General features: G+C 60.7%; 51 protein-coding genes and 1 tRNA gene (1 of these 52 cut by a window edge). 23 read left to right on the plus strand and 29 right to left on the minus strand.

What is annotated here, in order from left to right; translation table 11 throughout:
• The 4 genes from QKD99_RS05005 to QKD99_RS05020 form a co-directional block, all read right to left on the minus strand.
• Nucleotides 1-349, minus strand: partial view of a 4-(cytidine 5'-diphospho)-2-C-methyl-D-erythritol kinase gene (locus tag QKD99_RS05005; RefSeq protein WP_347950880.1) — the 5' end (the start) only. It extends 632 nt beyond the left edge of the window; the window shows 349 of its 981 coding nt (coding positions 1-349); the start codon lies at nucleotides 347-349; its stop codon lies off the left edge, out of view.
• Nucleotides 350-1210, minus strand: a complete 861-nt coding sequence (rsmA, locus tag QKD99_RS05010; protein WP_347950881.1) for a 16S rRNA (adenine(1518)-N(6)/adenine(1519)-N(6))-dimethyltransferase RsmA — start codon at nucleotides 1208-1210, stop codon at nucleotides 350-352.
• Between the two features lie 72 nt (nucleotides 1211-1282).
• Nucleotides 1283-2464, minus strand: coding sequence for a resuscitation-promoting factor (locus QKD99_RS05015; RefSeq protein WP_239273875.1), 1182 nt, complete (start codon nucleotides 2462-2464; stop codon nucleotides 1283-1285).
• A gap of 285 nt (nucleotides 2465-2749) precedes the next feature.
• Complete coding sequence (locus tag QKD99_RS05020; RefSeq protein ID WP_284868126.1) at nucleotides 2750-3577, minus strand: TatD family hydrolase; 828 nt, start codon at nucleotides 3575-3577, stop codon at nucleotides 2750-2752.
• A 25-nt stretch (nucleotides 3578-3602) separates the two neighbouring features.
• Between QKD99_RS05020 and QKD99_RS05025 the strand changes: the two genes are divergently transcribed.
• Nucleotides 3603-4097 (plus strand): N-acetyltransferase family protein, encoded by a 495-nt coding sequence (locus QKD99_RS05025; protein ID WP_347950882.1) that lies wholly within the window; start codon nucleotides 3603-3605, stop codon nucleotides 4095-4097.
• Nucleotides 4098-4107: 10 nt separating this feature from the next.
• Nucleotides 4108-4608: a GNAT family N-acetyltransferase gene (locus tag QKD99_RS05030; RefSeq protein WP_284766863.1), complete on the plus strand. Its 501-nt coding sequence runs from the start codon at nucleotides 4108-4110 to the stop codon at nucleotides 4606-4608.
• A 124-nt stretch (nucleotides 4609-4732) separates the two neighbouring features.
• Here QKD99_RS05030 and metG read toward each other — a convergent pair whose 3' ends face one another.
• The 3 genes from metG to rsmI form a co-directional block, all read right to left on the minus strand.
• Nucleotides 4733-6565: a methionine--tRNA ligase gene (gene metG, locus QKD99_RS05035; RefSeq protein ID WP_297552856.1), complete on the minus strand. Its 1833-nt coding sequence runs from the start codon at nucleotides 6563-6565 to the stop codon at nucleotides 4733-4735.
• Between the two features lie 152 nt (nucleotides 6566-6717).
• Nucleotides 6718-8574, minus strand: coding sequence for a BCCT family transporter (locus QKD99_RS05040; protein ID WP_284767685.1), 1857 nt, complete (start codon nucleotides 8572-8574; stop codon nucleotides 6718-6720).
• A gap of 247 nt (nucleotides 8575-8821) precedes the next feature.
• Nucleotides 8822-9676, minus strand: coding sequence for a 16S rRNA (cytidine(1402)-2'-O)-methyltransferase (gene rsmI, locus QKD99_RS05045; RefSeq protein ID WP_347950883.1), 855 nt, complete (start codon nucleotides 9674-9676; stop codon nucleotides 8822-8824).
• A 24-nt stretch (nucleotides 9677-9700) separates the two neighbouring features.
• Here rsmI and QKD99_RS05050 point away from each other — a divergent pair, with 24 nt between their 5' ends.
• On the plus strand, nucleotides 9701-11320 hold the full coding sequence (locus tag QKD99_RS05050) for a phospholipid carrier-dependent glycosyltransferase (RefSeq protein ID WP_198492750.1): 1620 nt from the start codon (nucleotides 9701-9703) through the stop codon (nucleotides 11318-11320).
• Between the two features lie 17 nt (nucleotides 11321-11337).
• Here QKD99_RS05050 and QKD99_RS05055 read toward each other — a convergent pair whose 3' ends face one another.
• Both QKD99_RS05055 and QKD99_RS05060 read right to left on the minus strand, forming a co-directional pair.
• Nucleotides 11338-12039: a zf-HC2 domain-containing protein gene (locus tag QKD99_RS05055; RefSeq protein ID WP_347950884.1), complete on the minus strand. Its 702-nt coding sequence runs from the start codon at nucleotides 12037-12039 to the stop codon at nucleotides 11338-11340.
• The gene (locus QKD99_RS05060; protein WP_049379053.1) at nucleotides 12026-12439 is read right to left on the minus strand and encodes a DoxX family protein; all 414 of its coding nucleotides are present in this window, start codon (nucleotides 12437-12439) and stop codon (nucleotides 12026-12028) included. Before QKD99_RS05060 ends, QKD99_RS05055 begins: the two co-directional genes overlap by 14 nt.
• 157 nt (nucleotides 12440-12596) lie before the next feature.
• Between QKD99_RS05060 and QKD99_RS05065 the strand changes: the two genes are divergently transcribed.
• Nucleotides 12597-13313 (plus strand): DNA-3-methyladenine glycosylase I, encoded by a 717-nt coding sequence (locus QKD99_RS05065; protein WP_239277777.1) that lies wholly within the window; start codon nucleotides 12597-12599, stop codon nucleotides 13311-13313.
• A 14-nt stretch (nucleotides 13314-13327) separates the two neighbouring features.
• Here QKD99_RS05065 and glpR read toward each other — a convergent pair whose 3' ends face one another.
• From glpR to QKD99_RS05085, 4 genes are all read right to left on the minus strand, one after another.
• On the minus strand, nucleotides 13328-14725 hold the full coding sequence (glpR, locus tag QKD99_RS05070; protein WP_347950885.1) for a gephyrin-like molybdotransferase receptor GlpR: 1398 nt from the start codon (nucleotides 14723-14725) through the stop codon (nucleotides 13328-13330).
• 143 nt (nucleotides 14726-14868) lie between these two features.
• A complete protein-coding gene (locus QKD99_RS05075) occupies nucleotides 14869-15579 on the minus strand; it encodes a GNAT family protein (RefSeq protein WP_347950886.1) in 711 nt (236 codons plus the stop codon).
• Nucleotides 15579-16889 carry a gephyrin-like molybdotransferase Glp gene (gene glp, locus QKD99_RS05080; protein ID WP_005329134.1) on the minus strand — a complete coding sequence of 437 codons (1311 nt, stop codon included), beginning with the start codon at nucleotides 16887-16889 and terminating at the stop codon, nucleotides 15579-15581. Before glp ends, QKD99_RS05075 begins: the two co-directional genes overlap by 1 nt.
• Nucleotides 16890-16944: 55 nt before the next feature.
• On the minus strand, nucleotides 16945-17871 hold the full coding sequence (locus tag QKD99_RS05085; protein WP_239279244.1) for a UTP--glucose-1-phosphate uridylyltransferase: 927 nt from the start codon (nucleotides 17869-17871) through the stop codon (nucleotides 16945-16947).
• Nucleotides 17872-17938: 67 nt separating this feature from the next.
• Between QKD99_RS05085 and QKD99_RS05090 the strand changes: the two genes are divergently transcribed.
• The 3 genes from QKD99_RS05090 to mscL all read left to right on the plus strand — a co-directional run bounded on the left by QKD99_RS05090 (nucleotide 17939) and on the right by mscL (nucleotide 19867).
• Complete coding sequence (locus tag QKD99_RS05090; RefSeq protein WP_347950887.1) at nucleotides 17939-18514, plus strand: 5-formyltetrahydrofolate cyclo-ligase; 576 nt, start codon at nucleotides 17939-17941, stop codon at nucleotides 18512-18514.
• A 63-nt stretch (nucleotides 18515-18577) separates the two neighbouring features.
• On the plus strand, nucleotides 18578-19264 hold the full coding sequence (locus tag QKD99_RS05095) for an SAF domain-containing protein (RefSeq protein WP_347950902.1): 687 nt from the start codon (nucleotides 18578-18580) through the stop codon (nucleotides 19262-19264).
• Nucleotides 19265-19375: 111 nt separating this feature from the next.
• Nucleotides 19376-19867 carry a large conductance mechanosensitive channel protein MscL gene (mscL, locus tag QKD99_RS05100; protein WP_347950903.1) on the plus strand — a complete coding sequence of 164 codons (492 nt, stop codon included), beginning with the start codon at nucleotides 19376-19378 and terminating at the stop codon, nucleotides 19865-19867.
• Between the two features lie 110 nt (nucleotides 19868-19977).
• Here the strand turns inward: mscL and QKD99_RS05105 are convergent, their stop codons facing one another.
• The 7 genes from QKD99_RS05105 to QKD99_RS05135 form a co-directional block, all read right to left on the minus strand.
• The gene (locus tag QKD99_RS05105) at nucleotides 19978-20196 is read right to left on the minus strand and encodes a hypothetical protein (RefSeq protein WP_284814566.1); all 219 of its coding nucleotides are present in this window, start codon (nucleotides 20194-20196) and stop codon (nucleotides 19978-19980) included.
• 16 nt (nucleotides 20197-20212) lie between these two features.
• Entirely contained in the window at nucleotides 20213-20821 is a 609-nt protein-coding gene (locus QKD99_RS05110) for a MogA/MoaB family molybdenum cofactor biosynthesis protein (protein ID WP_297552871.1), read from the minus strand.
• An 85-nt stretch (nucleotides 20822-20906) separates the two neighbouring features.
• On the minus strand, nucleotides 20907-22373 hold the full coding sequence (locus tag QKD99_RS05115) for a trypsin-like peptidase domain-containing protein (protein WP_284844127.1): 1467 nt from the start codon (nucleotides 22371-22373) through the stop codon (nucleotides 20907-20909).
• Between the two features lie 109 nt (nucleotides 22374-22482).
• Nucleotides 22483-24042 carry a HAMP domain-containing sensor histidine kinase gene (locus QKD99_RS05120; protein ID WP_347950888.1) on the minus strand — a complete coding sequence of 520 codons (1560 nt, stop codon included), beginning with the start codon at nucleotides 24040-24042 and terminating at the stop codon, nucleotides 22483-22485.
• Nucleotides 24039-24737 (minus strand): response regulator transcription factor, encoded by a 699-nt coding sequence (locus QKD99_RS05125; protein WP_284766849.1) that lies wholly within the window; start codon nucleotides 24735-24737, stop codon nucleotides 24039-24041. Before QKD99_RS05125 ends, QKD99_RS05120 begins: the two co-directional genes overlap by 4 nt.
• Nucleotides 24738-24902: 165 nt before the next feature.
• Complete coding sequence (gene rpmF / locus QKD99_RS05130; RefSeq protein ID WP_239279236.1) at nucleotides 24903-25076, minus strand: 50S ribosomal protein L32; 174 nt, start codon at nucleotides 25074-25076, stop codon at nucleotides 24903-24905.
• Nucleotides 25077-25091: 15 nt separating this feature from the next.
• Complete coding sequence (locus QKD99_RS05135) at nucleotides 25092-25361, minus strand: type B 50S ribosomal protein L31 (protein WP_005323793.1); 270 nt, start codon at nucleotides 25359-25361, stop codon at nucleotides 25092-25094.
• Between the two features lie 473 nt (nucleotides 25362-25834).
• Between QKD99_RS05135 and rpmB the strand changes: the two genes are divergently transcribed.
• From rpmB to QKD99_RS05165, 6 genes are all read left to right on the plus strand, one after another.
• Complete coding sequence (gene rpmB, locus QKD99_RS05140) at nucleotides 25835-26071, plus strand: 50S ribosomal protein L28 (protein ID WP_005279911.1); 237 nt, start codon at nucleotides 25835-25837, stop codon at nucleotides 26069-26071.
• A gap of 2 nt (nucleotides 26072-26073) precedes the next feature.
• Nucleotides 26074-26238: a 50S ribosomal protein L33 gene (gene rpmG / locus QKD99_RS05145; protein ID WP_005279910.1), complete on the plus strand. Its 165-nt coding sequence runs from the start codon at nucleotides 26074-26076 to the stop codon at nucleotides 26236-26238.
• A gap of 3 nt (nucleotides 26239-26241) precedes the next feature.
• Nucleotides 26242-26547 carry a 30S ribosomal protein S14 gene (rpsN, locus tag QKD99_RS05150; protein ID WP_005279906.1) on the plus strand — a complete coding sequence of 102 codons (306 nt, stop codon included), beginning with the start codon at nucleotides 26242-26244 and terminating at the stop codon, nucleotides 26545-26547.
• Nucleotides 26548-26562: 15 nt separating this feature from the next.
• On the plus strand, nucleotides 26563-26817 hold the full coding sequence (gene rpsR, locus QKD99_RS05155; protein ID WP_005279904.1) for a 30S ribosomal protein S18: 255 nt from the start codon (nucleotides 26563-26565) through the stop codon (nucleotides 26815-26817).
• Nucleotides 26818-27057: 240 nt separating this feature from the next.
• Nucleotides 27058-27837 carry a putative nucleotidyltransferase substrate binding domain-containing protein gene (locus tag QKD99_RS05160; RefSeq protein ID WP_347950889.1) on the plus strand — a complete coding sequence of 260 codons (780 nt, stop codon included), beginning with the start codon at nucleotides 27058-27060 and terminating at the stop codon, nucleotides 27835-27837.
• A gap of 102 nt (nucleotides 27838-27939) precedes the next feature.
• Entirely contained in the window at nucleotides 27940-28656 is a 717-nt protein-coding gene (locus QKD99_RS05165) for a TetR/AcrR family transcriptional regulator (RefSeq protein ID WP_204609795.1), read from the plus strand.
• A gap of 16 nt (nucleotides 28657-28672) precedes the next feature.
• On the opposite strand, the gene QKD99_RS05170 is transcribed toward QKD99_RS05165, so the two are convergent.
• Genes QKD99_RS05170 through QKD99_RS05190 form a run of 5 tightly spaced genes read right to left on the minus strand, consistent with a single transcriptional unit; the run spans nucleotide 28673 to nucleotide 34193 of the window.
• Nucleotides 28673-29305 (minus strand): hypothetical protein, encoded by a 633-nt coding sequence (locus tag QKD99_RS05170; protein WP_347950890.1) that lies wholly within the window; start codon nucleotides 29303-29305, stop codon nucleotides 28673-28675.
• Nucleotides 29306-29329: 24 nt separating this feature from the next.
• Nucleotides 29330-30277, minus strand: coding sequence for a hypothetical protein (locus tag QKD99_RS05175; protein WP_347950891.1), 948 nt, complete (start codon nucleotides 30275-30277; stop codon nucleotides 29330-29332).
• 15 nt (nucleotides 30278-30292) lie between these two features.
• Nucleotides 30293-31825, minus strand: a complete 1533-nt coding sequence (gene purH / locus QKD99_RS05180; RefSeq protein ID WP_284814555.1) for a bifunctional phosphoribosylaminoimidazolecarboxamide formyltransferase/IMP cyclohydrolase — start codon at nucleotides 31823-31825, stop codon at nucleotides 30293-30295.
• A 27-nt stretch (nucleotides 31826-31852) separates the two neighbouring features.
• On the minus strand, nucleotides 31853-32461 hold the full coding sequence (gene purN, locus QKD99_RS05185; RefSeq protein WP_193393071.1) for a phosphoribosylglycinamide formyltransferase: 609 nt from the start codon (nucleotides 32459-32461) through the stop codon (nucleotides 31853-31855).
• Between the two features lie 22 nt (nucleotides 32462-32483).
• The gene (locus QKD99_RS05190) at nucleotides 32484-34193 is read right to left on the minus strand and encodes a DUF6350 family protein (RefSeq protein ID WP_347950892.1); all 1710 of its coding nucleotides are present in this window, start codon (nucleotides 34191-34193) and stop codon (nucleotides 32484-32486) included.
• Nucleotides 34194-34605: 412 nt separating this feature from the next.
• On the opposite strand from QKD99_RS05190, the gene QKD99_RS05195 reads away from it, so the two are divergent.
• Entirely contained in the window at nucleotides 34606-35355 is a 750-nt protein-coding gene (locus QKD99_RS05195) for a M23 family metallopeptidase (protein WP_347950893.1), read from the plus strand.
• A gap of 649 nt (nucleotides 35356-36004) precedes the next feature.
• The gene (locus tag QKD99_RS05200) at nucleotides 36005-36763 is read left to right on the plus strand and encodes a M23 family metallopeptidase (protein WP_284814549.1); all 759 of its coding nucleotides are present in this window, start codon (nucleotides 36005-36007) and stop codon (nucleotides 36761-36763) included.
• On the opposite strand, the gene pcrA is transcribed toward QKD99_RS05200, so the two are convergent.
• On the minus strand, nucleotides 36760-39273 hold the full coding sequence (gene pcrA / locus QKD99_RS05205; RefSeq protein ID WP_347950894.1) for a DNA helicase PcrA: 2514 nt from the start codon (nucleotides 39271-39273) through the stop codon (nucleotides 36760-36762). The genes QKD99_RS05200 and pcrA overlap by 4 nt on opposite strands.
• A gap of 97 nt (nucleotides 39274-39370) precedes the next feature.
• Here pcrA and QKD99_RS05210 point away from each other — a divergent pair, with 97 nt between their 5' ends.
• The 3 genes from QKD99_RS05210 to pgi all read left to right on the plus strand — a co-directional run bounded on the left by QKD99_RS05210 (nucleotide 39371) and on the right by pgi (nucleotide 42812).
• The gene (locus QKD99_RS05210; RefSeq protein ID WP_239279227.1) at nucleotides 39371-39694 is read left to right on the plus strand and encodes a chorismate mutase; all 324 of its coding nucleotides are present in this window, start codon (nucleotides 39371-39373) and stop codon (nucleotides 39692-39694) included.
• A 47-nt stretch (nucleotides 39695-39741) separates the two neighbouring features.
• On the plus strand, nucleotides 39742-41088 hold the full coding sequence (locus QKD99_RS05215; protein WP_347950895.1) for a Na+/H+ antiporter NhaC family protein: 1347 nt from the start codon (nucleotides 39742-39744) through the stop codon (nucleotides 41086-41088).
• Nucleotides 41089-41174: 86 nt separating this feature from the next.
• Nucleotides 41175-42812, plus strand: a complete 1638-nt coding sequence (gene pgi, locus QKD99_RS05220; RefSeq protein WP_347950896.1) for a glucose-6-phosphate isomerase — start codon at nucleotides 41175-41177, stop codon at nucleotides 42810-42812.
• Nucleotides 42813-42975: 163 nt separating this feature from the next.
• Here the strand turns inward: pgi and QKD99_RS05225 are convergent, their stop codons facing one another.
• The 3 genes from QKD99_RS05225 to QKD99_RS05235 are packed head-to-tail and all read right to left on the minus strand — an operon-like array spanning nucleotide 42976 to nucleotide 49044.
• Nucleotides 42976-43389, minus strand: coding sequence for a YccF domain-containing protein (locus tag QKD99_RS05225; RefSeq protein ID WP_005323811.1), 414 nt, complete (start codon nucleotides 43387-43389; stop codon nucleotides 42976-42978).
• Between the two features lie 18 nt (nucleotides 43390-43407).
• A complete protein-coding gene (locus tag QKD99_RS05230; protein WP_347950897.1) occupies nucleotides 43408-44226 on the minus strand; it encodes a DNA-formamidopyrimidine glycosylase family protein in 819 nt (272 codons plus the stop codon).
• 18 nt (nucleotides 44227-44244) lie between these two features.
• Nucleotides 44245-49044 carry an ATP-dependent helicase gene (locus QKD99_RS05235; RefSeq protein WP_347950898.1) on the minus strand — a complete coding sequence of 1600 codons (4800 nt, stop codon included), beginning with the start codon at nucleotides 49042-49044 and terminating at the stop codon, nucleotides 44245-44247.
• A 35-nt stretch (nucleotides 49045-49079) separates the two neighbouring features.
• Here QKD99_RS05235 and QKD99_RS05240 point away from each other — a divergent pair, with 35 nt between their 5' ends.
• The 5 genes from QKD99_RS05240 to QKD99_RS05260 all read left to right on the plus strand — a co-directional run bounded on the left by QKD99_RS05240 (nucleotide 49080) and on the right by QKD99_RS05260 (nucleotide 51592).
• Nucleotides 49080-49838 (plus strand): 3'(2'),5'-bisphosphate nucleotidase CysQ, encoded by a 759-nt coding sequence (locus tag QKD99_RS05240; protein ID WP_316981098.1) that lies wholly within the window; start codon nucleotides 49080-49082, stop codon nucleotides 49836-49838.
• A gap of 10 nt (nucleotides 49839-49848) precedes the next feature.
• Complete coding sequence (locus tag QKD99_RS05245; protein ID WP_347950899.1) at nucleotides 49849-50646, plus strand: thymidylate synthase; 798 nt, start codon at nucleotides 49849-49851, stop codon at nucleotides 50644-50646.
• A complete protein-coding gene (locus QKD99_RS05250; RefSeq protein WP_347950900.1) occupies nucleotides 50646-51176 on the plus strand; it encodes a dihydrofolate reductase in 531 nt (176 codons plus the stop codon). Before QKD99_RS05245 ends, QKD99_RS05250 begins: the two co-directional genes overlap by 1 nt.
• Nucleotides 51176-51457, plus strand: coding sequence for a glutaredoxin domain-containing protein (locus tag QKD99_RS05255; RefSeq protein WP_250413446.1), 282 nt, complete (start codon nucleotides 51176-51178; stop codon nucleotides 51455-51457). Before QKD99_RS05250 ends, QKD99_RS05255 begins: the two co-directional genes overlap by 1 nt.
• 59 nt (nucleotides 51458-51516) lie before the next feature.
• Nucleotides 51517-51592, plus strand: a tRNA-Arg gene (locus QKD99_RS05260).
• The last annotated feature ends 113 nt before the right edge of the window (nucleotides 51593-51705 follow it).

Genomic DNA, 51705 nt, shown 5'->3' on the forward strand with positions numbered 1-51705 from the left:
TGGCTTTGTGGATTTCCAGCGCTACCTCCGGCAGCGCCTTCGGCCCATGGGTGGTGTATAGGTACTGCATGATGCGGTTAACCGCGGTCCACGCCAAGTTTGTATAGTCCTCTGGCACACCCTGTGCATGAGGGCCCGTAACCTTTAAGCCTTGAATGCGCGGCTTATCCACCTCGGGATTTCCCAAGTCCGTGAGCGTCACGGTGTCATGCAGCTTCAAAGACTGAAAGACACTGGCAAGCTCATGGAACCCATCCTCACGCGGTTCCTCCACGCCGAGGTGAATATTGACCTTGGAGTGAGCGCGCGCGGTATAGACGAATGGTTCGTTATCTAGCGGTGCACTCATTTAGATTCCTGCCAATCGTACGAAGTCCTCTACGGCAAGCTTTTCACCGCGCTGCTTCGGATCGATATCCGCCGCTCGCAGCGCTTCCTCGGCCGCGGCACCCGAACCAAAGTGGCCAGACAATGCCGCGCGGAGGGTCTTGCGGCGTTGGGCAAAGGCGGCGTCGATAACCGGCCAGACATTAGCCCGCGACTCATCGGTGATCGGCCAGGGAGCATCTTCAAAGACATCGATGCGCACCAGCCCGGATTCAATATTGGGCGCGGGCCAAAAGACGTTCTTGCCAATCGTGCCAGCCTTGGAGACCTTGCCATAAAAGCCCGCCTTGACCGAGGGCACGCCATAAACCTTGCTGCCCGGCTGGGCGGCGAGACGGTCCGCCACCTCCAGCTGGACCATCACCAGCACGCGGCGAATGGAGGGAAATGTCTCCAGCAAATGCAGTAGAACCGGTACGGCGACGTTATACGGCAGGTTGGCCACGAGGGCAGTCGGCTCCGTGACATCAGAATCCGTCACGCGCAGTGCGTCCTTTTCCACTACGCGCAGGCGCTGCGCATACCCAGGGGCGCGCTCTGCCACGGTATCGGGCAGCTGCGCCGCCAGGCGGGAATCAATCTCCACCGCGGTCACGTCCCCCACGGCCTCTACGAGGCCTAGGGTCAGCGATCCCAGTCCGGGGCCTACCTCGAGGACGCGGTCTGTGGTATCCAGCTCCGCCGCGGCGACGATGCGCCGGATAGTATTCGGGTCATGCAGAAAGTTCTGCCCCAGCTTCTTGGTGGGCACGATGTCGAGCTTCTCCGCGAGGGCGCGGATCTCAACGGGACCCAAAAGCGCGGCGCCGGTGGAATTAGTCATGCCTTCTAACTTAGTAGAAGAGACAAAAAGGCCGCACACCACAGTGGGTGTGCGGCCAAGAAGCGCTGCGGTTTAGCGCAGGCCCAGCTTGGAAGTACATGCCGGCCATGCGCCCCAGCCTTGCGCTGCCTGCACCTTTTCTGCCACGGCAATCTGCTGCTCGCGGGAAGCCTGCCATGCCTCCGGTGCGTACTCAGTACCGCCGAATGCTGCCCAGGTGGATGGGGTGAACTGCAGACCACCGGAGAAGCCGTTGCCAGTATTAATAGCCCAGTTACCGGTGGCCTCACACTGTGCAATGGAATCCCAGACGGAGCCATCTGCCACCGCCGGAGCAGCAGCACCGGAGTTGCCACCCTTCTCCGGCTTTTCCTCCTCGGACTTCTTGGTGCCGCGGGCAATGGTGGCAGCCTTAGGCTCGACGGTCACCTTTTCCTTGATGACGTCATTGGATTCCTTAGCGCCGTCCTTCATTACCAGCTTGTGGGTAATAACACGCTTGCCCTTAACGCCTTCCTCGCGGACCTCTTCGGTGCCCTCTTCCAGCTCCGGGTCATCGACAAAGTTGGGCTCGGCGTCAAACTCTTCTTCCGAGTCATAAACGGTGGTAGAAACCTGGTCCACCTTGATGGACATGCCTTCGGTAACCTTGGTCTCCTTGGACGGGAAGACGCGGTCATCGTCATCAACGTCGATATTGCGGGCTTTGAGGACGTCCTCGACGGTCTTAGCGGCAATCTTGGTGTAGGTTACCTTGCCGCCATCATTAATCTTGACGATCTTCGGGGACACAACCTCAAGGTCCATGCCCTCTTCCAGCTGGGCGTCCTCGTCCACGTCGGCATCGCCAGACTTCACAGAAGCACCCTTGACCACGCCGTTGAGGTTACCCAGCAGGTCAGAAACGGTGAGGTCGGTGGTGGACAGCTGCTGCTGCACACCGTCGATGGTCACGGCCACCGGCTTGGCGGTGCGCACGGAAATCTCATCGCCATCACCCACGGATTCGGACGGGGCCGGGGAGACGATGTCTTCCTCACTCACCTGCACGCCGGCTGCCTCCAGCGCGCCGTCGACATCCTTGGCAAAGGTAGCCAACTCCACCTTGTCGCCGTTGATGTCCACGGTGACGTCCTTTTGTGCCGCAACGGCTACCACGCCGCCGACGGCCAGGGTGCCCAATACGCCACCCGTTGCCAGACGCAGTGGCAGCGAGCGGGAGTTATTGAGGCGCTTGATCTGATGAGGTGACATGCTGAATGAATCTCCGGTAGTGCAGGTTTCAACAATTACAAGAGTTTAGGTCAGCAAAGAAGTCCACGCAGGCAATTCCCTTGCTCAGATCCGCTGCTGCCGCACCGAGGGTGGCGCTGCACGACCTTAGAACCTAAACGAACGATTAATAACGATACGATAACAGCAAGATAAAGTCGAGGGCTAATCCACCACACGCCTCACTGGGCACACAACCGCCACACCAAACACCCCCGCCACCTCTGACCAGCGGGTTTTATTTTTGTGAAAACCGTCACCTAGGCGTTAGCGCAGGCCGTAAACGCGATCAAAAGTATCGTTTACCTCCGCCGCTAGCGCCTGCACCGCCTGGTGGCGAACGCGAGCGATACATTCATATGTGTGCCCAATAAGAGCCGGTTCATTGCGCTGGCCCCGGTAGGGCTCTGGCGTCATATATGGCGCATCGGTTTCCACCAGAAGCTGGCCAGCCGGCGCCTTCGCCGCCGCCTGCCGCAGCTCGGCGTTGCGCTTGAAGGTGACGTTACCGGCAAAGGACAATACGTAGCCGCGCTCCAAGGCTTCCTCGGCTACCTTCAGCGGCGAGGAAAAGCAGTGCAGCATAACGGTGTCGGGTGAGGGGGCGTCGGCAAGAATGCGCATTAAGTCCGCATCCGCCTCGCGGTTGTGAATCATCAAAGTCTTGCCATGGCGCACCGCGAGGTCAATATGCCACCGCAGAGATTCCTCCTGTTGGGCCATGGTCGCGGTGGTCTCCGGCTCGTGCTGCACCCAGTAGGCATCAAGGCCGGTCTCTCCCACCGCTACGCAGCGCGGATCCGCCACCATTTCCTCCAATGCCACCTTGGTGGGTGCATCCAACTCGTTGGCGCGCACTGGGTGAATGGCACAGGCGGCATAAACATCCGGAAAGGAATGTGCAGTAGCCAGCGCCGCTGCCGATTCACGGCGGTCATCGCCCACCGTCACCATGCGGCTAATACCGGCGGTACGCGCGCGATTGACCAGCACCTCATCGGTGTCCTTGTGAGAAAACAGATGCGTATGCGCATCGATGAGGCCGCTTAGGCCCGGTGCTGGAACGGGAGTGGGACGTCGCTTCTTTTTAGCCATGTAGGCAATTGTAATATTGGCTGCCATGTTGATCAGACCCGCTGGCCTTGCGGATGTGCCCGCCATGACCGAGACCCTCAACTGGGCCATCGAGCACACCGACGTCATTTTCCGCACGACCCCGGCTAGCATCGCAGAGCGCGAAGCCTACCTGCGCCACATCTGGGAAGAGGGCTGCCCGTGCCTCATCGCGGAGTCCGATACTGGCACCTACCTGGGGTGGGCGCTCTACCATCCTTACCGCGATCCGCAGGTGTGGACCGGCTGCTATGAGACGACCATCTATCTCTCCCCCGTCGCTCAGGGCCAGGGAGTGGGCACTGCGTTGCTTGGCACCTTGGTAGATGCGGCCCGCGCCGATGATAAGGTCCATTCCTTGCTCGCCCTCATCGTTTCCACCAATGCGGCATCACTGAAGTTGCATGAAAAGTTCGGGTTTGAAAACGTGGGTACTCTTAAAGAGGTTTGCTACAAGTTCGATCACTGGTTGAGCCTCACCCACCTACAACTTCTGGTGTAAAGGAATTTCTATGCATATCCGTCCTGCTGAGCTTGCCGACGCCCCCGCACTCACCGCAATCTACAACGCCGGCTCCGCAGCGAAACCCGCCGCTAACCTGGTCACGTGGCAAGAAGATGTCTCTGACCGCGAAGAGTGGCTCAAGGAGATGTTTCAGGCCGGCTCCCCGGTCTTTGTAGCCGTGCACGATGATGAGGTCATTGGCTGGGCGGCCTACTTCCAGTTCGTGACCCCCGCCATCTATTACGGCACCGTGGAAGATTCCGTCTACATTGCCCCCTCCGCTCAGGGCAAGGGCGTGGGCTCCGAGCTTCTCGACGCCCTCATGGACTTCGCCGCCGACGACGCCTACGTGCAGACGATGATCACCTATATCGTCGATACCAACGAGGGTTCTATTGCCCTGCACAAGAAATTCGGCTTTACCGAGACCGGCCGTATGCCAAATATCCATACCAAGGATGGCGTCCGCCTCGGCTTGGTGCACCTCCAGCGCGATTTCGAGCGCTAAACCACCCTTCCCGGCAAGGATACGGGTATTTCGTGCTCCTTTTCTTGACCGGAATGCAAAAATGGCCGCGTTATGCCCTTTTCTTTGTTGAAAAGAGACAATAACGCGGCCGTTTTAGGTGCTGTTACTTAGTAACAGGCGCCCACTCTGGGCCTGTCTCGCCCAACTCTGGGTCGAGCTTAGAGATGAGCGGCTTCGGCTTGGCCAAGGCAGTGCCCGGCTCTACCTGGATGCGCTCCCACTTTGCCTGCTGCTGAGTGTAGTCACCCATGATGACCGGATACTCATGACCCTCTGGCGGCAAGCCAGCACCAACGAGCTCTACCGGGATATCGTCCTTGACATCATGGACCTCCGGCTGGGCTGCCCACACACCGCTGCGGCCCAAGGTTTCATGGACCTTCTGCGCGGTAAACGGCAGGTACGGCGTGAGCATGACATTGCAGTCAGAAACCACCTGGAGAGCAGTCCACAGCACGGTAGCTAGGCGCTCGCGCTGGGTCTCATCCTTAGCCAACTTCCATGGCTCTTGGTCTGCAATATAAGCGTTGGCTTCGCCGACGACGTGCATGATAGCGGTAATCGCCTGCTTGAACTTGGACTGTTCCAGCAAAGAACCGGCGGTCTCGAAAGTCTCTTCCGCCAGCTGCAGGATTTTCTTATCCTTTTCTTCCAGCGCTGCTGGTGCTGGAACCTCACCGAAATTCTTAAACGCCATAGAAACGGTGCGGTTGACCAGATTGCCCCAGCCATTGGCCAGCTCATTATTGATACGGCGAACGAATTCATCCCAGGTAAAGTCCGTGTCATTGTTTTCCGGACCGGCCACGGCGATGAAGTAACGCAGGGCATCTGGGCCAAACTCCGCCAAGAAATCCTTGACATAAATGACAACGCCCTTGGACGAGGAGAACTTGGAACCAGACATGGTCAAGTACTCAGAGGAGACAATTTCCGTTGGCAAATTCAGCTCGCCGTACTGGTGAAGCTCACCGCCCTTGTCGCCTTTGCCGGCATAGCCCAAAAGCTCGGCCGGCCAGATCTGGGAGTGGAAGGTGATGTTGTCCTTGCCCTGGAAGTAATAGTGGCGGGCCTCCGGGTTCTGCCAGAAGTCCTTCCAGGCTTCAGGCTGACCAGTGCGGTATGCCCACTCGATAGAGGAAGACAGGTAACCGATGACCGCATCGAACCACACGTAGAGCTTCTTGGCGTTATTGTCCTGCCAGCCCTCAACGGGGATCGGAATGCCCCAGTCAATATCGCGCGTCATGGTGCGCGGGCGCATATCCTCCAACAGGTTTAGGGAGAACTTCAGGACGTTCGGGCGCCAGTCCTCACGGGTGGACAGCCACTTTTGCAGCTCATCCTTGATGGAGGGCAGATCCAGTAGAAAGTGCTCGGTCTCAATGAACTTTGGGGTCTCGCCGTTGATCTTGGATACGGGGTTGATCAGATCCACTGGGTCGAGCTGGTTTCCACACTCATCGCACTGGTCACCGCGGGCGCCATCCGCGCCGCAGATGGGGCAGGTGCCCTCAATATAGCGGTCCGGCAGGGTGCGCCCGGTAGACGGCGAAATAGCACCCTGGGTGGTCTCTTTGAGCATGTAGCCATTGGCATACAGGCCCTTGAAGAGTTCCTGTACCACGGAGTAGTGGTTACGGGTGGTGGTCCGAGTAAAGAGATCGTAGGACAGGCCGAGGTTGGCTAGGTCAGTGACGATCTGGCGGTTGTAGCGGTCTGCCAGCTCGCGAACGGACACGCCTTCTTTGTCCGCTTGAACCAATAGCGGAGTGCCGTGCTCGTCCGTACCGGAGACCATGAGTACGTTGCGGCCACGCATTCGCTGGAAACGTGCAAAGACGTCAGAAGGAACACCAAAGCCGGCCACATGGCCGATGTGGCGCGGGCCGTTGGCATAGGGCCAGGCAACATTTACTACTACAGACTCAGTCATGGGTTCTACTGTATCGAAGCCAGCTCGTGCCCACACGATTAGGGCAGACATTTACTCCGCAGGTGAACCGCATTTTCAGAACAAAGCGCCCACCGCTTCCCCACTGCTGAGGAAACGATGGGCGCTATGAAAGCAACCGCAAAGGACGCGAATTACTTGCGCTTCATCGGGTGCTTGAGACGCTCGTTGCGGCGCTTCTTAAGTACCTGCGTGCGCTGGTATTCGCGGTGCAGGCGGCGCTCGCGGGCCATCTTGCGCTGGAACTGCTGTGCCTCGCGGTACTCGAGGTAAATAACATCCTCGCTCAGAGCCTTGTAGATGGCGAACATCAGGCCAACGACAATGAACAGGAACGGCAGTGCAGCGACGATGGTGACGTTCTGCAGGTTAGACAGCGCGTCTTCATTAGCCAAGAGCAGGGTCAGGCCTACCAAGGCAGTCAGTGCGCCCCATGCCGCGGATAGCCACGGCTTAGCGGTAGAAGCACCATTTTGGGACATAGAGCCCATAACCGTGGACGCAGAGTCTGCAGAGGTGACGAAGAAGGTAGCCAGAAGGACCGCTGCAACAATACCGGCAACGAAGCCACCGGGCATGGACTGCAGGAGATTAAACAGCTCTTCCTCAGCCGACTCGCCGGTAATGGATTCGCCGTTTTGCTCCATGTGGATAGCAGTGCCGCCGAAGATAGCGAACCACAGGGTGGATACGCCGGCTGGGATGAGCAGGACGCCCAGGCAGAACTCGCGGACGGAACGGCCACGGGAGATGCGTGCCAGGAACATGCCCACGAATGGGGACCAGGAAACCCACCATGCCCAGTAGAAGATGGTGTAGCCGGACAGCCACTCACCGGCGGTACCGTTTTCGGACTCGGCGGTGCGGCCGATCATCTCGGTGAAGTAGTTGAGGTAGTTACCAATGGAGCCAGGAATCTGGTTGAGGATGGTAACGGTCGGGCCCAAGATGAACACGAAGATCGCCAGCACTGCGGCAAGGACCATATTCGCATTGGAAATGTACTGAATACCCTTGCCCACACCGGACATCGCGGACAGGAGGAATGCGAGGGTAAGGACCAGCACGATGCCGATAACCACGGAATTGGTGGGGTTATCGATGATTCCGGATGCCTTCAGGCCGGCCTGAATCTGCAGGGCACCCAGGCCCAGGGAGCAGGCGGTACCGAAGACGGTGGCGAAGATGGACAGGACATCGATGAACTTGCCCACCGCACCGTTAGCGTTACGCTCGCCGATGAGCGGCACGAAGGCCTGGCTTAATAGCTGCTTGCGGCCAATGCGGAAGGTGGAGTACGCGATGGCCAAGCCAACGATGGCGTAGACCGCCCAGGGATGCAGCGTCCAGTGGAACATGGCATAGGCCATGGACGAACCCACGTTGCCAGTGCCCTCGCCCGGGGTGCCGTCACGGTAGTTGGCCAACGGCTCGGAAGCGCCGTAGAACATCAGGCCAATGCCCATGCCGGCGGCGAACATCATGGCAATCCACGATGGGGTGGAAAATTCCGGCTCCTCATTAATGTGGCCCAACTTGATGGAGCCGAACTTGGAGGCGGCAATAAAGACAACGAACACCACGAAGACGGTGCCGAAGAGGATATAGGCCCAACCGAAGTTATCCACGACCCAGGTCAGGGCCGAAGAGGAGAAGTTGGCAAAGTTATCCGGGGCGGCCAGGCCCCACACGACGATCGCGGCAATCAGTACGCCGGCAATGCCGACGATGGACCAATCGATTGGCATATTGTCACGATCGGCCGCGATTTCCACCTCAGGATCGTCATAGCGCTCCGGGTGGAAACCATCGGAGTGAATCATATCCTGAAGCTGGCCGGTGGCAGATTGTGCGTCCAGCTGTTCGTCTACAGTCTGATAATTCTCAATAGGCTGCCCGCTCGAAGAAGCAGAGGCCGGCTGCGCCTGGGCGCCGACCGGTTCCTTTCCTTCTTCTGGCGCGCCTGTGCCCATGTTTTCCGAGTTTGTCATGAGCTATACAGTGGTGCGGAACTACTCAATTATCAAACGAAGCACGTAGAAACTTCGCTGCTCAACACCGTTTCCCAGGGATTTTCCACGATAATTTGAAAGGATTTTACGCTTCGTTTCCCCATGTAAATACCGCTTTAAGTCGCCCACACGCCCGAGCACTATAACAATTCAATTACAAAGCCCCCGTTAGTGAAGCCATCTACGCGCGCTACGGGGTGTGACGTAATCGAATAGGCGGTAGGGACTAGTCCTTGCGGGCTGCTAAAGCGGCATCATAAAGCTCGCGATTAGAGACCTCGGTGCCTTTGGCGACCTGCTTGCACGCGTCCTTCAGCCGCATCCCTGCCTCCGCTAGCTCGAGCGCCTTGGGCACCAAGTCCGCGGCGGTAGCGGCAGCGGCCGTACCGCCCTCGATCACCACGGTGATCTCTCCCCGAGCGCCGTCTACTGCCCACTCGGCAAGCTCGCCCAAATTCCCGCGGCGGATTTCCTCATAGGTCTTGGTCAGTTCCCTGCACACCGCGGCCGGGCGGTCGGCGCCGAGAATTTCCGCTGCTTCGGCCAGGGTTTCGGCCACGCGGTGAGGAGATTCGAAGAATACAATGGCTCGCTTTTCGTTGCGCAGTGATTCCAGCCAGGCCTTGCGGGGACCGGGCTTGCGAGGAGGAAAGGCGTCGAAAAGGAAGTGCCCCACGCCCAGGCCCGAAAGCGCCAGGGCCGTCGGCACTGCGGACGGGCCGGGAAAACAGGTCACAGGAATATCGCGCTCGGCCGCCGCGGCCACAAGGGACAGGCCTGGATCAGAAATAATCGGCATGCCGGCATCGGTGACGACGAGGACGGTGCCTGACGCGGCGGCGTCGATAAGCTGCTGGGCTCGGTCCTTTTCATTGTGATCAAAATTGGACACCACCCGCCCGGAAATCTGGATCCCTAAGGCCTGGGCCAGATTACGCACGCGCCGCGTATCTTCGGCCGCGATGACGTCCGCATGCTGCAAGGCATGCATTAAACGCGCGGAGGCATCTCCTACGTTTCCCAGCGGCGTGGCGGCGAGAATTACCCCGCGCGGTAGTGGATCCAGACCTAAAACAGACATACCTCTAGCATTCCATACTCTCTAATGCGCGGTCGCGCTACGTTGTCGCCTAGACTCAACCAAGTGACTATTGCTACCGCTGCCCCATCGCGCACCACGCACGACACCGTGGCCCCGCCAGCACCCCGCGCCTATCAGTGGGGCAAAGCTGACTGGATAAGCACTAGCGTCGTCGGCGTCCTTGCGCTCATTACCCGTTTTGTCGGACTTACTGCGCCCGTTTCCAAGGGCACGCCCGTCTTTGATGAAAAGCACTATGTTCCCCAAGCCTGGGACATGGTGCGAAGCTGGGATAACCTTTTTATCGGCGGCATTGAAACCAACCCCGGCTACGGGCTGGTGGTTCACCCACCGCTGGGCAAGCAGATCGTGGCACTTGCCGAATGGATCTTTGGTTATTCCCCTCTGGGCTGGCGTTTTATGACGGCCCTCTTCGGTGCAGCCACCGTGCTCTTGACGATGTCCCTGGCCCGCCGAGTCTCTTTATCCTGGCAGGTGGCAACCCTAGCTGGCCTCATCGCCGTATTTGATGGCGTGCTCTTGGTCTCCTCCAAGTTCGGCATGCTGGATATCTTCCAAGTCTTTTTCGTTGTAGCCGCCGCCTGGGCGCTCGCCCGCGATCATAATCAGATGCGTGAGCGCCTCCACAACGCGTTTTTGAAGGGCGGGATGGGCTCTTCCGCCTTCGGCCCGCGCTTTGGATTCCGCTGGTGGCGCCTCCTCGCAGGTGTCTGCCTTGGTCTTTCCCTGGGCGTGAAGTGGTCCGGCCTGTACTTCATCATGTTCTTTGGTCTGATGTCCGTCTTTAGCGACCTTGCCTTGCGCAAGCGCTATGGGGTACGCCGCTATATCCTCGGCACCCTGGTGCGCGATACCCCTGCTGCCTTGGCCTCCCTCGTGCTCGTGCCGGTACTGCTCTACGCCTGGACCTGGCGGGCTTGGTTTGCCTCCGAAACCGCCGTGTACCGCCATGCCAAGGTGGATGGCACCATCGAGGATGGATCGTGGCTGCTGAACCTGCCTGATTCCTTGGCCGGCTGGTTCTACTATCACTCCTCTGTCTTGGAATTCCATGCCAGCCTAACCTCTTCCGGCGGCCACCATCACCCGTGGGATTCCAAGCCCTGGGCTTGGCTCGTGGCCGCCCGCCCCATCTTGTACTACTCCTCCACCGACCTGCAGTGCGGTGATGGCAGTAACGAATGTCGCAAGATGCTCTACCTCTTTGGCACCCCAGCCATCTGGTGGCTGGTCATCCCGGCCGTATTGTGGGGCCTGTGGTCGCTCATTATTCGCCGCAACCGCGCTTTCCTTATCCCCTTGGTGGGCTTTGCGGCAGGCTTCTTGCCCTGGCTCGCGGCCTTTGACCGCCAAATGTACTTCTTCTACGCCACGGCTTTTATCCCCTTTGTCATCGTGCTTATTGCGTTAGCTTTAGGCCAGCTCATCGGGCATGGCAGGCCTGTGCGGTGGGGATGGCTGAAGAACTTGGCCGGCGGCCCCGTACGTTGGGGTACCATCGCCGCCGTGTTCTACCTAGCCCTGGTAGTGGCAATGTTCTTCTACTTCTCCCCCATTTTGTACGGCTACAAGATTCCAGATTCCTGGTACCACTCCATGATGTGGCTGCCGAGCTGGACCTAACCTGGCCAGAGCGGAGTTTATTGCGGCTGCGCGTTGAGGGACTTCCACCACGCGCGCACCAGGTAGCCCTTTTCCGCCGCCCAGGCCCACGCCAGGCTAAGAGTCGCAAGCGCAGTGGCGATAAGGAAATACACCTGCTCAATGGTTACGGTACCCAGCGCTATATCGCGCATGCCAAAGCCGAAGAGGAAGGCAAACATCGTGGCCGATACCGGAAGCAGTCCGGTGACCGCCGCGGGGCGCCAGGCGCTGAAGAAAAGACCACAGGCCATGCCAAAGCGCACTGCCGCGCCCTCCATCAGCAGGTTGGCTCGCTCCGGATCCGCAGTGGGATCTAGAACTCTTCCTTCCGCACCCAACGGTACGAGCCCGGAGGCGTGCACGATGAGCACCACTGCCCAGATTGCAAAGATGGCCCCCATAAGAACCATGGCGGCGCGCGCGACCGTCAGGTTAGCTTGGCGCGCGCTCGAGGTACGTCGCCATTCCGGCTCCACGCCGGCCAAGATGACATCAGAAAGATCCGTGGGCGGAGCCAAGCCGGATTCCACGGGCTCCACAAAGCTCAATGAACGCGATAGCGCGGCCGCCTTATCGCGGAAAGCGCGGCATTCGGCGCAGCTTTCCAGGTGAGTATCAATAACGTCCTGGGGCAGATCGGAGTGCTCTCCATCCATGTGCGCGGAGATTGCCGCCTGAACCTGGCTATGCGTCAACATTGCTGAGCACCCCATCCATGCTGGCTCTACCGGAGCCAAAAATTACGATCATCAGCAGGGATAACAGCAATACCAGTGGGTATTCGATTCCGCCGTCGGCAGCAAAAAGCCCATGGCCCAGGTGCACGAAATACAGGGCACACCCCATAAGCAATGCGAGTGCCCCGGCGACAAAGGTGGTGAGCAGACCAACGACGAGGAATGCACCGCCGGCCATCTCTCCTATGGCGGCGATATAGCCGGAAAGCTGTGGCTGTGGCACCCCTAGGGCGGAAAATTGCCCCACGGTTTCATCCATGCCGGTCATAAACATCTTGTCCACGCCGTGTGCGATAAAGATTAATCCGAGGACCGCTCGAAAAATAAGCAGTGCGGCATCGCGTACGGCAGGTCTATTCATGCTGAACAGATTACCCTGAACCCCTCGCCCGATGCGAAGGCAATGGACTACACCTATACTCCTGGGAAATTCGCCCTTTGGCGGGGGGAAGGAAAAGACCACGGCCGCGCGGGCTGTTTCAATGGGAACCACGCACAAAAGATAAAAGGAGAACACCATGAGCGAACCAACTACGCAGTCCGAAGAGCGCACCACCTTGGTCTATGACGATGATGGCCTGGGCCGCCCGCCTTGGGCGATGTCCTCGCCAATGCTGAAGGAGTATTACGACACCGAATGGGGCCTGCCCATTTTCGATGAAGCTGGACTCTACGAGCGCTTGAGCCTCGAGTCTTTCCAGTCCGGCCTGTCCTGGGCTGTGGTGCTCAAGAAGCGCGAGGCGTTTCGCGCGGCCTTTTGTAACTTCGATCCGGACAAGGTCGCCCAATTCGGCGAGGCAGACGTGGAGCGTTTGCTTGGCGACGCCTCCATTATCCGCAACGAAACCAAAATCCGCGCCGCGATTAATAACGCCAAGGCGACCATCGCTCTGCGCGAGGAAGGCGGGCTGGCAGAGTTCATTTGGGCCTACCAACCTCCGGAGAACCTCTACCCCACAGTGATGGAAGATATTCCGAAAAAGAGCTACGAGTCCAAGCTCATGTCCCGCGAGCTTAAGAAGAAGGGCTTTCGCTTCGTTGGACCGGTTACCTGTTTCGCCCTCATGGAGGCCATCGGCATGATTGACACGCACCTTATCGGCTCCCATCGCCGCGGTACCTCCGGGGTGTGGCTGGAGAGCGGCGTGCCGAATTATGGCCTAGCGCAGGAATACAACGCGCTCGCGAACTCGCAGACAACGAGCGCTGACGAGCTTCACGGCGCTGCTAGCTAGTCCGCTACGCGCGCTTATCCAGCGCGGCGGGCCGCTAGGTCATCGCGACGGCCATAACCATCGGGCCCGGCGTGCGGGCCGTCAAAGTCGCCGTCCTCACCATCGCTATAGCTCAGCGGAAGGTGCACGAAGTCCGGGCTTTCATCGTCGATTTCCACAACCACGGCGCCTGGGCGGCGCAGATTGCGCGGAATCTTCAGCTCTTCATCCTCGGTGTTGCGCACGCCCAAGCGGGCGCGGCGCAGGTGGCGCACGCGGCGGCGCATTAGTGCCTGTTCCTGGCGTACCTGGGAGCGAAGGGCGATCAAGTAGGCCACGGTGAGCACGCCGGCGACGGCAGCCAACCACCAAGTCCAGCCACCGACTACAATGCCGAGGGCTACCGTGAGCACCACGGCCACGGCAAGCCCCAGCAGGGTGCGCTGACGGCGCTGGTAGCGCGTCGCCGACTTTTCCTTTTCCGCTACCGGGTCCCAGCCACCGCGACCCAAACGACGCTGGGCGAACTCGACCTCGTCCTCGGACAGGTCGGTATCCATGCCGGCGTCGTCTGCTTCGGCGGTCTCAGCGAGTTCTTCAGCTCCCTCGGTATCCACCGTTTCTGCAGATGCAGGCTCGGCATCATCCGCGCTGGCAGAATTTGCGCAGTCGTCTTCACTGTCCTCGGCCTTGTCTACGGCACCCGGATACATGAGGTCTACCGGCGAGGTATAGGTTTCGTCATAGGCATAAGCATCGCTCGCCACGCTAGAGACAGCTGGGGCGCTAAAGACCTCAGCCTCGGCGGCGGCAACATCGGAGGCTTTGTCCTTAGTGGACTCGTCCGCGGTGTCGTCCTCGTCCTCCAGGAGCACGTCATCGACATCGTCCGCCTCTGCGGTGCTGGCTTCCTTGTCCGCATCAGCCTGCTGGGAGACAGGAACCGCAGCTGCCTGTGGCTCGACTGCAGTCTCGTCTTCTTCTGCAATCGCTTCTTCCACCAATTCACCATCGATGGTTTCTGCCTGTTGCGTCGATTCTTCACCAGCGGTGGAGGCGGATGCTGCAGTAAACGCACGGCTACCGCTACCGAAGGGCTGGGACTTGGCCCGGCGTGCGGCACCGGCAATAGTTACGGAGCGCGACGAGGACTTGGTGGCCTTACTATCGGATTCACTGTCGGCAGCGTCTGCGGCCTCGACGACTTCGTAGTCCGCCTCGGCCTCATCGTCACGACGGTGGACGTCGCCGGCGCGCAGGCGCGGACGACGCCGGCCGGCGACCTTGCCGGAATCTCCTTCAAAGAGGACCCGGGTATCTTCAAAGGCCTCACCGGTATGGCTCATTGGGCGATTATTCCTACCCAATAGCCACGGTGCGAGCACGAAGAGCCACACCACGATGATCGCGATAATCGGCACAGCTGTCGACACGAAAAGGACCTTCCCCTTGAATACAGATGATTACTCCACCTTAAACGGTGAAACCGCACCGTAGCACCCCAAATTCGCACAAATTACAATGTTGTGACTTATGTGAAAATTGAGGTGGAAATCCCAGCGCTTGGGAAGCTATTTCACGCCAGTCGTCCAGCTTGACGCAGGCGCTCCACCGCCGTAGAGGCAAAGTCTTCTTTCACCAACGCCACGTAGTGGTGGTCCTGCCACGCGCCGTCGATATGCAAATTGCGCCGCAAATACCCTTCATGCCGGAATCCGTTGGCGGCCAAGACGCGACCCGAGGCCGGGTTGTGCTCCAGATAGGTAGCGGTCACGCGGTGCAAACCCACCCGCCCAAAGGCGTGGTCCACCCCCAAGGCGGTGGCGGCCGTAGCCACCCCGGCGCCGTGAACCGCGGAATAGACCCAGTAGCCAATCCAGCAATCGCGAATGCTTCCATGCTGAATATTTCCCAGGGTTACCTGCCCTGCGAATTTCCCCTCCACCTCAATGACGAGCGGGACCACCAGCGCCTCACGCGCGGCGGTGCGCAGGTACATCAGGTGATTCCACCACGCCTGCTGGCTATGCGCCTCCGCCCACGGTGCGGCTTGGGTCGGCTCAACCGGGCGGAGGAAACTTTCATCGTCGATGCGCTGACGCCGCCACTCATGGCCGTCGGAACGCAGCAGGGGGCGCAAGCGCATCCGCGCCCCCGAGGGAAAGACAGACGAGGAGGGAAGCTGGACAATAGGAGTAGATTCCGGCCACCCCGGATGCATGTCATCGGTGGGGCCGGTAGCAGGATGGCGGAACCTATCCGCCGCGTTGCCGAAAGGATCGAGCATTAGCTGCGCTGGGTCAAAAACAACACATCAACCACATCGCCTGGGCGGATTTCCGTGACCTCTTCCGGCACGCGAATCATGGCGTTAGCCTCTGAAAGGCCGGCCAAGAGGTGTGCCGGGGCCCCTGCGGCACCGCCGAGGCCTTCCACCAAGTAGTCCGCGGTTTCGGCATCGCGCATCAGACGAGCACGGATGAAGCCGCGCCGGCCAGGACGAGAATCGATGTGGTTTAACGCGCGGGCACGCACCACGCGACGGTGCGCATTGCGCTTGCCCAGCGCCAAGCGGATGAGCGGGCGGATATACACCTCAAAGACCACAAGCGCGGACACCGGATTGGACGGCAGCAAGAAGGTAGGAATGCGCTCCTCGCCCACCAGTCCAAAGCCCTGAACGGAGCCGGGATGCATGGCCACGCGGGAGGTATCGACATCACCAAGGTCGTCGAGGATCTCGCGGATAGCCTCGGCACCAGCGCCACCCACTGCGCCGGAGATTACCAGCACCTCGCTGCGGGCAATGTGCTTTTCCAACGCTTCGCGGATGCGGCGCGGCTCGCCCTCGGCAATGCCTACGCGGTGCACCTCTGCCCCGGCTTCACGGGCCGCGGCAGCTAAGGAATAAGAGTTCACGTCAAAAACCTGACCCAGTGCCGGTTCTTGATCCAAGTCAACCAACTCGCGGCCAAAGGAAATGATGGTAATACGCGGCCGCGGATACACCAGCACCTTTGAGCGGCCCACCGCGGCTAGAAGGCCAATCTGGGCAGGCCCCAAGACGGTGCCGGAAGATACGGCGACATCGCCAGGCTGAATATCGTCGCCCACTCGGCGCACAAAGTCACCAGAACGCACCGGGCGGTGGGCGGTAACGCGCTTGCGGCCGCGGTCAGTCCACTCGAGGGGAAGGACGGCGTCGGCAAGCGTGGGCAAAGGCGCACCCGTATATACGCGCACCGCTTGCTTAGGTTGCAGGCGCAGCGGCTGCTTGGAGCCGGCCGGAACCTCGCCCACCACGGGCAAGGAACGCTCTACCTCCGGCTGCGGGGAATCCGCATCCTCTTCACCCTCTGCGGACTGTTCTTCCTGGTCCTTGTGGCGGCGCACCCGCAGGCCCCGCTCGCCTCCAATATCCACGGCGCGCACCGCGTAACCATCGATCGCCGCCTGCGGGAAGCCTGGCAGGGGCTGGTTAGCCTGTACCTGCTCGGCGCACATCAAACCCAGCGCGTTGGAAATACCGATGCGCACCGGCTCCGGCGTCGTCGCCGCATCCGTTACCAGCGCCAACTGGTCATCAACTGAACGCATAAGGTCTATGCCCGCCCTTTCTTCGCTTCCATGTCCTTGGCCACCGGGAAAAGCCCTAGGCTAGGCCGTGCTCGTCCTCATACTCGGCCATGATTTGCTTAATCGCTTTATACAGCGTGGGACCATACTTTTCATCGCGCAGGCCAAAGTCCACGTTGGCGGGGATATAGCCGCCGGGATTGCCCAAATCATGGCGCTTTCCTTGGTGGACTACCACGTGGACTGGCTCGCCTTCCTCAATGAGGAGCTCGATGGCGTCAGTAAGCTGCAGCTCGCCGCCCTTGCCCGGCTTAATGCGGCGCAGGGCATCAAAGATCTTGCGGTCCAAAAGGTAGCGGCCGGTGGCCACGAGGTTAGAAGGAGCATCCTCTACTGCCGGCTTTTCCACCATGCCCACGACCTTCTTCACGCCAGGGGCATCGGTATCCTCCACGTCGAAGACGCCGTAGTTGTAGGTCTGCTCGCGCGGGACCTCGAAGGCGCACAGCACGCTGCCGCCCAATGCCGCGCGCACACGCGCCATATCCGCCATGACGGTGGCGGGCAAGACAATGTCATCAGGGAGCATGACGGCGAAGGAATCCTCGTCTTCCTCAAGCACCTCTTCGGCAAGGCCCACCGCGTGGCCCAATCCCAGCGGCTTTTCCTGCTCCACCGCAACGGGGTGAATGATCTGGTTGGCGCGCTTGACCTTGGCCACCTGTTCGTCCTTGCCGCGAGATTCGAGGGTCTCTACCAGCTCGGGGAAAGCCTCGAAGTGGCGCATGACCTCTTGCTTATCGGGCGCGGTAATCACCGCAAGGCGGCGCGCGCCGACAGACGCTGCCTCCTCTGCAATGAGTTCGATGCCGGGAGTATCAACAACGGGCAGCAGTTCCTTTGGAACCGTCTTGGTGGCGGGCAAAAATCGGGTGCCCATACCTGCCGCTGGAACTACAACCGTGGTGATTCCGCGGGCGGAATCTTCGCGTTCTATAGCCATGCACAATAGCGTACAACGCCACATTATTTTCCCGTGCACCGCTACGCCGTGGGGTTATGATTTATTTATGACCTCTTCCATCACCGCCAAAAACGAGCTGCGCGCCCGCTTGGTCCAGGCCCGCCGCCAACTTTCCTCCGAGGACCACGATGCTTTTACCGCCGCCGTGCGCAAGCATCTCGAATCCGAGCTCACCGAGTCCATGACCGTGGCCGCCTACTGGCCCTTGGGCTCTGAGCCCGGTGGTGCGGACTTTGTGCCGTGGCTCAAGGAGCATGTCTCCCGCGTCCTCCTGCCAATCTCCGGCGAAAATGGCACGTTGACTTTCGCCGAATACCGCGGCAAGGAAACAATGCACACCAGCCCATTGGGTTTGAATGAGCCTCAGGGCCCAAGTTTTGATAGCAGCGTGCTGGCCGAGTGCGATCTGGTGCTTGCCCCCGCCATGGCAGTAGACGCCAAGGGCAACCGCATGGGCAAGGGCGGCGGCTACTATGACCGCGCGCTGGAGCCACTTCCCCACGGCAAGCCGCCGGTTTTCGCCATGGTCTATCCCTCCGAATTCCTAGACGAGCTGCCTACCGAGGACCATGACCGCAAGGTTGATGCCGCCGTCACCGCCGAGGGCATTACCCGCTTCTAGTTTTAAGGGCGCGGGAACCATGCGCGGTTTCGGGCAGTCTAAAAGAGTATGCCCACTTCGCGTATGCCCCGCCTCGTTTCCACCCTTCGTACCCCTGGCCACCGCCGCGGCGTTGTAGTGCGCCGCGCCATTGCGGTGGCCCTTCTTATTGCCGCACTGGCTTCGGCTCTTTCGGCGGCCAAGGAGTTACCGCGCGTGCCCGTCTTTAGCCGCGATCTGCCGGCAGGGGCGGAGCTGGCGCTTGCCGACGTCGACCTAGCCCGCCTTCCTGCCTCCTCCATCCCCGATTCGGCGGTAGCTGTAGAGCCAGAAGAGCTGAGCGGCCGGGTCATTACCGCGGCAGCCGGCAAGGGCGAAGTGATTACCGATGCTCGCCTTTTGGGAGAAGACCTCGTCTCCAGCTTGGTTAGCGGCTCCGACGCCGCGGCTGCACGGATGATCCCGGTGAAGCTCGCCGAGCCAGATATCATCCCCCACCTACACCATGGCGATACCGTGGACGTGGTAACCGCCGTCGACGCCGCATCCTCCCCGGCCGAAGAGGGGTCGGCTCCCGCAACGCCCACCGCGCGCGTTATCGCCACCGGCGGGCGCGTGGTGTCGACCTCTAGTTCCGAGGGCGAGGCCTCTTCCTCTACTGTTTTGCTCGCGCTGCCCCATGACCACGCCAATGATGTAGCCGCGGCGTCGCTAAGCCAACCACTCACGGTGGTCATTGTTGGTGACCGCGCTCACCCGCAACAACGCTAGACCATTTCAGCCACAACAGTTGTGGTTGGTTAACAGCTGCACTAAAGTTTCGCCATGTCCATGGTTTCTAACTACCCTTAGTTATTCCCAGAAAGGTTCGTGCATATCACTATGCTCAAGGGTTTCAAAGACTTTATTATGCGTGGCAACGTCATCGAACTTGCCACCGCGGTCATCATCGGCTCCGCCTTCACCGCAATCGTCACCGCCGTTACTGACTCGATCATCCAGCCGATCATCAATTCCCTTGGCTCTGCTGAGGTGGACGGATTGGGCTTCCAAATCACCGACAACAAGAACACCTTCGTGGACTTCGGCGCAGTAATCACTGCAGCGATTAACTTCCTCATCATCGCCGCCGTGGTCTACTTCCTCATCGTCATGCCGCTCAACAAGCTCACCGAAGCTGCGAAGCGCCGCCACGGTGTAGACCCTGAGGCCCCTGCCCCAACTACCGAGGAACTGCTCGCGGAAATCCGCGACCTGCTCGAGGCCCAAAACGTCTCCGATAAGGACATCCCGGGTACCGGCATTGACGGTTCCGCCCACGGTGCTACCGACGCCGATAACGGTTCCACCGACGGCGGCCGTCACCAGGCCTAGTTCCCTTCGCTGCATATACAGCGCAGAGCCCGCGGTTTCACTTCTTCGGAAGCGAAACCGCGGGCTTTTAGGTACCTGTGTGACTGCAGACCTGCATCCTGTTTTAGGCACTAGCCGCCGTAGTGTGGGGGCTGGTTTTCTCGGTAGAATTGCTCATCACGCTGACCGGACTCCCCCTCTGCCGCCACCGAATCCGCGTCATCGACAGTAACGATTCTCTCTTCATCAACACCGTGGGAAGCGGGTGCGCCGGGCTTATCAGCACTACGGTCATAGCCGGCAGCATCCGATTGGCGGAATACCCGCCGGCGGTTTCTCCGCGACGTCATAGAAAATACCCTGCAGTTACTGGACACTAGACTGCTGCAGCTGGTCAATGAGGTGGTGAACCAGAGGCGCCAAGGTAGCCATGCCGTCGCGGATGGCAGCGCGCGACGAGGCAAGGTTGACCACGACGGTAGAACCCGAAACCCCCGATAGACCGCGGGACGTACAGGCATCCACCGCGCCACAGGCTTGGCCAGAAGAACGCAGCGCCTGTGCCACACCCGGAACCATCTTGTCGATGACGGACCGCGTAGCCTCCGGAGTCTTATCGCGTGGACCGACACCGGTGCCGCCCACGGTGAGGACCACGTCCACGCCACCGACCACGGCGGTCTCAATGGCCTGACGGATCTTGGATTTCTTGGAACGCACCACGATGGCGCCATCAACGCGGAAATTGGCCTCCGCGAGCAACTCACTTACCAGCTGAGAAGTGCTATCGGATTGCTCACCAGGATGATCAGTGACAATAACGATGAGCCCGCGGCGCGGGGCGGCAAGGCTATCCTCCTGCTCGCTCGCCAACAGGAAGGCATCATCGGGTTCGGCAACATCCATCAAGGAATCGCGCTTATTCGCGCCGTCAGGCTGCGCGGAGTCGGTCACATCGTGCTGCGAATCTGGCATTTTTCTCCTTAAGTTAAGGCAATACAGCCTTGTGGCGGGGTGAGGTACGGCGCATTCAGCACCTAATGAGGTCTTGCACAGTAATTTACTCGCCCGAGAGGGTTACCTCTACCTGACGAGATTCATCCGAGTCTTCGCGGGTAACTTCCAAGGTCACCGTCGCGCCAAAATCTTGGGATCGCGCCGCCGCGATGAGCGCATCAGCGTTTTCAATCAGGCGGTCGTTGACGCGGGTGACAATGTCGCCATCCTTCAAGCCCGCCTTATCTGCTGGACCGCCCGGCTCTACCTCGGCGATGCGGGCACCATTGCCGTCGTCGCGCGCTAGCACCTTCACTCCAAGGGTTGGGTGGGAAACTTTGCCGTCATTGATGAGCTCATCTGCCATGCGCTTGGCAAAGTTGGATGGAATTGCAAAGCCCAAGCCAATGGAGCCGCCCTCGCCGGAGGAGTTATTAGACAGCGAAGCAATCATGGAGTTCATGCCCACGATATTGCCGTCTCGATCCACCAACGGGCCGCCGGAGTTGCCAGGGTTAACTGCAGCATCGGTCTGAATGGCGTCAATCAATGAGGACTCGCCACCCTCCTGGGATGCGCGCACGGGACGGTTCTTTGCCGATACGATGCCGGAGGTCACGGTAGCGTTCAGGCCCAAAGGAGAACCCACGGCCACCACCTCTTGACCCACGGCAACGGAATCGGAGTCGCCGAACTGCAAGAAGGGCAAGTCCTTGACGTCCTTGATTTTCACGATGGCCACGTCCGTATTCGCATCCGAGGCCACCACGTCAGCTTCATGCTTGCTGCCGTCATTCATGGTCACCTGCATCATGCCACCCTGCTCAGCACCGGCAACCACGTGGTGGTTGGTCAGTACATAACCATCTGGGGAGATGACAGAACCGGAGCCTTCAGCCCCACCAGTTCGAGTCATCGTCTGGATAGAAACCACCGCCGGCAAAACCTTAGAGGCAACTTCTTCAACGGAACCCTGCTCCGGTTCCTTACCGGTGCTATTGTTGGCCGGCTCAGCCTTGAGGGCTTCATTGACTACAGAGGTATCGTTATTGCCTCCCCCGGAACTCATGCCGACCACAGCACCGGCAATCGAGCCTGCGGCGATGGCGGCAACGGCCGCCAGAGCGGTGGCGGCGCCCAAGCCAATTTTCTTCTTTTGCTCCGGCTGCGGAGGCAGCGGAGTGACCATCGGGCCTTCCTGCCACTGACCGCTAAAGCTTTGTGTTTGTGGGGCATCCGGATAGGGCCCCAGCGAACCTAGCGTTCGCGGGTCAGTGCCTTCAGCACCGCCGCGCGGTTGGTTCCAGCCTTGCGAATAGGAGCCGGTCTCTTGTGCCTGCGCGCCAGCGCCGCTGTGAAGACCAAATCCGTCACTGTAGGGGCCAGCGTTGCCAGCCACGGCATCTTGCTGGTTGGTTTCTCCAAAGTTCGGACCACCCTGAACCGGCTCGGCCCTACCCGGACCTTCCTGGGACGCTCCCTCCGGGGAGTTTCCATCAAAGCCGCGGTAATCGTCATTCCTCATGTTCATGAGAAAACTATGCCTCACTTCGCTTGGTCAAGACTGATACTGATCTGCCAACCTACTAGGAATTCCTGAAAGGTTGCTGTATTACCTCACCAGTATAAACGCTTATACGCTAGCCCTGATTGAACCAGCGCTGCGCAAAGATTTCACCGCGGTCGCTCGGGTCTTCCTTACCACCCGACAGCCCCTCATGCGGATCTGCCAAACCGTCCACGAAAACCTCACCCGACACAGGCTTGCCCGGCAAGATGACTTCCATGCGGGTACCACCATCATTAGACTCGCGGATCTTGATGGTGCCATCGTGACGTTCAATCACCGATTTCACAATGGCCAGGCCCAAGCCTGAGCCCGGCATGGAGCGCGCTTCTGCCGAACGGTAGAAGCGCTCAAAGACCTTCTCCCTCTCCTCCGGTGCAATGCCAGGCCCGGAGTCATCAAAGCGCAGGCGCACCTCGTGGGTGGATAGCTGCTCCATAGACACGCGCACCGTGCCAGTAGCCGGCGACCACTTAGCCGCATTATCCATAAGATTAAGCGTGGCACGGCCCAATGCGAAGGGGTCGCCGTCCAGCTCCCACGGGATAAAGCGCACCAAGAACTCCACATCGGGACGGCGGCGGCGCGCACGCTCCAGCGAAGCCATCATGACTTCACAAAGGTCCACCGGCTCCGGTTCGCGCTCATTGCCGTCCTCGCGCGCCAAATCAACGAGGTCTCCAATCAAGGTGGAGAGCTCATTCATCTGGGACATGACGTCATCTTCGAGGTCCTTGCGGTCCTCATCGCTCATACCAAAGCCACCACCGGCGCGGTTGAGCATCATCAAAAGCTCAATATTGGTACGCATAGAGGTCAGCGGGGTCTTCAGCTCGTGTCCGGCATCGGCTACGAATTGAGACTGCTGCGAACGGGATTCCTGCAGTGCCTCCAGCATCTGGTTAAAGGAGGTGGTCAACTGCGCCATCTCGTCGTTATTAGAGACCTCAATAGGACGCAGGTCGTTGGTCTGCGTCACGTAATCCACCGCTCGCTTCAACCGGGCGATGGGTTGCATACCGGTTTTGGACACGATGAGGCCTGCAAAAATGGCGAGCAAGATGCCAAGGCCAACGATAATCAGAAGCACCGTGCCCAAGATGGCTATGAGCCCTTGCGTAGGAGCGAGAGACTGAGCGACGACCACGGTAGAACCGAGATCATGGCGCTTGGCCAACACCCGCTCGCCACCGACGGTACGCACGGAAGTTTCCGTGTAATCCTCCGTCCGGTGGAAGTCCCCGCCCACAGGAATGGTGTCGCCGTAGGAAAAGCTCATGGAGGGCGGCGATAGGGCTACGCGGGTGCCGGGGTTATAGGACTTAAAGTCCTCGATTTCCTGATCCACGTTATCCATGAACCGCGGGTCTTGGCTTTGCCGCAACAAGACATCGGCCTTGGCCTCCAAGCGGTCATCGACTGAGGCAGTAAGGGACATAGAAACAACCCAATACGTTGCCAACGTCATCAAGGCAACGGCTACGGCCACCACAAGGCCAGTAACAGTAGCAAGGCGCCACCGCAGTGGCGTCCGTGAAGCCCAACTCCCCTGACGATCAGAGAACTCGGTAAGAGGGGTGGACTGTACTTTACCGGAAGCCACCGCAGGGGAAGCGGGCTTCCTTAAAATCACGGATTAGACTCCCTCAAAACATAGCCCACGCCACGGACCGTGTGGATGAGGCGAGCATCGCCCTCGCCCTCGGTCTTCTTACGCAGGTAGCCGATATAGACCTCGAGAGCATTGCCGGAGGTAGGGAAATCGTAGCCCCATACTTCTTCCAAGATCTTGCTGCGGGAGAGAACCTTGCGGGGATTTTCCATCAGCAGCTGCAGCAACGCAAACTCGGTACGAGTCAAGGAAATTGCACGGCCACCGCGGCTGACTTCGCGAGTATCAGCGTCGAGTTCAAGGTCCTCGAAGCTCAGCTTGCTTTCCACTGGGGCTTCAGCTGCGATGGAATCTGCGGAGGCGCGGCGCACCAAGGAGCGCACACGGGCCAAGAGCTCCTCCAATGCGAACGGCTTTGGCAGGTAGTCATCAGCGCCGGCATCAAGGCCAGCCACTCGGTCCGAAACACCATCGCGCGCAGTTAGAACGAGGATCGGACGGTCCCAACCCTCACTGCGCAGGCTGCGGCACACCTCGAGGCCATCCATGTTGGGCATCATGACGTCCAGAATCAGCAATTCGGGATTCTCAGCACGCACCGTCTCCACGGCCTCCAAGCCGTCGTTAGCGGTCAGCACTTCGTAGCCGTTAAAGCGTAAGGAACGGCGTAGCGATTCGCGGACGGCTTGTTCATCATCCACCACAAGGATTTTCATAGGCCTAATTATTACTTATGGCAGTCAACTTCATGAAGTTTAGGGAAATATTTACCCCCACAGTCCCCCAAATACGGCTAAAACATGCTTATAGAACGCTTCTAAAGCTAAAAATCCCCGCCCAGCCCTCTAATCGAGAGCGGACGGGGAGATTAAAGAGCGAGCTTAGAACTGCTCTACGTCAACCAGGCCCAGCTTGGCAGCCTTAACCAGGCGGCGCGGGATACGGACGGTCTGGCCGTCGATGGTGACGTCCTGGAGGGCTACATTGTCAGCCTTCCACTGGGAACGGCGTGCGTGGGTGTTCGCACGGGACTTCTTAAACTTAGGAGTTGCCATTTTCTACTCTCCTCCTTACGCGTTCTTCTTCTTGCGGCGTGCCATGCCACCGAAGCGCTGGTTGAAGCGCTCGACGCGGCCGGCGGTATCCATAACGCGCTGTGCACCAGTCCAGAACGGGTGGGACTCAGCGGTAACGTCAACGACGATCAGTGGGTACTCGTTGCCGTCTTCCCACTCAACGGTGCGGTCGGAGGAAGCGGTGGACTTGGTCAAAAAGGAGTGACCGGTACCAGCATCACGGAAGACTACCGGGTGGTAATCTGGGTGAATATCTTTCTTCATATATATTCCCTCAGGGTTGGACTACGGGTCGGTTCCACACCCTTAGCGTGGATCGTGCCCGAGTTGGGACGTACAAATTTCACTCTGTTAACCGCGCGCCGCGCGGCACGGGTCAACAACCTGAATTATCCTACAGTCAACTAACCCATATGCGAAATCCCCAACCAGCGGCAACCACTCATTTCACTCCCGTTTCTTGCACCACGCTTAACGGTGCCCCACAGGCAAACACCACCCCAGCACGGCAAACGGCCCACCTGTCACAGCAAGATAGCGATTAGGTAATTCGCGTCCGAGGCTGTAAGATTTTCCCTTGCTGTTGTCAAAATATACGTTTTACGCCCCGTCTACTGGTGTTTGACGATGGCGCCGCACCCGCTCACACCTCACTTTTGAGCACTGCCACCCTCACACGGCAGTCGGCGCTTCATTGTCTATAGCCATGATGTGGGCGGCTAGGAGAAAGAAGACCCATGTCGGCTATTTGCCAGGTAACGGGCCGCAAGCCGGAATTCGGCAAGCAGGTCTCGCACTCGCACCGCCGCACTTCGCGCCGTTGGAACCCCAACGTGCAGCGTCGTCGCTACTACCTGCCCTCTGAGGGCCGTACCATCACCCTGAATGTTTCCACGAAGGGCATGAAGATCATCGACCGCGATGGCATCGAGTCCGTTGTGGCTAAGATTCGCGCACGTGGGGAGAAGATTTAAGTATGGCACGTAACGATATCCGCCCAATCATCAAGCTTAAGTCCACTGCGGGCACCGGTTACACCTACGTGACCCGTAAGAACAAGCGCAACAACCCGGATCGCATCACCTTGAAGAAGTTCGATCCGATTGCCCGCAAGCACGTCGAATTCCGCGAGGAGCGATAATCAATGGCTAAGAAGTCCAAGATCGCTAAGAACGAGCAGCGCAAGGAAATCGTCGCCCGCTACGCGGAGCGTCGCGCTGAGCTCAAGAAGATCATCAAGAACCCGAACACCCCGGATGAGGAGCGCCTGGAGGCTCAGTTCGAGCTGAACCGCCAGCCTCGTGACGCTTCCCCAGCCCGCGTACGTAACCGTGACGCTGCCGATGGCCGCCCACGCGGTTACCTCCGCAAGTTCGGCCTGTCCCGTGTCCGTATGCGCGGCATGGCTCACCGTGGTGAGCTGCCGGGCGTTCGTAAGTCCAGCTGGTAAAGGGGTAATTGCACAATGGCTAATAAGCGCAATAACCAAAAGAAGTTCCGTATGGAGCAGAGCCGTCGCCCAAAGAAGAACCCTTTGAAGGCCGAGGGCATCGAGAAGGTGGACTACAAGGACACCAAGACTCTGCGTCTGTTCATCTCGGATCGTCACAAGATCCGTTCCCGTCGCGTCACCGGTCTGACCCCGCAGCAGCAGCGTCAGGTTGCTACCGCCGTCAAGAACGCACGCGAAATGGCTCTCCTGCCGTTCACCACCCGCTAAACAGTAGCTGGGTATCAACAGCGCACTTTTGCCGCTGGCAAGTGTGACACGGTAAAAGAACCATAAGCTTTCGCCGCCTCCCTCCTCGAGGGCAGGCGGCGAAAGTCGTTTTATCCCTCCCATCCCTTCCCTGCGGCCTACATGCCCGGCTTACCAGGCTGAGGTGTTAGATTGAAAACATTCGTGTACCCCGCAGCCGGCGGGGTACACTGGCCCCGCACTAGTGAAAGGCAGTGAGCAATGGCCCTGCACAAATCCCTACTCGATCTCTCCGAGCTCGCCCCGCACTGCCAGTCTCGCGCTACGGCCCGCGGACTGCTCGCAGAGGCCCAAGATATCTTGCGCAACGCGGTCGCCCACCAGGACAATGAGATTGAATTGGCCCACTGGTATTCCCGGCTGATTACGGATATTGTTCGCTCCCCGGGGGTCAACTCCCCGGTCCGTCTTAGCGGCGCTGCCGCCCGTGGCGACCAGTTGCCCTCCATGCCCGTGGTGTGGATGGGTGAAGATGCCGATCTGCAAGAGGTCTTCGCTGATGTCGGTCTCCAGGCTCACGTAGCCGCCGATTCCATCGCCGCGCGAGTCGACGCCGGCCTGCCCCTTGGAAACGGCGGAGAACAAGCGCTACTGGAAGAAGCCTTGGGCCAGCGCCCTCCTGCCCTAAAGATGGTCGATGGCCTGCCGGACCGCGATACAGCGGTGGATATTAAAGTCACACTGCTCTCCCCCATCGCGGCAATCGCACGCTGGGCGGCGCCGGGGCCGCGCCCCACGGTGGATCGCTTAGCGATCGGCGTGGAACGCGATCTGCTTAGCGCCGCTGATGCAGAGGCTTTGGACCTAGCGTGGCGCACTGGCTATGCGTTAGAGTTGCGCCGTTGGTACGAGGGCGTTAGTGATCACTCGGCAACATTGCGCGATCTCCCGCCGTTGGACCGCACTGCTTATGGCTCCGCGTGCCGCATTGTCTCGGCGGCGTTTGAGTCTATTGCCCGTCGGACGAAAGAATATAAATAGTCTCTACGGTGCGGATTCGGAAGCAGTACCTAGTCGGGCATAAGATTGTACAGTTGATTATTAGAAGTGATTTCTCTTTTGCGAAAGGAGGCGTCCCACCGCATGGCAGGCAATGTCGGTAGGCCGCGTAAACACAGCCCGCGGCGCAGGGGCAATAGCGCCCGAGAGGAGATCCTGGACGCCTCCTCCGAGCTTTTCACTACTCAGGGTTTTGCTACCACGTCCACGCACCAGATCGCAGACGCGGTGGGCATCCGTCAGGCGTCGCTGTACTACCACTTCCCGTCCAAGACGGAGATTTTCCTGACGCTGCTCAATTCCACCATCGAGCCCTCCTTGGAATTGGCCGATGAGTTGGCGGGTACCGACGCGGCCCCAGCACAGCGCCTGTGGTCTTTGGTCGCCGCGGAATCGCGTCTGCTGCTCACCAGTGGCTGGAACGTGGGCCGCCTGTATCAGCTGCCGGTGGCCAATTCCTCGGAGTTCTCCGAGTATCACGAGTCGCGCGACCGCCTGCAGAATCATTTCCGCTCCACTGCCGCCGCCATTGTGGGCGAGGATGACCCCCGCGTGGAGCTACCCTTCCACATCGCGCTGTCCGTTATTGAAATGCGCCCCAATAACGGCACCCCTCCGTTCGACGCTTCCCAGTCGGTTCCGGAGACTGCCGCCATGCTTGCCGACGCCGCCTTGGCCGTCCTCGGCGCCTCCGTCCCCGACAATGCCGAGGAAACTACCCTCGAGCTGCTGAAGAATCGCAACGACTCCATCTCTGCGGCCGCCGCCGCTGCGGCCGACCGCAAGAAGAAGTCGCGCTAGCCCCTCGTTTTCCGAGTTAGCGCTGCCACGACTCCGTGAACTCGCCCGTGGCGGCCAATCCACCGCCCTCGCGCACGCTCACTGCGCTCGGGGTCACCACGATGATCGACGGATCCGCATTGACGTAGTAGTTGTTGCCGTCTTGGGTAACGTCGCTCGTCTGGAACTGGCCATCAAACATCGACGAGCGATAGATCTTGTCGCCACCTCCGGTCTCGCAAATGATAACCCTGCCGTCGGGACCAGCCCCAGCGAACAAGGCACGCTCAAAGCGCTGACAGTTGGCGTAGCCACCATCGAGCCATCCGTACTCATTGAAGTCAGAAATGTAGTTTCCTACACCAGTCTTCTGACCCCCACCGGTGGACGACGGGGCCTCCTGCTTTTCCGTCTGCGTGACCGTGACCACCGGAGGCTCCTCCGGGGCTTCCTCTTGCTTGGTTACAGTCTCTTGCGCGGCCGTGGTTTCCTCGGCGTTTTCCTCTTCCTTGTCGGAGTTATTGACCGTGGTCATTCCGCTGCCCTTCCCTTTGAAGCTCGGGGCAGCGTCGTCCGTGGAGTCACTGCAACCGCTCAGCGCGAGGCTGGCGGCCACGAGCGGGACGAAGCCTGCGGCAATGAGCGAGCGGAGGCTTAAGCGAGAAGTCATGAGTTTTCCTTTCTACTGACAGGCTTAGCAGGCAGGGCTGGACCACTGGGTATCGGCCTGCGCTAGGGCTTCGGCCATGGAGGTAAGCACCGTTTGGGTTGAGGCGTACTGGCCATCAGGGGATGAGGCAATCAGTGCCACGGCGACGTCGTGCCCGCCCAGTTGCACGATGCCCATCTGCCGCACATCGTAGGAACCGGCCGGGCTCGGTCCCCAGCCGCCTTTCATCAAGGCGCCCGGCAGGGTGCGCAGGCCGTAGCCTTGGGCGGGATCGGCGACACCCATGGCGTCGATAATCGGCTGCGCTCCTTCAACGCAGCGCAACCCGGCCATAAACTTTGCTTGGTTGCCCACGCTCCACATGGTTTGGCCAAAGGCCGTAAATTCCGGGCGGGTGACCTGGGATTGGACTTGGGTGGCGGTATCTCCCGCCTCCGCGATGACGCTTTGTGCGGCCTGCGCGGCGGCGGTGCCCTCCCCTAGCCCCGCCCACGCGGCTTTGGCGGCCTCGTTATCGGAGTAGGTAATCGCGGAAGACACCAACTGGTTATCGGCAGCACCCGTGCGATTCGCCGCGATGAGCACCGGCACCTTGGAGGTTGACCACGCGGCTTCGGGAGCGGTGCGCCCCGCTTCAATGGTGGTGGTGCCATCGGAGACCGCGATGCCCACATCGCCGTGTTCGGCCACGATGCGGTCAAGCACGGCTTGGACGTCACCAGAAGGGGCCGCGGCCGATGACTCCGAGGAAGAGGCAGGCGCAGTCGAGGCAGCTGGTGCCGCGGATGAGGCCGCGGGCGCTGCGGTCGTGGTCTCTTTTCCGTAGAGGGGATCCGCCGTGCCACGGGCCTCGGTATTGACAAAGGTAGGGGAATTATTCGCCGCGTCCTCGTCGCCGCAAGCGCTGAGGGTGAGCGCGCAGGCGATAAGGGCAGCTGCCGGGCCCCAGGCCCGGCGGATAGGGAATGTCATGGCGTCTAGCTTAGGCTAGTGCGCGAAGTGGCGGGTACCGGTCAGGTACAAAGTAACGCCGGCTTCCTTCGCTGCCGCGATGACTTCTTCGTCGCGGATGGAGCCGCCGGGCTGAACAACGGCCTTAACGCCGGCGTCGAGAAGCACCTGCAAACCATCGGCAAACGGGAAAAAGGCGTCGGAAGCGGCGAAGGAGCCCTCGGTGCGGTTGGCACCATCGGCCAAGGTGTTAGCGCGCTCGACAGCCAGCTTGGCGGAGTCAACGCGGTTGACCTGGCCCATGCCTACGCCCACGGTGGCATTGTCCTTGGCCAGCAAGATGGCATTGGACTTCACCGCGCGCACGGCGCGCCATGCGAATTCGAGCTCAGCCAAGTCGGACTCGTTGAGGGCCTCGCCCGCAGCCAGGGTCCAGTTGGCCGGGTTATCGCCTTCGGCCTGGTAGGTGTCTGGCTCTTGGGTGAGCACGCCGCCGGAGATGTACTTGCGCTCCTCGTGCTGGTCTTCGTGCTCTGCCTGCAGCACGCGCAGGTTCTTCTTGGCCTTGAGCACCTCGATGGCGCCGTCCTCATAGGAAGGAGCGACGATGACCTCGGTAAAGATCTCCTTGACCTGCTCGGCCATCTCTACGGTGACCTCACGGTTGACGGCAATCACGCCACCGAAGGCGGACATTGGGTCGCACGCGTGCGCCGCACGGTGGGCGGCGGCGATGGACTCCTCGGACACGGCAATGCCGCATGGGTTGGTGTGCTTGATAATCGCAACACAGGGACGCTCGTGGTCCCAGGCGGCGCGCCATGCGGCATCCGCATCCTGGTAGTTGTTGTAGCTCATCTCCTTGCCATTGAACTGGGTGGCATTGGCAAGGCCCTTGGAACCGATGCGGGTGACAGTCGCCGCCTGGTGAGAGTTCTCTCCGTAGCGCAGCGGGGTGGTTTGGCCCTCCTCGCTGAGCTGATCCACGAACCACGCGGAGACGGCCGCATCATAATCCGCGGTGTGCAGGAAGGCGTCGCGCGCCAAGCCGCGGCGCTGCTCCAGGGTAAAGCCACCGTTGTTCACGGCCTCCACTGCCTCACCGTAGCGGGAAGGGTCTACCACAACGGCGACGGACGGGTGGTTCTTGGCGGCCGCACGCACCATGGATGGGCCGCCGATATCAATCTGTTCCACGCAGCCATCAAAGTCCGCGCCCGAGGCCACGGTCTCGCGGAAGGGATACAGGTTGACCACGACGAGCTGGAAAGGCTCTACCTCGAGCTCGGAGAGCTGGTTGAGGTGGTCGTCCTTGCGGGTATCGGCCAGGATTCCGGCGTGCACGCGCGGGTGCAGCGTCTTGACGCGGCCTTCCAAGCACTCCGGGAAGCCGGTGAGCTTTTCTACCGGGGTGACCTCGATGCCTAGGTCCGCGATCTTCTTCGCGGTGGAGCCGGTGGAGACGATTTCCACGCCTGCCTTATCGAGGGCGCGGGCTAGATCCTCCAGCCCGGTCTTGTCGTACACGCTGATAAGGGCGCGCTTTACCTGCTTGCGGTCTTCGCTCATGAGGAGGATTAAGCCTTTCGAAAAGTCTTAGTCTGCGAGTTGAATAGTTAGTTTCTCGTCGTGGACGTTAGCTGCACGCAGCACCTCCACGATGAGATCGCGCTCTACTTGTTTAATGCGCTCGTGGAGGGTGGACTCGTCATCGTCCGCATTGATGGCAACGGGGCGCTGCGCGATGATGGAGCCGGTATCCACGCCCGCGTCCACAAAGTGGACGGTAGAGCCAGTGATCTTCACGCCGTAATCTAGGGCGTCGCGCACCGCGTGCGCTCCCTTGAAGGCAGGCAGTAGCGCCGGGTGGGTATTAATGGTGCGGCCCTCGAAGCGGTCCAGGAATTCCTGGCCCAGGATCTTCATAAAGCCCGCAGAAACAACAACGTCTGGCTGCGCAGCATCTACTGCGTCAACCAGACGTTGATTCCATTCGGCGCGATCCGCACCCAGCGCCACGACCTCGGTATCAATCCCGTGGTCCTGTGCGCGCGAAATACCGTGGCATTCCTTATCCGCCACCACCTTCACTACCTGGTAGTGCCCGGCTTGGGCATCCATGATGGCTTGCAGTAGGGAACCCGTTCCAGAAACGAGCACCACCACTCGGAGGCGTTCAGGGTCAGCGGTATAGCGCGGAGGCATCGGTGAAGTCACGCGCTATAGCCTAGCCCCTCTCCCCCTCCTCGGGGGAATCTTCGCCCGCAGAGTCCTGCTCACTCTCCCCCATTTGGTCCTTGAACTGTTGGCTCAGCGGCTTGGCGACGCCCCTTTCATTGCCCTCCTCAGCCTCATCCTGCTGCTCTGCTGTTTCTTCGGCTGGAGTGTCCTCTTCTTTCTGCTCTTCTTCCGGTTCCTCTGCGGCCTCGCCAGGTGCGGAATCCTGGGGCTCGTCCTCGACTACCTCGGCATCAACGATTTCCGGATCGGTGATGGGCTCGCGCTCCGGTTCGGCGGGGGCGTCGTCAGTTTCGGCGGTGTCTGCATCGGTCACCTCGGTAGTGGTGGCATCAGCAGCGGGCTCATCGGCATACTCATCGGCGGTGTCCACACCAGGTACTGTGCGGGCCGCGCGCCAGGCCACGAAGGCGAAGCCTGCGGCAACGGCACAACCAACGACAGCCATCCACAGGGCGGTAAGGCCTGCGGCAGTCCACAGCTGCGGGCCGGTCGCGCCGTAGTAGCCAAGGTCACCGCTGACAAGGTAGCAGGCAACCAGCATGAGTACTGCGGAGGCCACCGTAGCTACGAGGACGTCTTGAAAGCTCGGATGTTTCTTGTACAAAGAGTAGATTGCAGCGCCGAGGGGGACGATCAATAGCACCACAGCCCAGCTGGGCGCGGAGGCAGGAATGCCGCCGGTAATGGGCAGCGGTGGCAGCGGCACGAGGTGGGCGCTAAAGAGGCTTACCGAGCCTTCGCCTACGGAGAACTCCGAGCCCACCAATACCGCCGCGGTGCTCACGATGGCATTGGGAATGTAGAGCACGCTCAGCAGCACGAGTCCGGCAATGCCTAAGCCGGAGATCGTAGGATAGTCATTCATCATTTCGCCCTGGCGGGAGACATTGACAAGGAATACCACCGCAAAGACTGCGGCTGCGCCAATGGCCAGGTAGGCGAGATAGCGAAGGGCGATCTGGGTGGCGTCGACAAGCGGGCGCGGTACCCCATAACGCTTGGCCAACGCCCGCCACAAGCGCCACCCCATACCGGACGCCATGGCGGCCAGATGCAGAACAATAACGCGCAGCAACGCCTGCGCCAGATTAGGCGGGGAGACGTCATAGACCTTGCCCGCATCCCACAGCATCAGCCACGCGATGATGGTAAATACCACCGGCACACCAAGCACGCAGGCCAAAAGAGTAAGCAGGTCCTTGACGCTGACCTTGTGTTTTACCGCGCTGCGCACACGAACCGCCACCACCGCGGCGAGAATAAGCGCTGGCAAGGCCGGCAGGAAGGAAATATGCACATCAGCCGCAGAGACCGGGGCGAGGTTAAAGACCATCCAGGCCTCCGCCACGATGGTGTACCACCACGCCATGGGAGAGCCGGTGAGCATGAGACCGCCAAGCGCGATGGCCATAATGATAAGGACAATAACCACGTTGGACACTGCCGCCGTAATGAGCATGCGGCGAATGCGCCCGGCTTTGGTCAACGGCGCGGGCGTACGGCGCGCCTTGGCCTTGGAGCCGGCCTTGCGAGCGACGCGCTGCGCCGATCCAGAGGACTGGCGTGACCCACTGGGATGAGGCGCGCGTGGGGTGCGCTCCGCGCGCACCGTACGGCCCCGCGCCTGGCTACGCGGGCGGGGCGTTGACCGAGATTGGGGGCTGGTGTTTTTGTTCATCGGCGTCCACTTTGCCACCTTCCGGAAGTGAAATCGGGGTGGCGCGACGAGGCACTCGCAAAATCACCGGCGGCAACCCCTGTACCTGGGCTATACAAATATATAAGGAGTATAAAATCTACCCTGGTTTCACACCCTTAACTCTGGCTGTAATACTATGAAGGAAAAGGCCGCTAGTTTTGCGTGACGCACGCGGAGCTCGCGTGGGATCTTTATCGCACTAACATTATTCTGAGTGCCATATGTTGCCTGCTCGTGGACAATTTCCCCGAGAGGGGCCTGAAAGTTTCTTAATTTGGGTTGCTGTTATCTTTTCGAGACGCTACTGTTACATCTCGTTGGTAACAAGAAGGTCACAATCTCGTAACTAACTCGGTGGGGATGTAACACCCGTTCTGCGCAGATTGTGAAAATGACGAAAGAAGACCTAATGCGAAGCAAAGTTCAGCGTGGCGCCGGCCGCCATCGCAAGATTGTCACCTCGCAGACCGCGAAGGGCCGCATTGCCGTAATGACGGTTGCGGCAGGTGCAGTTTCCACGGCCGGCGTTGGTGGCGCAGCCGCCGCAAACATTCAGTCCGATGACGCGGCCACCACCAAGACGCAGTCCGTTGACTTCGAGCTCGCCTCTGACTCCACCCAAGTTGAGGATGCTGCTGCGGCTCCGGTTGATACCACCCCACAGATCCTCAACGTGGCTGAGGCTAAGCCAGTTACTGATCTGACCGATCAACTCAACAAGGCCATTCAGGCCTCTGAAGAGCGCGCCGCTGCCGACGAGGCTGCTCGCGCTCCGTCCGTAGCTCGCCCTGCCGAAGGCGCATTCACATCCCCATTCGCTATGCGCTGGGGCACCTTCCACAAGGGCGTCGACATCGCCAACTCTCCCGGCACCCCAATCCTTGCCGTCATGGATGGTACGGTCATCGACTCCGGTCCAGCTTCCGGCTTTGGCCAGTGGATCCGCATCATGCACGACGACGGCACCATGACCGTTTATGGTCACATGCAAACTCTTGACGTGGCCGTTGGCGAGCGCGTTCACGCCGGCCAGAAGATCGCCGGCATGGGCTCGATGGGCTTTTCCACCGGCTCCCACCTCCACTTCGAAGTTCACCCGAACGGTGGCGAGGCAATCGATCCGCAGCCTTGGCTGGCTGAGCGAGGCATCGACCTCTAAAGCCCCACCCCAACACCTTCTTGTTAAGCGCTGCAGAGAACTTCTCTGCAGCGCTTTGTCATGCCCACAGATACTCTCCCCTCACCTAGTACACTCGCCCGGAAGATGGGATTACATCAACTGCGCCCCAAACCGCCCCAAGGGCGCACTACACCGCCCTTGGCGCCGCCTGAGGGCTCCGCTGCCATTAGTGAACACAGCACCAGCTAGACCCTCGCCACGGCCCCACAAGAGAGCCAGAAGCACATTCAGACAAGTCCAGTGCGCAGACTTGTCGCAGGTGAGTGGATATTTTTAACGTTCAGCCACCGACACCGCATGAGACTGCGGACCCAAGCCATGGACGCCACCCCCAAGGTTCACCCCCAGACCCTAAACCAGTACTTTACAGACGCCACTCGAGCCACATTCGCAACATGCGTAACAAGCTGGCATGTTCGAATAATTTCGAATCATTTCCGTCTCTACCAGCGTTTTTTAAGATTGCGCGGGCTGTTCGGGCGGGCTAACTTTTAACTCGTTGCCACGAGCGATTTCGAACGCAAGCATTTCAGCTTTCGGCGTGTCGCGGTTGGCAGTTGCAAGACGCCTCCCTCTCTAGGGCACAAGCGTCCCGAGACCATGCACAGCCATGAAAAGGACTTTAACTATGAAGCGCATGAACCGCGCACGCAAGAACGTGGCGCTGAGCATCGTTACGCTTGGCACCGTACTTGCTACCGGCACCACCGCTTTTGCTGCAGAGCCAGTGGCTAGCGTGGACGTATCAGACGGCTCTTCCGAGCCCACCGCTACCAATGTAGATAACGCCGGAGTGGTCGACGCCCTCGTTGGCCTCGCCACCACCTCGGTTGGCCTGCTCAACGGCGAGGCTACCCCGCAGGTAGATGGAAACGAATCCGGCGGCGTCAATATCGTCCTAGACCCGGGCACTGTACCGGGCCTGAAGGAAGCTTTCGCACCGCAGGGGAATCACTCCGGACTCACCACGAAGCGCGGCAAGGACTCCGCGGGCAATACCGTGGTCTTTCCTACCTCCGGCACGCTTACTTCTGGCTTCGGCCAGCGCTGGGGCACGATGCACAACGGCATCGACGTAGCTAACCCGGTGGGCACCCCGATTCTGGCGGTCATGGACGGCACCGTCATCAACTCCGGCCCGGCACAGGGCTTTGGCAATTGGATCCGCATCCAGCACGATGACGGCACCATCTCCGTCTACGGTCACATGTCGGCAGACCAGCTCAAGGTAAATGTGGGCGAGCGCGTGACCGCGGGTCAGGAAATCGCCGGCATTGGCAACGAGGGCCACTCCACTGGCCCGCACCTCCACTTTGAGATTCACCCAGGTGGAGGAGCACCCGTTGACCCAGTCTCCTGGTTCAACGAGCGCGGCATTACGGTCTAGAGCTTTTCCATCGGCACCCCGCCGATGAGCATCAGCCGGACCTTACCGGAAGAACCAAAGTCCACGGTGACCGTGGCACGCTTACCGGAGCCGGACGTCTCAATGACAGTTCCGAGCCCGTACTTAGCGTGATTGACGCGGTCACCCACGGCAAGGTTGAGGTTATTGTTCTTAGGCATTGAGGTCGCCGCTGGCTTGCTAGTGCGTCGCGATGGGGAAGACGCAGCGCGCTGGCCACCGCGGGACCCTCCTCTGCCCCACCCAGACCAGTCGCGGCCGTAGGAACGACCATATTGGTAATCGTCCTCGCCCCACGCGCCGGTCAGGGAACTATCGGAGTCTTCGCGCCGCCAGTTGATGAGGTCTTCTGGGACCTCGCCGAGGAAGCGGCTGGCGGGATTAGTCACCGGATTGCCCCACGCCGAGCGCAAAATGGCGCGGGTAAGATACAACTGCTCGCGAGCGCGGGTAATGCCCACATAGGCGAGGCGGCGCTCCTCGCTTAGTTCCTTCGGGTCACCCAGTGAGCGCATATGCGGGAATTGGCCATCCTCCCAGCCGGTCAAAAAGACTACGGGGAACTCAAGGCCCTTGGCGGTGTGCAGAGTCATCATGGTGACCACACCGGTCTCGGAATCTGGGATCTGGTCAGCATCGGCCACCAGCGACACCTTTTCCAAGAATGCCTGCAGCGAACCGGGCGCGGCTTCGCCCTCCTCTACTAGCTCGGAGGGGTCCACTGCATCCGCACCGGATGCAGCAAGCTGGTTGGCCGCCTCCGAGGTGAATTCGCGCGCCACCGATACCAACTCGTTGAGGTTATCTAGACGCGCTCCGTCCTGCGGATCATTCGAATTTTCCAATTCCGCCTTGTATCCCGTGGCATCCAAAATGGCGGAAAGCAGCTCGCCCAAATCCGGTTGGCCGGTAACCTCATCGCGCATAGACGGGATCTGATTGCGGATACCCTCCATCATGTCGTTGAATTTGGTGACTGCGTTAATAGCCCGAGTACCAAGGCCAGGGACGTCGCCCCGGGGGACATCGGCAAGCGCCTTGCCAAAGCTAATGCCGTGGTTTTCCGCATGGAGGGCAATATGCCCCTGCGCCTTGTCACCAATGGCACGCTTGGGCACGTTGATAATGCGGCGCAGGCTTACCGTATCGTCCGGGTTATCCAAGATTCGCAGGTAGGCCACCATATCGCGGATTTCGCGCCGTTCATAAAAGCGCGTGCCACCCACCACCTTGTACGGAATTCCGGAGCGAATGAAGATATCTTCCAGCGCACGGGAGGCGTTATTGGTGCGGTACATGACCGCGATATCGGAATAGCTGCGGCCCTTATCCGCCAAGGAATCGATTTCAGAGGCGATGAACCGCGCCTCATCATGCTCATTATCGGCAACATAGCCTACGATCTGCTCGCCCTCACCGTGGGCGGTCCACAGGTTCTTCTCGCGGCGGTTCTCATTTTTTGCAATAACGGCATTGGCCGCGTTGAGAATGGTCTGTGTGGAGCGATAGTTCTGCTCCAGCAAGATGGTGTGCGCCTGCGGGTAGTCGCGCTCGAATTCCTGAATATTGCGGATGGTGGCCCCGCGGAAGGCATAAATGGACTGATCGGAATCGCCCACTACGCACAGCTCCGGCGCATCCGGACCGAGCTCTCCCCTACCCACGAGCGCAGCAACTAGGGCATATTGGGCGTGGTTGGTGTCCTGGTACTCGTCAATAAGCACGTGCTTAAAGCGCCGGCGATAGAAATCCACCACCTGCTGGTGCTGGGTGAAAATCCGCACCACCTCACCGATGAGATCATCAAAGTCCACGGCATTGGCCGCGCGCAGGCGGCGCTGGTATTCGGCATAGACCTGGGCCACGGTGGTCTCAAATGGGTTCTTGGTCTGCTGCGCCTTCTCCAGCGCGGATTCGGGACCGATGAGCTCATTTTTGTGATTGGAAATCTGATTGGCCAGCACACGCGGGGTGTACTTCTTCAGATCCAGCTGCAAGTCCTTGGCAATCATGGACAATAGCCGGCGGGCATCATCGCCATCATAAATGGTGAAGTTGGTATTAAGACCCGGCACCAGCTGGGCGTTTTGGCGTAGGATGCGCACGCAGATGGAGTGGAAGGTAGATACCCACATGCGCTCGGCCACGGGGCCTACCAGCCCGCCCACGCGCTCCTTCATTTCCGCGGCGGCCTTATTAGTAAAGGTAATGGCGAGGATCTCCCACGGGTTTACCCCGCGATGGCGCATGAGATAGGCAATGCGGCGGGTAAGCACGGCGGTCTTGCCGGAACCGGCGCCGGCCACGATGAGCAGCGGGCTGCCCGAGTGGGTAACGGCCTCTAGTTGCTGTGGATTGAGGCTCTCGGTCAAGGCATCGGGGGATTCGGATTCCGAGCTCGCTGTGCGCGGTGCGCCGAAGCCGCCAAAGGGGCTTGGCGTGGGTGCGCCGCCGGTGGACGGGGAAGGGCTAAAAGGAGAGTTTTCGTTCATAATGCCTTCCAACCTACTAGCCCCACCGGACACGCCCCGTTTCCGCCGTGCGAGCTGCTATTTCCTTTTGCGCGGGCGGGTGGCACAATATGGTCTTATGACCGCAGAAGAAAACAAAGACATCGTCGATAACGGCTTGGACATCCGCACCCCTTCGGGAACGGATGATCCCCTTTCTGATGCGGAGATCCAACAGTATCGCGAAGAAATCAACCGCATGGACCGCATCATCTTGGATGCTGCCAAACGCCGCACGGAAGTCTCCCAGGCCATTGGCCGCACCCGCATGAACTCCGGCGGTACCCGCCTGGTCCACACCCGCGAGATCGCCATTTTGAATCAGTTCCGCGATGAACTTGGGGAAGAAGGCCCCACCATCGCCTCGGCGCTACTGCGGATGGGCCGCGGCCGCCTGGGTTAGCCGAATTATTACGACCCAGCCGATACTATGCAGTACCCTGAATTAGCATGAATGCAGTTCTCGTCGCCGTCATAGTCATGCTCGTGCTCGCCCTCCTGCGCGTGCATGTGGTGGTAGCGCTCTTCCTAGGAGCCATCGTCGGCGGGCTCCTGTCCGGCATGGGGCTTGATGCCACCATGGTCGCCTTCCAAGACGGCCTGGGCGGCGGCGCCAAGATTGCCCTAAGCTATGCCCTCTTGGGCGCTTTCGCCATGGGCGTAGCCTCGGCCGGGCTGCCACAGGTCCTGGCCAATTTCCTCATCCGCAAGCTCGGCGGCAGCGGCGAAGCAGACCCTAAGACCGCCCTGGCCACCAAGTGGATCCTCATCCTCGGGCTCATCGCCATGTCCGTGATGAGCCAGAACCTCATCCCGGTCCACATCGCCTTCATTCCGCTCATCATCCCGCCGCTACTTACAGTGATGAATAAGCTGCGCTTGGACCGCCGGCTGATTACTACCTGCCTGACCTTCGGCCTTATCACCACCTACATGTTCATTCCGGTGGGCTTTGGCTCCATCTACTTAAATGACATCCTGCTTTTTAATATCCAGCAGGCAGGGCTTGATACCTCCGATATCAATATCATGCAGGTTATGGGTGTGCCGGCGCTCGGCATGCTCGCAGGCCTACTCATCGCCATCTTCTTTAGTTACCGCAAGCCGCGTGACTATAAGGACCTACCCATCGCGGCTGAGGAGCACCAAGAGGCCCCCTCTGCTTATAAGGTGTGGGTTTCCGTCGTGGCCATCATTGCCACCTTTGCGGTGCAGATTGTCATGCAGGCGCTCGACTTCGAATCCGATGGCCTCATGGTGGGTGCGCTTACCGGCCTGGGTATTTTGCTGCTTACCGGCGCTGTGGATTGGAAGCACGCGGACGACGTCTTTACCAATGGCATGAAGATGATGGCACTCATCGGATTCATCATGATCACCGCCCAGGGCTTTGCTTCGGTCATGACGGCCACCAACGAGGTCGGCCCACTGGTGGATGCCACCGCCAACCTCTTTGGCACCAATAAGGTCCTTTCCGCCGGCGCGATGCTGGTGGTGGGCCTGGTGGTCACCATGGGCATCGGCTCTTCCTTTTCCACCTTGCCCATCATCTCCGTTATCTATGTGCCGCTGTGCATGTCGTTGGGCTTTAGCCCCGCGGCCACCGTGGCGCTTATTGGCACTGCAGGCGCGCTTGGCGACGCCGGCTCTCCCGCCTCCGACTCCACCCTCGGCCCTACCGCGGGTCTCGGCGCGGACGGACAGCACGACCACATCCGCGACTCGGTCATCCCGACCTTCATCCACTTCAACATCCCGCTGCTTATCGCCGGTTGGGTAGGCGCACTCATCCTCTAAAAGGCCCCGACGCGGTGGCGTTTTCTGGACTACGGTGGGAGGGGTACATGTTGCCAATGCGCTAGTTGCCAGAAAGGCCTACCACCATGGATATCACCGCATCTGCCCAGTGGAGCGAGCTCGCGAAGGTATATGAGGAGAAGAAGGACCTCAACCTCCGCGAGCTTTTTGCCGCCGATGCAGACCGCGCCCGCAACTTCGCCTTCGACGCCGCCGGGCTGCACGTCGATCTGTCGAAGAACCTGATCGACGGGGACATCGTCAAGCAGCTGGTTGAGGTAGCCAAGGCCGCCGATCTTGAGGCCCGCCGCGATGCCATGTTCGCCGGCGAGCACATCAATAACACCGAGGATCGCGCCGTGCTGCATACCGCGCTGCGCATCCCGGCCGAAGATGACTTAAGCGTTGATGGCCAAGACGTTGCCGCCGATGTCCACGAGGTCTTGGGCCGCATGCGCGATTTTGCCACCGCGCTGCGCTCCGGCGCTTGGCTGGGGCACACCGGCCACACCATCAAAAAGGTGGTCAACATCGGCATCGGCGGCTCTGACCTTGGTCCGGCCATGGCGGCCAAGGCGCTGCGTTCCTACGAGGTCGCTGGCATCTCCGCCGAGTTCGTCTCCAACGTGGACCCGGCCGATATGGCCGCCACGCTCGATGGCCTCGATGCAGAATCCACCCTGTTTATCATCGCCTCCAAGACCTTTACCACCCAGGAGACGCTGACCAATGCGCACGCTGCGCGCCGCTGGCTCATCGAGCAATTCGATGGTGATGAATCCGCCGTGGCCAAGCACTTCGTCGCCGTATCCACCAATGCGGAGAAGGTAGCCGAGTTCGGCATCGATACCGAGAACATGTTCCCGTTCTGGAACTGGGTCGGCGGCCGCTACTCCGTAGATTGCGCCATTGGCCTCTCCCTCATGTGCACCATCGGCCCGATGGACTTCATGCGCTTCCTCGAGGGCTTCCACGCCATGGACGAGCACTTCCGCACCACCCCACTGGAAGAAAATGTCCCGGCGCTCATGGGCCTCCTCGGTGTCTGGTACACCAACTTCTTCGGGGCCCAAACCCACGCCGTGTTGCCCTACTCCCAGGACCTCGGCCGCTTCCCGGCCTACCTGCAGCAGCTGACCATGGAATCCAACGGCAAGTCCGTGCGCCGCGATGGCACCGCGGTTGCCGCCCCGTCCACCGGGGAAATCTACTGGGGCGAGCCGGGTACCAATGGCCAGCACGCCTTCTTCCAGCTCATGCACCAGGGCACGCGCCTCATCCCGGCGGACTTCATCGGGTTCGCCCGCCCGAAGCAGGACTTCCCCACCGCCGATGGCTCTGGTTCCATGCATGATCTGCTCATGGGCAACTTCTTTGCCCAGACCAAGGTGCTGGCCTTTGGCAAGACCGCAGAAGAAATCGCGGCCGAAGGCGTAGACGAGGCCATCGTGCCGCACAAGGTCATGCCGGGAAACCGCCCGACCACCACCATCCTGGCTGAGGAGCTGACCCCCGCCGTGCTCGGCGCGCTCATCGCCCTCTACGAGCACATCGTGTTCACCCAGGGCATTATCTGGGATATCAACTCCTTTGACCAGTGGGGCGTGGAGCTGGGCAAGCAGCAGGCTAATGACCTAGCTCCGGCCGTCTCCGGCGCTCAGGCCGCCGATTCCGGTGACCAGTCCACCGATGAGCTCATCGGTTGGTACCGCTCCAACCGCTAAAGGCCCACTTTTAGCCGCGTTATCCCCTCCCGCACACTAAGCGGGGTGGATAACGCGGCCGCTTTTTGGCCTCTTTCGGCCCCCGCAATGCAAAACAAGCACGTTCTGCCCAAAATCAAGGCGAAATTGGGCGAAACGTGCTTGTTTGTCAGCGGAATGCGGTTTAGAGCTTGACCATCGGCTCCCAGCCGAATGGGATGTGGTCAGAGTCCACAATCTTGCGGCCGAAGGGGAAGCAGGTCACCGGAATCATCTTCAGGTTGGCCAGCGCGGCCGGGATGCCCACGATGGTCACTACCTGTGCCGCGGCGGTGGTGACGTGGCCAATGGCCAGCCATAGGCCGGCGACCACGAACCAGACGATGTTGGAGAAGGTGGACATGGAGCCGCTGCCCTTTACCGGCTGCACCACCGAACGGCCAAATGGCCACAGGGCGAAATTAGCCATGCGGAACGAGGCCACGCCCGCTGGAATGGTGACGATAAAGATACAGGCGATAATGCCAAAGAGGAAGTAGGCCAAGGCTAGGAGGAACCCGCCGGTGATGAACCAAATGATATTGAGAAGGGTACGCATAGCCCCCACCTTAGCGGGCTACGCCGAGGGGTGAAACGGCTGGCAGTGCGGGCACCACCAGATGATGCGCTCGAGTTCGCCTTCGTCGCCGCCCAAGTCCACACCGCCGAGCGCGCCCTTGGTAATGAACGTGCCGCAGCGGCGGCAGCGCTTTCGATTGCGCCCGAAGACATAGGTGGTCTCCCCGGCGCGGCGCACACCGGTGGTCACGCGCACCGGGGAGGTTCGGTTGGCCCACATGATGCGCCGGGAAATATCGAGGATGCGGGCGGTATCGACCTCGGCCACCGGCGTGGCGGGATGCACGCCGGCCAAGAAACAGACCTCGGCGCGGTATTCATTGCCGATGCCTGCAACGACCTTCTGATCGAGCAGCGCCGCGCCGATGGCGCGCTGCGGCCAGGAGTTGAGCCGGCGCAGGGCCTCCTCGCGATCCCAGTCGGGGTCGAGGATATCCGGACCGAGGTGCGCGATGCGCTGGTGGTAGTGATCGGCGGGATAGATGTCCACGAAGCCTAACTGGTGGCCGACGACCTCGATATCGCGCGGGGAATTGGCCAGCTGCAGCACAATGCGGGCGGTGTGTCCGGGCTTGCGCCAGCGATCGCCTGCGTAGTGGATAGCCCAGGTGCCCTCCATCTTGAGGTGGGTGTGCACGATGGTCTGGTCGAATTGCATGAATAGGTGCTTGCCATAGGGCCAGACGAGCTCGCACACCATGCCGTCGAGGTGAACGGTGGCGTAGCGCGGCACGCGGACGGAACAGCCGGTGACCTCGCGGCCGGCCATAAACTGCAGTCGGTTGGATAGCTGCAGGACGGAATCGCCTTCGGGCATAACACCTCCTAGGTGGCTTTAGCGGCGGTACCCGCCGCGCGGGCGGAAACCACCATTATTGCGCGAAGCGGGCGGTGGATCATCAAAGCTGAGCTCTTCGATGGCCTCGCTGGCACGGCGCCCAGCGCGTGGGGTGCGCGGAGCGGCTGCGCGAGCAGAGATGCGCACGCCCTTCGGCGTAATCCCTGCGCCGGCGTCGCGCAGGTGGGCCACCGCGTCGGTCTTATGGATGGGATTGCCATTGCACTTTTCGACGACCAATGGGGACAACACTCCCCTCGCCACCATGTCCGTGAGCGCGGAAACCAAGTGGGGATATACCTCGGCGGGGTCGATGCCATCGGGCAGCGATTCGATAAAGGTGGTGAGGGTTTTGCCGCCGCGGGTCAGGTGGGCGATGGGCAGGCCGTCGATAAGCACCACCAGCGCGCCGGCCGCACGGGTGGGTCCGCCGGTGGCTTTGCCGTCGGCGTCGTCGCGCTGCGGCCAGGGCAGGGCCGCACCGTAAGGATTGGCCGGGTCGCAGGCGGCGAGGACAAAAGTCTCGGGTTCGGTGGTGCCAGACGGCCAACCGGTGACGTCCGGGGAATCGGCTAGGCCGCGCAGGCGGTCGATAATGGCGGGCGTGGAAAATTGCGCGGCGCCGAGCCTATCGATGACGTAGCCGCGCATGGCCTTGCCGGATTCCTCAAAACCGGAGAGCACCTTATAGGCCAGCGCGAAACCGCCGAGCACATCCTCGGCCACGACAGAGCCGCGGGTGAGCACGCCGTAGCGGTCGAGCCAGGCCTCGCCGTGCGCGACGGACCGGGAGGTGGCATCGGTAGAGGCTGGTACCGCGAGCGACCACCGGCCCATAACATCGGGCGGGGTCCCCGCGCCCGCGGCATTCTGCGCCTGTGCGAAGGAGGTGCGCCCCATGCGCAGGCGAGAGCGGGTGGGCCGCCGCTTCGAGCGATGCGCGGTGCGGCCCGAGCGCGAGCCGCCGGAAGACAGTCGGGTGCGAATAGGCGCGAAAGAATCGGGGCTTACCAGGCCCATCTCCACTAACCCCCAGAGGGCCTCGCGGGTCTCCTCGGTGGTACCGGGGGCCTCGGCGGCGATATCGGCAAAGAGGAAGCCACCGCCGCGGCCCAGGACGTCGAGGATGGAGCGCTGCACCATGCTGACGCCCTCGGCATCCGTTTCCGGGGCGAGCTGGGCGGCGTAGTCCGAAGGCAAAAGCATGATCCAAGGATCGGATGCGCCGGCCTTGCCAGCACCCACAATGAGCACCTCGCCATTGGAGGTGAGCTCATCGAGCATGGTGGGTGAATAATCTCCCACCCGGGCGGGCAGGATGAGCGATTCCCACGCAGAGGCGGGCAGGCGCACCCCGGCGAGCTGCTCGATGACGGAAAAGACGCCATCGGCACCGCGCAGGGCCGGGCGCTTTCCGGCCGGTGCGATGCTATGCCACTCCGGCAAGAAACGGGCGAAGGTAGCGCCCGAGACCGGCTCGGTAGCAGCCCTAGCTGCAGCGAGCGAGCGCGAGCGAATGGTCTTCAGCACCGCGGCGGCGCAGTACTCCTGTTCCTCCACTCCCTGGCGGTAGCGGCCTTCTACTACCCCATCGAGCGCGCCGAGGACGGTATGCGCGGCGGAAACAGATATGCCGAAGGCCTCGGTGAGATCGCGCAGCACAAACGGTCCGCGGGTGCGCGCCCACCGCGAGACCAGCTGCGGCAGGGCATCGGAAATGGTGGCCACTTGGGCGGGGATGCCGGGAGGAATGGGGATGCCGAGGGCGTCGCGAAGCAGGGGTGCATCCTGGGTCTGGGCTAGGTGCTCGCGGCCGCCAATGCGCACGCGCATAATCCGGGTGCCCAGCTGGTCCAGGGCGGATAGCGGGACGTCGGTGTGCTCGCCCAGCTCGTCCACGGGAATCGGACCGAGCACGCGCAGCACGTCCGCCACCTCTTCGGTGGTGCGGGCCCGGCGCGAGGGATCGGTGCGCTGGAGCTGGGCGTGGACCTCGTCAATGATCTCCGGATCGAGCAGCTCGCGCAGCTCTACCGTGCCCAGCAGCTTGGCCAAAAGCGCTGGGTCGAGGGCCAAGGCGGCCGCGCGCTTTTCCGCCAGCGGGGAATCGCCCTCGTACATAAACGCGCCTGTGTAGTTAAACAGCAGTGAGGAGGCAAAGGGCGAGGGTTGCTCGGTGGTGACCTCCGCGATGCGGATGCGGCGATGGCCCAGCTCCCGCATGACCTCCGTAAGCGCCGGCACATCGTAGACGTCTTGGACGCACTCGCGCACCGTCTCCAAGATGATGGGAAAGGACGGGTACTTGCGGGCGACGTCCAAAAGCTGCTCGGCGCGCTGGCGCTGCTGCCACAGCGGTGCGCGCTTGCCAGGGTTGCGCCTAGGCAAAAGCAGCGCGCGGGCCGCACACTCGCGGAAACGGGAGGCAAAGAGCGCAGAGTTGCCCACCTGCTCGGCCACGATATCGGCAATCTCATCGGCATCGAAGGCGAAGATGGCCCCATCGGGCTCGGATTCGGCCTCAGGTAAGCGCAGCACGATGCCATCGTCACCGGCCACGGCCTGCGGATCCATGCCGGTGCGCTCGCCCACCCGGGCACCTACCGCAAGCGCCCACGCGGAGTTGACCGGCCGGCCAAACGGGGTATGCAGCACCACGCGCCAGTCACCCAGCTCATCGCGGAAGCGCTCGAGCACTAGTGTCTTTTCATCCGGGATGACACCAGTGGCTTCATTTTGCTCCTGCAGGTAGGCCACGATATTGGAGCGCGCATTATCATCGGCATCCGCAATGACCTCCGGCGAGGAAAATACCTCGCGGCGGTACTCGCCCAACGCCTTGCCCAGCTCATAGGGACGGCCCGCGCCATCGCCATTCCAAAATGGCAGGCGGCCGGTATGCCCCGGCGCGGGCGTGACCAACACCTGGTCGCGCGTGATGTCCTCGATGCGCCAACTGGTAGCGCCCAAGGTGAACACATCTCCCACCCGGGACTCATAAACCATCTCCTCATCCAGCTCGCCCACCCGGCGCGGGGCACCACCGGAGCCCTCGCCCGGACCGGTGTAGAGGAATACGCCAAACATGCCCCTATCCGGAATCGTGCCGCCGCTGGTCACGGCTACCCGCTGGGCGCCAGGCCGCGCGGTCATCACTCCCGTCACGCGGTCATAGACCACGCGGGGCTTGAGCTCGGCAAAGTCCGTGGACGGATACACACCGCTTACCAAGTCCAGTACGGAGTCATAGACCTCGCGCGCCAGATCGCGGTAGGGCCAGGCTCGGCGAACCATCTCGTACCATTCATCAGCATCGAGCCCGTCCTCGCCGGCCGCGGCCACGGCCGCCACCGTCTGCTGCGCCAGCACGTCCAGCGGGTTGCGCGGGGTATGCATTTCTTCGATGAGGCCTGCGCGCATGCGCGATACCGTCAGCGTGGACTGCACCAGATCCGCGCGGTGCTTGGGATAAAAGGAGCCATGCGAGACCGCGCCCACAAAGTGGCCGGCGCGGCCCACACGCTGCAGGCCGGAGGCCACGGAGGGCGGAGATTCCACCTGCACCACCAGCTCCACAGCACCCATATCGATGCCCAGCTCCAGCGAGCTGGTGGCCACCACGGCCTTAAGCGTGCCCTCCTTCAGCATGGTCTCTGTCATCGCGCGCTCATCCTTAGACACCGAGCCGTGGTGGGCGCGGGCGATAACCGCTGGGGCCTTGCCGGCGACGTCGACCTGCTTCATCAGCTGGGCCGGGTCGCGCCGAGTCTCCGGCGAGAGCGATTCCGGATCGTGCTCGGCCGCATAGAGCTCATTGAGCCGGCTGGTCAGCCGCTCGGCGGTACGGCGGGAATTGACGAATACCAACGTGGAACGGTGCGCCATGATCTCCGCATAGAGGTCATCCTCTATATACGGCCAGATGGACTTGGCCGTGGGCAGCGCGGATTCATCCACGGAGGGCGCGCTAATCCCGATGGCATCATCCACTGTCATCTCCCCGATGGTGGAGCCTTGCTCCGGCGTTGGAAGATCGGACATATCCTCCACGGGCACGTGCACATCCAGCTGCCACTTCTTTTCCGCGTCCGGGGCCACGATCTCCACCGGCCGGTTGCCGCCCAAAAAATTCGATACCGCAGACAGCGGCCGCACGGTGGCGGAAAGCCCGATGCGTTGGAAGTCTCCGGCCACCTGCTGTAGGCGCTCTAAGGTCAGTGCTAGGTGCACGCCGCGCTTGGTGCCGGCCAGGGCATGGATCTCATCGATGATGACGGTATCCACCGTCTTCAAAATGCCTGCCGCCTTGGAGGTCAGCATCAAGTAGGCCGACTCCGGGGTGGTGATCAAGATATCCGGCGGCTTGCGCACCTGCCGTGCACGCTCGGCAGACGGCGTATCGCCCGAGCGCACGCCCACCGATATATCCGGCACGTCCAGCCCCAGGTTCTCCGCGGTGCGCGCAATGCCGGTCAGCGGGGCGCGCAGGTTATTTTCCACATCTACGCCCAGCGCCTTGAGCGGCGAGATATACAGCACCTTCACCCCGGCGGCGGATCCGGCAGTCCCTGAGCCCACCGGCAGCGCCAGCTGGCCCTCGCGCTCGACCAAATTATTCAGCGCCCACAAGAACGCGGCGAGCGTCTTACCGGAGCCGGTAGGGGCTACCACAAGGGCGTGCTCACCGCGGGAAATCTTCTCCCAGGCCTGCTCCTGCACGGCGGTGGGGGCGGCAAATACATCCCTAAACCACTGCGCTACTTGGGGCCGGAAGCGGTCGAGGATGTTTTCTGGCATGCCCACACTCTAGTCCGCGTTGTAATGTGGGCACCATGACCGTCGAGATTTCTGATTCCCGCCTGACCAATTCCCTCGCCCAGGGCTGCGGTGAGATCCTGAAAGGCGTGCGCAACGGGGGCCTGCTACGGGGCCTTTCGCTTGGCGACGCCGGCGATGAAGCCGCCCAAGAATGGATCGCCCGCGTCCTCGAGCAGCACCGTCCCCAGGACGGCATGCTCTCTGAGGAAGCCTCCGATGACCTGGCCCGTTTAAAGAAGGACCGCGTATGGATCGTGGATCCGCTCGACGGCACCAAAGAATTTGCCACCGGCCGCCAGGACTGGGCCGTGCACATTGCCCTGGTAGAAAACGGCATCCCTATCCACGCGGCGGTGGGCCTGCCGGATCTCGGCGTTACTTTTAAGTCCTCGGACGTTCGGGCGGTCACCGGCCCGCTGTCTAAGAAGTTCGTTGTCTCCCGCAACCGCCCGCCCAAGGTGGCCGACTACATTGCGGAGAAAATGGGCTATGAAATCGTGGGCGTCGGCTCCGCGGGTGCCAAGGCCATGCACGTGCTGCTCGGCGATTATGACGGTTATATCCACGCCGGCGGCCAGTACGAGTGGGATCAGGCCGCTCCGGTGGGCGTCGCCCAGGCGGCCGGCCTGCACTGCTGCCGCCTCGATGGCTCCGAAATCCGCTTCAATAATGAAGACACCTTCATCCCAGATATCCTCATCTGCCGCCCCGAGCTCAAGGATGAAATCTTGGAGCACGCCCAGGCCTTTGCCGAGGAGCACGGCGGATTCTAAACTAGTGCGCATGATTGAGACCCCGTACGAGGATCTGCTGAAAAAGGTCCTAGAGACCGGCACCCCCAAAGGCGATCGCACCGGCACCGGCACGCGCTCTATTTTTGGTGCGCAGCTGCGCTATAACCTGGCCGAGTCTTTCCCGCTACTGACCACCAAGAAGGTCTATTTCCACGCGGTATTGGGCGAGCTTTTGTGGTTCCTCAAAGGCGAGTCCAATATCAAGTTCCTGCAGGATAACAAGGTCCGCATCTGGAATGAGTGGGCGGATGACAATGGCGAGCTGGGCCCGGTCTACGGCGTGCAGTGGCGCTCTTGGCCTACCCCGGACGGCCAGCACATTGATCAAATCCAGCAGGCGCTCGACACTCTAAAGAATAACCCGGATTCCCGCCGCAACTTGGTCTCCGCATGGAACGTCGCGGAGCTCGACCAGATGGCACTGATGCCCTGCCACCTGCTCTTCCAGCTCTACGTGGCCGATGGCACCTTGTCTATGCAGGTCTACCAGCGCTCGGCCGATATGTTCCTCGGCGTGCCCTTTAATATCGCTTCTTACGCGGCGCTGACCCACATGTTTGCCCAGCAGGCCGGCCTCAAGGTGGGCGAGCTCATCTGGACCGGCGGCGATTGCCATATCTATAACGACCACGTGGAGCAGGTCAAAGAGCAGCTTTCCCGCGAGCCGCGCCCCTACCCGCAGCTCAACCTCACCAAGGCAGAGGACATGTTCTCCTATGACTTCGCCGATTTTGAGATTGAGGGCTACGACCCCCACCCCACCATCAAGGCGCAGGTGTCCGTTTAATGTTGGGCGCAATCTGGGCGCAGTCCCTGGACGGCATCATTGGTGATGGCGAGCAGATGCCCTGGCACGTGCCAGAGGATCTCAAGCACTTTAAGGACGTGACCATGGGCGCCCCGGTCATCATGGGCCGCAAGACCTGGGAGTCCCTCAACCCCAAGTTCCGCCCGCTTCCCGGACGGGAGAACTACGTGCTCTCCTCCCGCGCGCCCGGCCAGTGGTCCGCCGGCGCGCAGGTGCTTACCGCAATGCCCTCGCTTTCCGACGCCTGGGTTATCGGCGGCGGCCAAATCTACACCGCCACCTTGGACCAAGTGGACCGCATTGAGGTCACCCTCATGGGCGTTAATATCGGAAGCACCTACGGTGAAAAGTCCATCTACGCCCCGTCCATCCCCGAGGAGTTCGGCCTCGCCCACAGCACCGATTGGCTTACTTCCGCCAAGGGCCACCTCGCGCTGCCGGACCAAGAGGCCAGCGATCTTCCCATCAAATACCGCTTTTTAACCTACGACCGAAAGGATGCAGCCTAATGTCTGTTACTACCCCAGAAACCAACTCCGACGTCACCATCTTCTACGCCGACTGGTGCCCCTTCTGCGCCAAGCTGATCAAGAACCTGGACCGCACCGAAACCCCATACGAGCTTGTCGACGTCGAAGGTGACAACACCGAAGACATCAACGCCTGGATCGAATCCGTCAACGACGGCAACCGCATCATCCCCACCGTCCTCTACTCCGACGGCACCCACGAGACCAACCCGCCGGCTTCCTCCGTGCGCAATAAGCAGAAGGAATTGGCGGACAACTAAGCCATTTCGGGGCGCTCCTGCCCCACTGCTATGATTAGCCAAGTTGCACACGCAACCCCGCCCCAGTAGCTCAGGGGATAGAGCACGGCTCTCCTAAAGCCGGTGTCGGTGGTTCGAATCCACTCTGGGGCACCATGTGAAGTCTCGAGACATCGTTCCGGTCGATGCCTCGAGATTTTTCGTTTTCAGTTGCCCTGTTGGGGGTCAAGTTCGTTGTCTTTCTTGTTGTAATAGATTTTTTCTTCGGT

The sequence above is a fragment of the Corynebacterium sp. c3Ub_189 genome, assembly GCF_039907195.1.
GTDB lineage: Bacteria > Actinomycetota > Actinomycetes > Mycobacteriales > Mycobacteriaceae > Corynebacterium.

Excerpts from the sequence above, each read along its gene's own strand:
- rsmA (WP_347950881.1), bottom strand. The coding sequence starts at position 1,210 with ATGACTAATTCCACCGGCGCCGCGCTTTTGGGTCCCGTTGAGATCCGC.
- QKD99_RS05015 (WP_239273875.1), bottom strand. The coding sequence starts at position 2,464 with ATGTCACCTCATCAGATCAAGCGCCTCAATAACTCCCGCTCGCTGCCA.
- QKD99_RS05020 (WP_284868126.1), bottom strand. The coding sequence starts at position 3,577 with ATGGCTAAAAAGAAGCGACGTCCCACTCCCGTTCCAGCACCGGGCCTA.
- QKD99_RS05025 (WP_347950882.1), top strand. The coding sequence starts at position 3,603 with ATGTTGATCAGACCCGCTGGCCTTGCGGATGTGCCCGCCATGACCGAG.
- QKD99_RS05030 (WP_284766863.1), top strand. The coding sequence starts at position 4,108 with ATGCATATCCGTCCTGCTGAGCTTGCCGACGCCCCCGCACTCACCGCA.
- metG (WP_297552856.1), bottom strand. The coding sequence starts at position 6,565 with ATGACTGAGTCTGTAGTAGTAAATGTTGCCTGGCCCTATGCCAACGGC.
- QKD99_RS05040 (WP_284767685.1), bottom strand. The coding sequence starts at position 8,574 with ATGACAAACTCGGAAAACATGGGCACAGGCGCGCCAGAAGAAGGAAAG.
- rsmI (WP_347950883.1), bottom strand. The coding sequence starts at position 9,676 with ATGTCTGTTTTAGGTCTGGATCCACTACCGCGCGGGGTAATTCTCGCC.
- QKD99_RS05050 (WP_198492750.1), top strand. The coding sequence starts at position 9,701 with ATGCGCGGTCGCGCTACGTTGTCGCCTAGACTCAACCAAGTGACTATT.
- QKD99_RS05055 (WP_347950884.1), bottom strand. The coding sequence starts at position 12,039 with ATGTTGACGCATAGCCAGGTTCAGGCGGCAATCTCCGCGCACATGGAT.
- QKD99_RS05060 (WP_049379053.1), bottom strand. The coding sequence starts at position 12,439 with ATGAATAGACCTGCCGTACGCGATGCCGCACTGCTTATTTTTCGAGCG.
- QKD99_RS05065 (WP_239277777.1), top strand. The coding sequence starts at position 12,597 with ATGAGCGAACCAACTACGCAGTCCGAAGAGCGCACCACCTTGGTCTAT.
- QKD99_RS05075 (WP_347950886.1), bottom strand. The coding sequence starts at position 15,579 with ATGCTCGATCCTTTCGGCAACGCGGCGGATAGGTTCCGCCATCCTGCT.
- glp (WP_005329134.1), bottom strand. The coding sequence starts at position 16,889 with ATGCGTTCAGTTGATGACCAGTTGGCGCTGGTAACGGATGCGGCGACG.
- QKD99_RS05085 (WP_239279244.1), bottom strand. The coding sequence starts at position 17,871 with ATGGCTATAGAACGCGAAGATTCCGCCCGCGGAATCACCACGGTTGTA.
- QKD99_RS05090 (WP_347950887.1), top strand. The coding sequence starts at position 17,939 with ATGACCTCTTCCATCACCGCCAAAAACGAGCTGCGCGCCCGCTTGGTC.
- QKD99_RS05095 (WP_347950902.1), top strand. The coding sequence starts at position 18,578 with ATGCCCCGCCTCGTTTCCACCCTTCGTACCCCTGGCCACCGCCGCGGC.
- mscL (WP_347950903.1), top strand. The coding sequence starts at position 19,376 with ATGCTCAAGGGTTTCAAAGACTTTATTATGCGTGGCAACGTCATCGAA.
- QKD99_RS05105 (WP_284814566.1), bottom strand. The coding sequence starts at position 20,196 with ATGACGTCGCGGAGAAACCGCCGGCGGGTATTCCGCCAATCGGATGCT.
- QKD99_RS05110 (WP_297552871.1), bottom strand. The coding sequence starts at position 20,821 with ATGCCAGATTCGCAGCACGATGTGACCGACTCCGCGCAGCCTGACGGC.
- QKD99_RS05115 (WP_284844127.1), bottom strand. The coding sequence starts at position 22,373 with ATGAACATGAGGAATGACGATTACCGCGGCTTTGATGGAAACTCCCCG.
- QKD99_RS05125 (WP_284766849.1), bottom strand. The coding sequence starts at position 24,737 with ATGAAAATCCTTGTGGTGGATGATGAACAAGCCGTCCGCGAATCGCTA.
- rpmF (WP_239279236.1), bottom strand. The coding sequence starts at position 25,076 with ATGGCAACTCCTAAGTTTAAGAAGTCCCGTGCGAACACCCACGCACGC.
- QKD99_RS05135 (WP_005323793.1), bottom strand. The coding sequence starts at position 25,361 with ATGAAGAAAGATATTCACCCAGATTACCACCCGGTAGTCTTCCGTGAT.
- rpmB (WP_005279911.1), top strand. The coding sequence starts at position 25,835 with ATGTCGGCTATTTGCCAGGTAACGGGCCGCAAGCCGGAATTCGGCAAG.
- rpmG (WP_005279910.1), top strand. The coding sequence starts at position 26,074 with ATGGCACGTAACGATATCCGCCCAATCATCAAGCTTAAGTCCACTGCG.
- rpsN (WP_005279906.1), top strand. The coding sequence starts at position 26,242 with ATGGCTAAGAAGTCCAAGATCGCTAAGAACGAGCAGCGCAAGGAAATC.
- rpsR (WP_005279904.1), top strand. The coding sequence starts at position 26,563 with ATGGCTAATAAGCGCAATAACCAAAAGAAGTTCCGTATGGAGCAGAGC.
- QKD99_RS05160 (WP_347950889.1), top strand. The coding sequence starts at position 27,058 with ATGGCCCTGCACAAATCCCTACTCGATCTCTCCGAGCTCGCCCCGCAC.
- QKD99_RS05165 (WP_204609795.1), top strand. The coding sequence starts at position 27,940 with ATGGCAGGCAATGTCGGTAGGCCGCGTAAACACAGCCCGCGGCGCAGG.
- QKD99_RS05170 (WP_347950890.1), bottom strand. The coding sequence starts at position 29,305 with ATGACTTCTCGCTTAAGCCTCCGCTCGCTCATTGCCGCAGGCTTCGTC.
- QKD99_RS05175 (WP_347950891.1), bottom strand. The coding sequence starts at position 30,277 with ATGACATTCCCTATCCGCCGGGCCTGGGGCCCGGCAGCTGCCCTTATC.
- purH (WP_284814555.1), bottom strand. The coding sequence starts at position 31,825 with ATGAGCGAAGACCGCAAGCAGGTAAAGCGCGCCCTTATCAGCGTGTAC.
- purN (WP_193393071.1), bottom strand. The coding sequence starts at position 32,461 with ATGCCTCCGCGCTATACCGCTGACCCTGAACGCCTCCGAGTGGTGGTG.
- QKD99_RS05195 (WP_347950893.1), top strand. The coding sequence starts at position 34,606 with ATGCGAAGCAAAGTTCAGCGTGGCGCCGGCCGCCATCGCAAGATTGTC.
- QKD99_RS05200 (WP_284814549.1), top strand. The coding sequence starts at position 36,005 with ATGAAGCGCATGAACCGCGCACGCAAGAACGTGGCGCTGAGCATCGTT.
- pcrA (WP_347950894.1), bottom strand. The coding sequence starts at position 39,273 with ATGAACGAAAACTCTCCTTTTAGCCCTTCCCCGTCCACCGGCGGCGCA.
- QKD99_RS05210 (WP_239279227.1), top strand. The coding sequence starts at position 39,371 with ATGACCGCAGAAGAAAACAAAGACATCGTCGATAACGGCTTGGACATC.
- QKD99_RS05215 (WP_347950895.1), top strand. The coding sequence starts at position 39,742 with ATGAATGCAGTTCTCGTCGCCGTCATAGTCATGCTCGTGCTCGCCCTC.
- pgi (WP_347950896.1), top strand. The coding sequence starts at position 41,175 with ATGGATATCACCGCATCTGCCCAGTGGAGCGAGCTCGCGAAGGTATAT.
- QKD99_RS05225 (WP_005323811.1), bottom strand. The coding sequence starts at position 43,389 with ATGCGTACCCTTCTCAATATCATTTGGTTCATCACCGGCGGGTTCCTC.
- QKD99_RS05230 (WP_347950897.1), bottom strand. The coding sequence starts at position 44,226 with ATGCCCGAAGGCGATTCCGTCCTGCAGCTATCCAACCGACTGCAGTTT.
- QKD99_RS05235 (WP_347950898.1), bottom strand. The coding sequence starts at position 49,044 with ATGCCAGAAAACATCCTCGACCGCTTCCGGCCCCAAGTAGCGCAGTGG.
- QKD99_RS05240 (WP_316981098.1), top strand. The coding sequence starts at position 49,080 with ATGACCGTCGAGATTTCTGATTCCCGCCTGACCAATTCCCTCGCCCAG.
- QKD99_RS05245 (WP_347950899.1), top strand. The coding sequence starts at position 49,849 with ATGATTGAGACCCCGTACGAGGATCTGCTGAAAAAGGTCCTAGAGACC.
- QKD99_RS05250 (WP_347950900.1), top strand. The coding sequence starts at position 50,646 with ATGTTGGGCGCAATCTGGGCGCAGTCCCTGGACGGCATCATTGGTGAT.
- QKD99_RS05255 (WP_250413446.1), top strand. The coding sequence starts at position 51,176 with ATGTCTGTTACTACCCCAGAAACCAACTCCGACGTCACCATCTTCTAC.